Annotated in this window: 56 protein-coding genes and 2 tRNA genes (2 of these 58 running past the window's edge); 42 read left to right on the top strand and 16 right to left on the bottom strand. The window is 56.4% G+C overall.

Going from position 1 to position 56304, the window contains the following annotated elements; all coding sequences use genetic code 11:
* Positions 1 to 853, bottom strand: partial view of a tripartite tricarboxylate transporter substrate binding protein BugD gene (locus tag J2X72_RS06555; RefSeq protein WP_210001342.1) — the 5' portion only. 125 nt of this gene lie to the left of the window's left edge; 853 of the gene's 978 nt are visible here — the first part of the coding sequence; the start codon lies at positions 851 to 853; the stop codon falls past the left edge of the window.
* A 237-nt stretch (positions 854 to 1090) separates the two neighbouring features.
* Between J2X72_RS06555 and ade the strand changes: the two genes are divergently transcribed.
* Genes ade through J2X72_RS06535 form a run of 4 tightly spaced genes read left to right on the top strand, consistent with a single transcriptional unit; the run spans position 1091 to position 5246 of the window.
* Positions 1091 to 2902: an adenine deaminase gene (ade, locus tag J2X72_RS06550; RefSeq protein ID WP_210001344.1), complete on the top strand. Its 1812-nt coding sequence runs from the start codon at positions 1091 to 1093 to the stop codon at positions 2900 to 2902.
* Positions 2899 to 4158, top strand: a complete 1260-nt coding sequence (gene ilvA, locus J2X72_RS06545; protein ID WP_310069880.1) for a threonine ammonia-lyase IlvA — start codon at positions 2899 to 2901, stop codon at positions 4156 to 4158. The genes ade and ilvA overlap by 4 nt, the downstream gene beginning before the upstream one ends.
* A 9-nt stretch (positions 4159 to 4167) precedes the next feature.
* Positions 4168 to 4713: a DUF1697 domain-containing protein gene (locus J2X72_RS06540; RefSeq protein WP_310069877.1), complete on the top strand. Its 546-nt coding sequence runs from the start codon at positions 4168 to 4170 to the stop codon at positions 4711 to 4713.
* On the top strand, positions 4710 to 5246 hold the full coding sequence (locus J2X72_RS06535) for a DUF1697 domain-containing protein (protein ID WP_310069874.1): 537 nt from the start codon (positions 4710 to 4712) through the stop codon (positions 5244 to 5246). The genes J2X72_RS06540 and J2X72_RS06535 overlap by 4 nt, the downstream gene beginning before the upstream one ends.
* Here J2X72_RS06535 and J2X72_RS06530 read toward each other — a convergent pair.
* Positions 5222 to 6646, bottom strand: a complete 1425-nt coding sequence (locus tag J2X72_RS06530; protein ID WP_310069871.1) for a PLP-dependent aminotransferase family protein — start codon at positions 6644 to 6646, stop codon at positions 5222 to 5224. The genes J2X72_RS06535 and J2X72_RS06530 overlap by 25 nt on opposite strands.
* 113 nt (positions 6647 to 6759) lie before the next feature.
* On the opposite strand from J2X72_RS06530, the gene J2X72_RS06525 reads away from it, so the two are divergent.
* The 7 genes from J2X72_RS06525 to J2X72_RS06495 all read left to right on the top strand — a co-directional run bounded on the left by J2X72_RS06525 (position 6760) and on the right by J2X72_RS06495 (position 13225).
* A complete protein-coding gene (locus J2X72_RS06525; RefSeq protein WP_310069867.1) occupies positions 6760 to 7623 on the top strand; it encodes a DMT family transporter in 864 nt (287 codons plus the stop codon).
* 329 nt (positions 7624 to 7952) lie between these two features.
* Positions 7953 to 9275 (top strand): DEAD/DEAH box helicase, encoded by a 1323-nt coding sequence (locus J2X72_RS06520; protein ID WP_310070999.1) that lies wholly within the window; start codon positions 7953 to 7955, stop codon positions 9273 to 9275.
* Positions 9276 to 9442: 167 nt separating this feature from the next.
* On the top strand, positions 9443 to 10477 hold the full coding sequence (locus tag J2X72_RS06515) for a cysteine synthase A (protein WP_210001357.1): 1035 nt from the start codon (positions 9443 to 9445) through the stop codon (positions 10475 to 10477).
* Positions 10477 to 11223 carry an alanyl-tRNA editing protein gene (locus tag J2X72_RS06510; RefSeq protein ID WP_310069863.1) on the top strand — a complete coding sequence of 249 codons (747 nt, stop codon included), beginning with the start codon at positions 10477 to 10479 and terminating at the stop codon, positions 11221 to 11223. The genes J2X72_RS06515 and J2X72_RS06510 overlap by 1 nt, the downstream gene beginning before the upstream one ends.
* Before the next feature lie 2 nt (positions 11224 to 11225).
* Positions 11226 to 12077 carry a 3-mercaptopyruvate sulfurtransferase gene (gene sseA, locus J2X72_RS06505; RefSeq protein ID WP_310069860.1) on the top strand — a complete coding sequence of 284 codons (852 nt, stop codon included), beginning with the start codon at positions 11226 to 11228 and terminating at the stop codon, positions 12075 to 12077.
* Between the two features lie 3 nt (positions 12078 to 12080).
* Complete coding sequence (locus J2X72_RS06500) at positions 12081 to 12608, top strand: N-acetyltransferase (protein ID WP_210001363.1); 528 nt, start codon at positions 12081 to 12083, stop codon at positions 12606 to 12608.
* Positions 12609 to 12751: 143 nt separating this feature from the next.
* A complete protein-coding gene (locus J2X72_RS06495; protein WP_310069855.1) occupies positions 12752 to 13225 on the top strand; it encodes a DUF1203 domain-containing protein in 474 nt (157 codons plus the stop codon).
* A gap of 136 nt (positions 13226 to 13361) precedes the next feature.
* Here J2X72_RS06495 and ald read toward each other — a convergent pair whose 3' ends face one another.
* Entirely contained in the window at positions 13362 to 14477 is a 1116-nt protein-coding gene (gene ald, locus J2X72_RS06490; protein ID WP_310069854.1) for an alanine dehydrogenase, read from the bottom strand.
* 151 nt (positions 14478 to 14628) lie between these two features.
* On the opposite strand from ald, the gene J2X72_RS06485 reads away from it, so the two are divergent.
* The gene (locus tag J2X72_RS06485) at positions 14629 to 15114 is read left to right on the top strand and encodes an Lrp/AsnC family transcriptional regulator (RefSeq protein ID WP_114428935.1); all 486 of its coding nucleotides are present in this window, start codon (positions 14629 to 14631) and stop codon (positions 15112 to 15114) included.
* Between the two features lie 168 nt (positions 15115 to 15282).
* Here the strand turns inward: J2X72_RS06485 and J2X72_RS06480 are convergent, their stop codons facing one another.
* The 4 genes from J2X72_RS06480 to J2X72_RS06465 all read right to left on the bottom strand — a co-directional run bounded on the left by J2X72_RS06480 (position 15283) and on the right by J2X72_RS06465 (position 19293).
* Entirely contained in the window at positions 15283 to 15639 is a 357-nt protein-coding gene (locus tag J2X72_RS06480; RefSeq protein ID WP_310069850.1) for a hypothetical protein, read from the bottom strand.
* Positions 15636 to 16892, bottom strand: coding sequence for a cyclopropane-fatty-acyl-phospholipid synthase family protein (locus J2X72_RS06475; protein WP_310069848.1), 1257 nt, complete (start codon positions 16890 to 16892; stop codon positions 15636 to 15638). Before J2X72_RS06475 ends, J2X72_RS06480 begins: the two co-directional genes overlap by 4 nt.
* Before the next feature lie 433 nt (positions 16893 to 17325).
* Positions 17326 to 17733: a hypothetical protein gene (locus J2X72_RS06470; RefSeq protein ID WP_310069845.1), complete on the bottom strand. Its 408-nt coding sequence runs from the start codon at positions 17731 to 17733 to the stop codon at positions 17326 to 17328.
* Positions 17734 to 17787: 54 nt separating this feature from the next.
* Positions 17788 to 19293 (bottom strand): NAD(P)H-hydrate dehydratase, encoded by a 1506-nt coding sequence (locus J2X72_RS06465; RefSeq protein WP_310069842.1) that lies wholly within the window; start codon positions 19291 to 19293, stop codon positions 17788 to 17790.
* Positions 19294 to 19428: 135 nt separating this feature from the next.
* On the opposite strand from J2X72_RS06465, the gene J2X72_RS06460 reads away from it, so the two are divergent.
* Positions 19429 to 19677, top strand: coding sequence for a DUF2171 domain-containing protein (locus J2X72_RS06460; RefSeq protein ID WP_310069839.1), 249 nt, complete (start codon positions 19429 to 19431; stop codon positions 19675 to 19677).
* Positions 19678 to 19709: 32 nt separating this feature from the next.
* Here the strand turns inward: J2X72_RS06460 and J2X72_RS06455 are convergent, their stop codons facing one another.
* Positions 19710 to 20018: a DUF6665 family protein gene (locus J2X72_RS06455; RefSeq protein ID WP_310069836.1), complete on the bottom strand. Its 309-nt coding sequence runs from the start codon at positions 20016 to 20018 to the stop codon at positions 19710 to 19712.
* A gap of 126 nt (positions 20019 to 20144) precedes the next feature.
* On the opposite strand from J2X72_RS06455, the gene J2X72_RS06450 reads away from it, so the two are divergent.
* A complete protein-coding gene (locus J2X72_RS06450; protein ID WP_310069834.1) occupies positions 20145 to 20351 on the top strand; it encodes a hypothetical protein in 207 nt (68 codons plus the stop codon).
* Between the two features lie 47 nt (positions 20352 to 20398).
* On the opposite strand, the gene J2X72_RS06445 is transcribed toward J2X72_RS06450, so the two are convergent.
* Positions 20399 to 20806, bottom strand: coding sequence for a hypothetical protein (locus J2X72_RS06445; protein ID WP_310069832.1), 408 nt, complete (start codon positions 20804 to 20806; stop codon positions 20399 to 20401).
* A 279-nt stretch (positions 20807 to 21085) separates the two neighbouring features.
* Here J2X72_RS06445 and J2X72_RS06440 point away from each other — a divergent pair, with 279 nt between their 5' ends.
* A complete protein-coding gene (locus J2X72_RS06440) occupies positions 21086 to 21307 on the top strand; it encodes a hypothetical protein (RefSeq protein ID WP_210001401.1) in 222 nt (73 codons plus the stop codon).
* 322 nt (positions 21308 to 21629) lie between these two features.
* On the opposite strand, the gene J2X72_RS06435 is transcribed toward J2X72_RS06440, so the two are convergent.
* Positions 21630 to 21938: a DUF982 domain-containing protein gene (locus J2X72_RS06435; protein ID WP_310069829.1), complete on the bottom strand. Its 309-nt coding sequence runs from the start codon at positions 21936 to 21938 to the stop codon at positions 21630 to 21632.
* 383 nt (positions 21939 to 22321) lie between these two features.
* Between J2X72_RS06435 and J2X72_RS06430 the strand changes: the two genes are divergently transcribed.
* Positions 22322 to 23977: an arylsulfatase gene (locus J2X72_RS06430; protein ID WP_310069826.1), complete on the top strand. Its 1656-nt coding sequence runs from the start codon at positions 22322 to 22324 to the stop codon at positions 23975 to 23977.
* Between the two features lie 299 nt (positions 23978 to 24276).
* On the opposite strand, the gene J2X72_RS06425 is transcribed toward J2X72_RS06430, so the two are convergent.
* Positions 24277 to 24351 (bottom strand) — tRNA-Asn (locus J2X72_RS06425).
* 237 nt (positions 24352 to 24588) lie between these two features.
* Here J2X72_RS06425 and J2X72_RS06420 point away from each other — a divergent pair.
* The 3 genes from J2X72_RS06420 (at position 24589) to J2X72_RS06410 (ending at position 26136) form a co-directional block, all read left to right on the top strand.
* Positions 24589 to 24837: a hypothetical protein gene (locus tag J2X72_RS06420; protein ID WP_112530278.1), complete on the top strand. Its 249-nt coding sequence runs from the start codon at positions 24589 to 24591 to the stop codon at positions 24835 to 24837.
* A gap of 174 nt (positions 24838 to 25011) precedes the next feature.
* Positions 25012 to 25085 (top strand) — tRNA-Cys (locus tag J2X72_RS06415).
* Between the two features lie 418 nt (positions 25086 to 25503).
* A complete protein-coding gene (locus J2X72_RS06410; RefSeq protein ID WP_210001423.1) occupies positions 25504 to 26136 on the top strand; it encodes a sulfotransferase family 2 domain-containing protein in 633 nt (210 codons plus the stop codon).
* 49 nt (positions 26137 to 26185) lie between these two features.
* On the opposite strand, the gene J2X72_RS06405 is transcribed toward J2X72_RS06410, so the two are convergent.
* Positions 26186 to 26737, bottom strand: coding sequence for a GGDEF domain-containing protein (locus tag J2X72_RS06405; RefSeq protein WP_310069823.1), 552 nt, complete (start codon positions 26735 to 26737; stop codon positions 26186 to 26188).
* A gap of 345 nt (positions 26738 to 27082) precedes the next feature.
* Between J2X72_RS06405 and J2X72_RS06400 the strand changes: the two genes are divergently transcribed.
* The 3 genes from J2X72_RS06400 (at position 27083) to J2X72_RS06390 (ending at position 30257) form a co-directional block, all read left to right on the top strand.
* Positions 27083 to 27739 carry a protein-L-isoaspartate O-methyltransferase gene (locus J2X72_RS06400; RefSeq protein WP_310069820.1) on the top strand — a complete coding sequence of 219 codons (657 nt, stop codon included), beginning with the start codon at positions 27083 to 27085 and terminating at the stop codon, positions 27737 to 27739.
* 141 nt (positions 27740 to 27880) lie between these two features.
* The gene (locus J2X72_RS06395; RefSeq protein ID WP_210001427.1) at positions 27881 to 29275 is read left to right on the top strand and encodes a TolC family outer membrane protein; all 1395 of its coding nucleotides are present in this window, start codon (positions 27881 to 27883) and stop codon (positions 29273 to 29275) included.
* A gap of 202 nt (positions 29276 to 29477) precedes the next feature.
* A complete protein-coding gene (locus J2X72_RS06390; protein ID WP_310069817.1) occupies positions 29478 to 30257 on the top strand; it encodes a DUF2497 domain-containing protein in 780 nt (259 codons plus the stop codon).
* Positions 30258 to 30283: 26 nt separating this feature from the next.
* Here J2X72_RS06390 and J2X72_RS06385 read toward each other — a convergent pair whose 3' ends face one another.
* A complete protein-coding gene (locus J2X72_RS06385; protein WP_310069814.1) occupies positions 30284 to 30625 on the bottom strand; it encodes a hypothetical protein in 342 nt (113 codons plus the stop codon).
* 182 nt (positions 30626 to 30807) lie between these two features.
* Between J2X72_RS06385 and J2X72_RS06380 the strand changes: the two genes are divergently transcribed.
* The 3 genes from J2X72_RS06380 (at position 30808) to J2X72_RS06370 (ending at position 36589) form a co-directional block, all read left to right on the top strand.
* Positions 30808 to 33594, top strand: coding sequence for a valine--tRNA ligase (locus J2X72_RS06380; RefSeq protein WP_310069810.1), 2787 nt, complete (start codon positions 30808 to 30810; stop codon positions 33592 to 33594).
* Between the two features lie 384 nt (positions 33595 to 33978).
* Entirely contained in the window at positions 33979 to 35259 is a 1281-nt protein-coding gene (locus J2X72_RS06375) for an OmpP1/FadL family transporter (RefSeq protein WP_310069806.1), read from the top strand.
* A gap of 535 nt (positions 35260 to 35794) precedes the next feature.
* Positions 35795 to 36589: a tetratricopeptide repeat protein gene (locus tag J2X72_RS06370; RefSeq protein WP_405044657.1), complete on the top strand. Its 795-nt coding sequence runs from the start codon at positions 35795 to 35797 to the stop codon at positions 36587 to 36589.
* Between the two features lie 86 nt (positions 36590 to 36675).
* Here J2X72_RS06370 and xth read toward each other — a convergent pair whose 3' ends face one another.
* Both xth and erpA read right to left on the bottom strand, forming a co-directional pair.
* Positions 36676 to 37455, bottom strand: coding sequence for an exodeoxyribonuclease III (gene xth, locus J2X72_RS06365; RefSeq protein WP_310069803.1), 780 nt, complete (start codon positions 37453 to 37455; stop codon positions 36676 to 36678).
* 37 nt (positions 37456 to 37492) lie between these two features.
* Entirely contained in the window at positions 37493 to 37828 is a 336-nt protein-coding gene (gene erpA, locus J2X72_RS06360; protein ID WP_405044656.1) for an iron-sulfur cluster insertion protein ErpA, read from the bottom strand.
* A 158-nt stretch (positions 37829 to 37986) separates the two neighbouring features.
* On the opposite strand from erpA, the gene J2X72_RS06355 reads away from it, so the two are divergent.
* The 15 genes from J2X72_RS06355 to J2X72_RS06285 all read left to right on the top strand — a co-directional run bounded on the left by J2X72_RS06355 (position 37987) and on the right by J2X72_RS06285 (position 53560).
* The gene (locus tag J2X72_RS06355) at positions 37987 to 39195 is read left to right on the top strand and encodes a deoxyguanosinetriphosphate triphosphohydrolase (RefSeq protein ID WP_310069801.1); all 1209 of its coding nucleotides are present in this window, start codon (positions 37987 to 37989) and stop codon (positions 39193 to 39195) included.
* A gap of 63 nt (positions 39196 to 39258) precedes the next feature.
* On the top strand, positions 39259 to 41016 hold the full coding sequence (gene argS / locus J2X72_RS06350; RefSeq protein WP_210001450.1) for an arginine--tRNA ligase: 1758 nt from the start codon (positions 39259 to 39261) through the stop codon (positions 41014 to 41016).
* Between the two features lie 110 nt (positions 41017 to 41126).
* Positions 41127 to 43691, top strand: coding sequence for an SPOR domain-containing protein (locus J2X72_RS06345; protein ID WP_310069798.1), 2565 nt, complete (start codon positions 41127 to 41129; stop codon positions 43689 to 43691).
* 146 nt (positions 43692 to 43837) lie between these two features.
* The gene (locus tag J2X72_RS06340) at positions 43838 to 44101 is read left to right on the top strand and encodes a DUF4160 domain-containing protein (RefSeq protein ID WP_310069796.1); all 264 of its coding nucleotides are present in this window, start codon (positions 43838 to 43840) and stop codon (positions 44099 to 44101) included.
* The gene (locus J2X72_RS06335) at positions 44085 to 44504 is read left to right on the top strand and encodes a DUF2442 domain-containing protein (protein ID WP_210001475.1); all 420 of its coding nucleotides are present in this window, start codon (positions 44085 to 44087) and stop codon (positions 44502 to 44504) included. The genes J2X72_RS06340 and J2X72_RS06335 overlap by 17 nt, the downstream gene beginning before the upstream one ends.
* 71 nt (positions 44505 to 44575) lie before the next feature.
* Entirely contained in the window at positions 44576 to 45595 is a 1020-nt protein-coding gene (nagZ, locus tag J2X72_RS06330) for a beta-N-acetylhexosaminidase (RefSeq protein ID WP_310069792.1), read from the top strand.
* A gap of 58 nt (positions 45596 to 45653) precedes the next feature.
* Positions 45654 to 46460 carry a ScpA family protein gene (locus J2X72_RS06325; protein WP_310069790.1) on the top strand — a complete coding sequence of 269 codons (807 nt, stop codon included), beginning with the start codon at positions 45654 to 45656 and terminating at the stop codon, positions 46458 to 46460.
* Positions 46453 to 47175, top strand: a complete 723-nt coding sequence (scpB, locus tag J2X72_RS06320) for an SMC-Scp complex subunit ScpB (RefSeq protein WP_310069787.1) — start codon at positions 46453 to 46455, stop codon at positions 47173 to 47175. The genes J2X72_RS06325 and scpB overlap by 8 nt, the downstream gene beginning before the upstream one ends.
* Positions 47176 to 47346: 171 nt before the next feature.
* Positions 47347 to 47574: a twin-arginine translocase TatA/TatE family subunit gene (locus J2X72_RS06315; RefSeq protein ID WP_310069784.1), complete on the top strand. Its 228-nt coding sequence runs from the start codon at positions 47347 to 47349 to the stop codon at positions 47572 to 47574.
* 62 nt (positions 47575 to 47636) lie between these two features.
* The gene (gene tatB, locus J2X72_RS06310; protein ID WP_310069782.1) at positions 47637 to 48272 is read left to right on the top strand and encodes a Sec-independent protein translocase protein TatB; all 636 of its coding nucleotides are present in this window, start codon (positions 47637 to 47639) and stop codon (positions 48270 to 48272) included.
* A 41-nt stretch (positions 48273 to 48313) separates the two neighbouring features.
* Positions 48314 to 49093, top strand: a complete 780-nt coding sequence (gene tatC / locus J2X72_RS06305; protein WP_405044670.1) for a twin-arginine translocase subunit TatC — start codon at positions 48314 to 48316, stop codon at positions 49091 to 49093.
* Positions 49094 to 49159: 66 nt separating this feature from the next.
* Positions 49160 to 50443: a serine--tRNA ligase gene (gene serS / locus J2X72_RS06300; protein WP_210001487.1), complete on the top strand. Its 1284-nt coding sequence runs from the start codon at positions 49160 to 49162 to the stop codon at positions 50441 to 50443.
* Positions 50444 to 50727: 284 nt separating this feature from the next.
* The gene (surE, locus tag J2X72_RS06295; RefSeq protein ID WP_310069779.1) at positions 50728 to 51486 is read left to right on the top strand and encodes a 5'/3'-nucleotidase SurE; all 759 of its coding nucleotides are present in this window, start codon (positions 50728 to 50730) and stop codon (positions 51484 to 51486) included.
* The gene (locus J2X72_RS06290; RefSeq protein WP_310069777.1) at positions 51483 to 52136 is read left to right on the top strand and encodes a protein-L-isoaspartate(D-aspartate) O-methyltransferase; all 654 of its coding nucleotides are present in this window, start codon (positions 51483 to 51485) and stop codon (positions 52134 to 52136) included. Before surE ends, J2X72_RS06290 begins: the two co-directional genes overlap by 4 nt.
* A gap of 116 nt (positions 52137 to 52252) precedes the next feature.
* A complete protein-coding gene (locus J2X72_RS06285) occupies positions 52253 to 53560 on the top strand; it encodes a peptidoglycan DD-metalloendopeptidase family protein (protein WP_210001494.1) in 1308 nt (435 codons plus the stop codon).
* Between the two features lie 190 nt (positions 53561 to 53750).
* Here the strand turns inward: J2X72_RS06285 and J2X72_RS06280 are convergent, their stop codons facing one another.
* On the bottom strand, positions 53751 to 54614 hold the full coding sequence (locus tag J2X72_RS06280; protein WP_310070983.1) for an ATP-binding protein: 864 nt from the start codon (positions 54612 to 54614) through the stop codon (positions 53751 to 53753).
* Between the two features lie 433 nt (positions 54615 to 55047).
* On the opposite strand from J2X72_RS06280, the gene yajC reads away from it, so the two are divergent.
* Together yajC and secD are read left to right on the top strand one after the other, a co-directional pair.
* Positions 55048 to 55389 carry a preprotein translocase subunit YajC gene (gene yajC / locus J2X72_RS06275; RefSeq protein ID WP_106716339.1) on the top strand — a complete coding sequence of 114 codons (342 nt, stop codon included), beginning with the start codon at positions 55048 to 55050 and terminating at the stop codon, positions 55387 to 55389.
* A 62-nt stretch (positions 55390 to 55451) separates the two neighbouring features.
* Positions 55452 to 56304, top strand: the 5' end (the start) of a protein-coding gene (secD, locus tag J2X72_RS06270; protein WP_310069770.1) for a protein translocase subunit SecD. 1415 nt of this gene lie beyond the right edge of the window; only the first 853 of its 2268 coding nucleotides appear in the window; it begins with the start codon at positions 55452 to 55454; the stop codon falls past the right edge of the window.

The following is a 56304-nucleotide window of genomic DNA, read 5'->3' as shown; positions in this document are numbered from 1 at the left end:
CAAACCGGGCGATGACGTTGGGGTCTTTCAATGCCTTTTGCAGGGATGCCGAAAGTTTCTGCGTTACCTCTGTGGGCGTCCCCTTCGGTGCGTAAATACCGTGCCAAATACCCACCTGCATGCCCGGCAGGCCGGCTTCCGCAACGGTTGGAAGGTCGGGAAGGGCATCAAGCCTCTTGGCCGATGTGACTCCGTAGGCTTTGATTGTACCCCCTTTAATCTGTTTGGTTGTATTGGTTGTCTGGTCGCACATCAAATCCACCTGACCACCCAGGAGATCTGTCATGGCAGGACCAGTGCCCTTGTAAGGCACAGTTGTCAGCGGCGTCTTGATCTCGCTCATGAACAACATCCCGCAGAGATGGGAGGCAGCGCCAATTCCGGCATTCGCAAGGGTGATTTTGTCGGCATTTGCCTTGACGTACTCGACAAGGCCTTTGAGATCAGTCGGCTCGAAGTCCTTTTTTGCTACAATGGTCATCGGGACATCGGTGACAAGCCCCACATATTCGAAGGCGTTGAGCGTGTCATAGGGCAGCTTGCGATATAGCGTGGCGCTGGTTGCCATGCCGATGTGATGCAACAACAGCGTGTATCCATCCGGCTCTGCCTTGGCTACCTGGGAGGCTCCCAGCGTGCCGCCCGCTCCGCCGACATTTTCCACAATGATTTGCTGACCGAGGTCCTTTGACATGCTTTCGGCGACAAGTCTGGTAACGGTATCGGTTGGACCACCCGCCGCGAACGGCACGACCATGGTGATACTGCGTTCGGGATAACCCTGCGCAAATGCGCTACCGGTGATCAGAGCAATGGCAGCTGTGGCGGCCAGTGATGTAACGAGCTTGAGCATTAAATTTCCTCCCAGAATTACGCTTATGAATTGCCGCAGTCGGACATGCCAACATTTTCTCCCCGGTCATGGCAATACCGTTTTCGACGCGGCGCATGAGACTATCGGACGCAACGATCAGGGTTCTGTCAAGCAATTCATGGATTTCCCCGAATTTTTTGAGAATTCTACTGTGAACAGCCCAGTGACGTTGTTTTTTGGTATATGCATATTCGGAGAGATCAGGCGATCGGAGTGATGACGATGGGCAAACCGGCAGGCAAACCAGCGACGTGGACGGAATCAGCCCCGTTGCTCGTGGATGTTGCTATGGGCCGCAAGGATGCGGATCTGGTTGTCCGCAACGGTCGGTTGGTAAGCGTCTATTCCGGAGAAATCATAGCAGGTATCGATGTTGCCATCGTGGCCGGACGCTTTGCTTTTATCGGACAAGGAGCGGAACATTGCATCGGGCCGAAAACCAAAGTCGTTGACGCGGGCGGACGTTATCTCGTGCCTGGTCTGTGCGACGCGCATATGCATGTTGAAAGCGGTATGGTCACGGTGACTGAGTTTACGCGGGCCGTCATTCCTCACGGCACTACGTCGATGTTTATCGATCCGCACGAGATCGCCAATGTGCTGGGGCTCGATGGCGTCCGCCTGATGCATGACGAAGCGCTGGCCATGCCGATCAATGTGCACGTGCAGATGCCGAGTTGCGTTCCATCTGCGCCGGGATTGGAGAATGCAGGTGCCTCTATAAGCCCCGATGATGTTGCCGAAGCGATGACATGGCCCAATATCATCGGTCTCGGCGAGGTAATGAACTTTCCTGGCGTCGCCAACAATGACGCAACCATGCGGGGTGGCATCGACGCCACTGTCAACGCCGGAAAGACTGTTGGGGGGCATTTCGCATCGCCTGAGCTTGGACGTGCCTTTCATGGATATGTTGCCGGTGGTCCTGAAGATGATCACGAAGGTACCCGCATGGAGGACGCCATCGCCCGTGTGCGTCAGGGTATGCGGGCTATGCTCCGTCTTGGTTCCGCTTGGTACGATGTTGCCCGCCAGATCAAAGCGGTCACGGAGCAGGGTCTCGATCCGCGCAATTTTATCCTGTGCACTGATGACAGTCACTCCGGAACGCTTGTAAATGAAGGTCATATGGACCGTGTTGTGCGTCACGCCATAGCCCAGGGGCTAAAGCCTGTGACGGCGATCCAGATGGCGACGCTCAATACAGCGCAGCACTTTCGGCTGGAGCGGGAGATCGGCTCGATCACACCGGGACGACTTGCAGATTTCCTTATCGTATCGGACTTGCCAAATCTGACGATCGACCGTGTTTACGCGCGGGGCGTGCTCGTGGCGGAAAAAGGTAAGCTCGTCGCTGAGATTCCGGCCTACAACTATCCGGCATTCGCCAAGAATACGATCAAGCTCGGGAAAAATTTGAAGGCCAAGGATTTCGATATCAAGTCTCCGAAACCCACAAAGCAGATTACCGCGCGTGTGATCGGGGTCATCGAAAACCAGGCGCCGACGAAAGCATTGGAAGCGGAGTTGTCAGTCTCCGACGGCATCGTCCAGATGGATCGGCGCAATGATGTCTGCCAAATCGCTCTTGTCGAGAGGCATCGTGGTACGGGGAAGGTGGTCAACGGCTTTGTTTCAGGCTTTGGCTATACCCTGGATTGCGCTATGGCCTCAACCGTCGCTCATGACAGCCATCACATGATCGTGGTTGGCACCAACAAGGACGATATGGCGAAAGCTGCCAATCGGCTTGGTGAAGTTGGCGGTGGTGTGGTGCTGTTCTCCAAGGGCCGAGAACTTGCCATGGTGGAAATGCCGATCGCAGGCCTGATGTCTGATCAGCGCGCCGAAATCGTCGCTGCAAAGGCTGATAAACTCGTCAACGCCATGCGCGCGATGGGCTGTACTCTCAACAATGCGTACATGCAGCATTCGCTGCTGGCGCTGGTTGTCATTCCGGAATTGCGTATATCTGATGTCGGGATTATCGACGTCCGGACATTCGAGAAGGTTGACCTGTTCCTATGACTGCATTCATCAAGGCCGTGGATCGTGCGACGGAAAAAATGCGCGTGCTTTTTCCCGAAACACCGCTGCAACTCAACCATTATCTCTCCCACAAATATGGTGCACAGATCTGGCTCAAGCGCGAAGACCTGTCGCCTGTGCGGTCTTACAAGATCCGTGGGGCGTTCAACTTCATCTCTCATTATCTGAGCGAGCACAAATCGGAGGATTCGTCCTTCGTTTGTGCCTCGGCCGGAAACCATGCGCAGGGTTTTGCCTTCATCTGCCGGCATTTTGCCAAAAAGGGTGTCGTTTTCATGCCGGTGACGACGCCGCAACAAAAGATCGACAAGACGCGCAGTTTTGGCGGCGAATTCATCGAAATTCGCCTGTTCGGGGATATCTTCGACCAATGCTATGCGGCTGCTCAGGACTATGCTGCCGAGAGCGGGGCAATTATGGTTCCGCCTTTCGACCACATGGATATCATCACTGGACAAGCAACCGTGGCACATGAGATCGCCACGCAGCTGCCGGACAAACGCAAGCCAGACCTGATGATCCTGCCTGTCGGAGGTGGCGGGCTTTCCGGTGGCGTTACACGCTATCTCGCCGATCTTGGCTGGGAGACCCGCTTCCGCTTCGTTGAACCAGCCGGTGCGCCAAGTCTGAAACGCAGCCTCGAAGCAGGCAAGCGTATCAAACTCGACACCGTGGACAATTTCGTTGACGGCGCCGCAGTTGCAGAAATTGGCCGCGAAAACTTCAAGTTACTCAAAGGCTTCACGGCAGACTCTGTCACTTTGATTCCAGAAAATCGTCTGAGCTCGACTATCCTGGAGATGCTCAACATCGAGGGGATCGTCGTGGAGCCTGCCGGCGCTCTCGCCATCGATGCACTCAAGGATTTTAAGAAAAGCGATATCAGGAACAAGCGGATCGTTCTGGTCATATCCGGCAGCAATTTCGATTTTGAGCGCCTGCCGGAGCTCAAGGAGCGGTCACTGCGATATGAGGGATTGAAGAAGTATTTTATCTTCCGTTTTCCACAGCGGCCCGGCGCTTTGCGCTCGTTTCTTGACCTTTTGGGGCCGGACGATGACGTTGCGCGCTTCGAATACCTCAAAAAGTCCGCGCGCAATTTCGGGTCCGTCCTCATCGGTATCGAAACCAAGAACAAGCTCAATTTCGACATGCTGTTCAAACGTTTCGATGAGGCCGGTTGGGCCTATCAGGACATCACCGATAACGAGACTATCGCCGGATTGATCATCTGAGGAGGCAAAGTGACCTGCTGGATCATCCTGTTCCGTGGTGTCGGCGGTGATACATTGCTCCCTGTGCAGCCATTGAAAGCGGCACTGATCGAGGAAGGCTTTGAGTCCGTCGTAACCTATATCAATACCGGCAATGTCATTCTTACCTCAAACGACAGCCCAAGGCGTATTGTCGAGCGCGTGGCTAAGATCGCGCTGGACCATTTTGGCTTCTCCAAGCACATCATGATCGTTAGTAGGGCGGAATGGTCCAAGGTCATTACCCAAAATCCATTCCCGCTGGCTGTGAGTGAACCGGCCAAGCTTCATGCCTATATTCTGGAGCGGACACCTGACGCAGAGGCGGTGCAAGCGTTGGAGCAAAAAGCGCTAGGCCCGGAGCAGTTCGAGATAAGGGGAGGGGTGCTGTACTATTACACGCCGCAAGGCGTTTCGAATGCAAGACTGCATCCTAAAATTGAAAAAACATTGAAAGTTGCAGCTACAGCGAGAAATTGGAATACAGTCCTCAAGTTAGCCCATTTGGCTGCGCAAATGGCGGGGGATGCAAAGTGACTATCTATATTGTGCTGTTTCGCGGCATCAATGTTGGCGGCAACAAAAAAGTTAAGATGGAAACGCTGCGTAACGTGCTTGTCGAGGCGGGCTTCGAAGGTGTGCAGACCTACGTACAAAGCGGCAACGTCGTTCTCAGGTCCAACAAGACGGCTCGCCAGATCGCCGAGGCAATTTCGGGCATTTTTTTGAAAACGTTCAGTTTTGAATCGCGTGTCACTATCCGTAGTGCTGATGAATGGAACTGTCTGATTGCGAAGAATCCCTATCCCCAAGCGCAGGAAAATCCAAAATCGCTTCACGCCGTCATTCTTGACGACGATCCTACTGACCCCGCGCTCGAAAATTTTGCCAGCAAGGCGAGTGAGACCGAAAGTTTTACTGTCAGGAATCGTGTTCTTTATCTCTACACGCCCGACGGTTTTGGCATTTCGAAACTTGCCCTCGCGCTCGACAAGGTGCTGAAAGTGCCGCTCACCGCACGAAACTGGCGAACTATCCTGGCTCTTCAAAAACTCGCAGAAGCAGTCTGATCGGCGATCAGCCTTTCCAGCACCGTGAAAATATGCGGGTCGTTGCACTGCGCCACATTGAAACGCATGTAGGAAGATGCGGCCTGCGACTGGCTGAACACATTGCCCGGCGCAAAAATGAGGCCTTCTGCCAGGCCGCGTTGCGCGATCTTCGCGGCGTCGACGCCTTCCGGTAGTCGGCACCACAGAAACATGCCGCCGCGCGATTCGATCCAGGGAGCCAGACCGAGCGGCCTTAGCTTGGCTATTGTGTCGCCCATGCTCCGTGCGAGACGGGTGCGGAGGCCATCCATGTGCTTCCGATAGCTTCCATCCTTCAGCATGGACAGTACGAGTTCTGCACTGAGGCGTCCGCCGCCAAAGGATGTAGCTATACGCAAATCCACCAGCCCCACGATCCAGTCGTGCCGGGCAGCAACGAAGCCGCAGCGAACAGATGCCGATAGCGACTTGGAAAAGCTGCCGATATGCACGACCCGGTCGAGCCCATCGAACGCAGCAAGCCGCGGTGCTGGCTCGTGTTCAAAATCGGCAAAAATATCATCTTCGATGATTGTCAGATCGTGCTGTTCTGCAAGCTTGAGTAGCCGGTGGGCGACGAGGGGCGAAAGCACTGCGCCGGTGGGGTTATGCAGGGCGGAATTGGTGATGTAGAGGCGAGGCCGGTGTTTCGAAAGCGCTTCCGCAAATTGATCGAGGTCGGGACCGTTTGGGGTGTAAGGCACCCCGATTACCTTGGCCCGATGCGCCTTGAGCAAGGCGTGAAAGTTGAAATAACACGGGTCATCCACGATTACAGCATCTCCCGGCTCAATCAGGAAACGGCAAAGAAGATCGATTGCCTGCGTGCCTGACTCCGTCAACATGATCTGGTCGGGAACCACCTCAATGCCATGTCCATCCATGCGGCGTGCGAGTAATTGGCGCAATGGTTTCAACCCTAACGGCGAGGCGTAGTCGGTTAGGGAGGACACATCCGCCCTTGCCGCGGCGCGCAGGGCGCGACGAATTCCTGCTTCAGGCATCCATGAGGAAGGCAACCAACCACAGCCGGGCTTTGCCGTGCTGTTATTTGCATCCAGTGACGTGCGCGACACCCAAAGAGGATCAATTGCATGGTCAAGCCGCGGTCCGATTTTAGCCAGTGACAGAGGCGGCAGATGACCGGCGACAAAAAAGCCCGAGCCGCGTCGCGACAAGATGATGCCTTCGGCCGCGAGCCGGTCATACGCCTCGACAATTGTCGATTTCGATACGGACAATGTGTCGGCGAAACTGCGTATTGATGGAAGCTTTGCTCCCGGCGTGAGAGCGCGCCCGGCAATGCGTTGACGAACCTCGTGCATCACGCGATTGACGAGCGTACCGCCTTCCAACTTGAGTTCAACGGTTTTGTCCATCTGTACTGCTCACCATCCCATCACAGTTTGCGTGTATTGTACTGTACCGTATCTGGAAAATCTATGGCGCCCGGTGGATACAGCTCACGATGTGATCGTAGGGCAGAGAAAATATGGACAAGATAACAAGCGGCTGGATCAACGGATTTATCGGCGTACTCATTTTCAGTGGATCGCTGCCGGCGACACGTGCGGCCGTTGCTGGATTTGATCCCATCTTCGTGACCGGTGCGCGTGCTACGATTGCAGCTGCGCTGGCGCTTGCCCTGCTACTAGCCTTCCGCGAAAAGCGCCCGGCGAGGACGGACTTCGTCCCGTTGTTTATCACCGCCATGGGTGTCGTCGTTGGCTTTCCTCTTCTGACCGCACTGGGACTGCGTCACATCACGTCAGCTCATTCCATTGTGTTTATCGGGCTTCTACCACTTGCGACTGCCATTTTTGGTGTATTGCGCGGTGGTGAGCGCATGCGTCCTTTGTTCTGGCTGTTTTCCTGTGCGGGCAGCCTGCTCGTTGCTGGATTTGCACTGACGCAGAATTTCGCGGCATCGCTAACTGGCGATCTTTTGATGTTCGCGGCTATTGTCGTTTGCGGACTTGGCTATGCAGAAGGTGCGCAATTGTCTCGTAAACTAGGGGGCTGGCAGGTGATCTGCTGGGCGTTGGTCCTCTCGTTGCCAGTCATGCTGCCCCTGACCCTCTATGTTTTCCCGTCGGATTTGACGATCATCAAGCAGCCCGCCTGGATTGGCCTCTTCTATGTCTCGCTCTTTTCAATGCTGATAGGCTTCATTTTCTGGTATCGCGGGCTGGCTCAAGGCGGAATTGCGGCCGTCGGTCAACTGCAGTTGCTGCAACCTTTCTTTGGGCTGGTTCTTGCTGCGACACTGCTGCACGAATCCGTCAGCTGGCCAATGATCGCCGTCACCGTTGCAGTGATACTATGCGTGGCGGGTGCCAGGCGCTTCGCTAAATAGTTCAGTCCTTTTGCGCCGCACAATAAAATCGTTTGCTTTTTGTCATAAGAAGGCCCATATGCCGATCAGGCGCTTGGACCGGGCAACCCGGTCTTCCAGTTAAGGACTTCGTGGCGTCTGAGATCCATCCGCATGATGCGATGGGCACGGCTGCGCAAGTCGCGTGAATCCAGGGCCATTGGCACAGGGTTCCTCGCGTCTCGTCGTTTATCCCAAAATTATTGCACGCAGGTTGCGCCCTGTGATGCGTTGTGTGGCCCGCGATCATTCGCGCCGGCCAATGAAAGAAGATTGAATTGGAAACTATTGAAAAAACTGGCTTTGCCGCCATGGGTCTGAATGCCATCCTGCTCAAAGCAGTCGAGGCGGCCGGAATGGCTGCTCCCAAGCCCATCCAGACACAGGCCATCCCGGCACAGCTCGCCGGTCAGGACATTCTTGGTATCGCCCAAACCGGCTCCGGCAAGACAGCGGCATTCGCCTTGCCGATCCTGCAGAAAATTCTCACCATCGGTGACAAGCGTAAGGGCAAAACTGCACGCGCGCTGATCCTTGCTCCAACCCGCGAACTTGCCGTGCAGATCGAAGAGACGTTTCGCACTTTGGCAAAAGGCGCGCACATTTCGACCGCGCTCGTGCTTGGTGGTGTCTCACGCATTGCCCAGATCAACAAGATGCAGGGCGGTGTCGACGTCTTGATCGCAACCCCAGGGCGATTGACCGACCTTGTGCGTGACAATCGTGTCGATCTCTCGGAAACGCGCTGGCTTGTGCTTGATGAAGCTGACCGCATGCTCGACATGGGCTTCATCAACGATGTGAAGCGCATTGCCAAGGGCACGCATCGGGATCGCCAGACGGCCCTGTTCTCCGCGACAATGCCGCAGGAAGTCGCCACATTGGCTGCAAGCCTCTTGCGTAATCCCGTTCGTATGGAAGTCGCGCCGCAGGGTACGACGGCTGCCGAGATCAAGCAGGTCGTGCACATGATTCCGACGAAGCAGAAGAAGCAGGTTCTATCTGCCATGCTCAAGGATGAGGGCTTGTCGTCAGTTATCGTCTTTACCCGGACCAAGCATGGCGCTGACGCGGTTACACGCGTTCTGGAGAAAGACGGCTATAATGTTGCGGCCATTCACGGCAACAAGTCGCAAAATGCGCGCCAGCGCGCGTTGAACGGCTTCAAGGATGGTTCCGTCCGCATTCTGGTCGCAACCGATATCGCCGCACGAGGCATTGACGTTGTTGGTATCAGCCACGTGATCAATTTCGATTTGCCGGACGAGCCAGAAAGCTATGTCCATCGGATCGGCCGTACTGGCCGTAACGGCGCATCTGGCAAGGCGATCACGCTCTATGATCCGGCGGAAGAGGCTTCCAAGTTCAAGGCTGTCGAACGCGTTACGCGCATGCGTCTCCCGATGGCGGATTCGCCTGTTGACCTTTCGAGCCTTCCTGCTCGTGCTGCCAATAGCGACCAGCGTCCGCCGCGTCGCGAAGGCGGTAACGCTGCGCCCGGTAAGAAGCCGCATCGCGGCCAGTCGGCTGGCAAGCCACGTGGTGAAAAGGTATGGAGCAATGATGCAGGTGCACCCGCACAGAAGCGCCCATTTCGCCGGAACAAAAAAGGCTTCGGCGTAAGGGCTGCTTAACAGTTTCTGCTGACGTATTATAAGGCCGCCGGCACATGGTGTCGGCGGCTTTTTCATATGCATCCCTAAAACAAATATCCGCATATCGTCTGGTTTGAAAATTCTATGCTTGAACGGTTTGATCGGGACAAATAGGTTCAAGCCAAGCAGAATGAAGGACTTGGCCTATGTATGATTCAGTGATTGACACCATCGGAAACACGCCGCTCATTCGTCTCAAGAAGGCTTCCGACCTCACTGGCTGCGAAATTTACGGCAAGGCCGAATTCCTGAATCCGGGCCAATCCGTCAAGGATCGCGCAGCGCTCTACATAATTCGCGACGCCGAGGAACGAGGACTTTTAAGACGAGGTGGCGTGATCGTCGAGGGCACGGCGGGTAACACGGGTATCGGGCTTACAATGGTTGCCAAGACACTTGGCTACCGAACTGTCATCGTCATACCAGAAACGCAGAGCCAGGAAAAGAAGGATGCCCTCCGTCTTCTCGGTGCCGAGTTGGTCGAAGTGCCCGCTGTTCCCTACAGGAATCCGAATAATTATGTAAAGGTCTCCGGCCGTCTTGCGGAGCAGATGGCAAAAACCGAGCCGAATGGGGCCGTCTGGGCCAACCAGTTTGACAATGTCGCCAATCGTCAGGCGCATGTGGAAACAACGGCACCGGAGATATGGCGCGATACGAATGGCAAAGTGGATGGGTTTATCTGCGCGGTGGGCTCGGGTGGTACACTCGCGGGGGTAGCGCAAGGACTGAAAGCCAGGGACGCGAATATCAAGATCGGACTTGCCGATCCATTGGGTGCGGCGCTGTTTTCCTATTACACGACCGGCGAGTTCAAATCCGAAGGAAATTCCATTACCGAGGGCATCGGGCAGGGCCGCGTTACGGCCAATCTTGAAGGGTTTACGCCAGATTTTTCCTATCAGATCCCCGATGCTGAAGCGCTGGAGATTGTCTTCGATCTTGTGGAGGAAGAAGGGCTGTGTTTGGGGGGATCGTCGGGGATCAATATTGCCGGCGCGATCCGCATGGCGCGGGATATGGGTCCGGACAAGATTATCGTGACGGTGCTTTGCGACTACGGTAACCGGTATCAATCCAAAATGTTCAATCCCGAGTTCTTACGTTCCAAGGACTTGCCAGTTCCGGCATGGATGGAAGCAAAGGTCAATATATCCGTTCCCTTCGAGAATGCATCCTGATGGCATACGATACGGCTATTCTTTTTCGCGACGATTCTTATCTTAAAACCATCGACGCGACAGTATTGGCGATAAACGAGCGCGGCGGCATTCTGACTGACCAGACCGTGTTTTACGCCACTTCGGGCGGCCAACCCGGCGATACCGGTGTTTTCGTTCGCTCCGATGGCTCGACCATCACCATCGCCGCAACTGTGACCGGTGAGACCAAGGAAGAGATCATCCACGTACCGGCGCCCGACCAACCCGTTCCGGCGATCGGCGAAAAGCTCAGCCTGCGCCTCGATTGGGACAGGCGCTACAAGTTGATGCGGATGCATACGGCGTGCCATCTGCTCAGCGTTGTTTGCCCGTTTCCGATTACGGGCGCATCAGTCAGCGAAGACGACAGCCGTGTCGACTTTGATCTGCCGGACGCGGGTGTGACCAAGGAAAGCGTTACCCAGAAGATGATGGAACTGGTGAACGCCAATCATCCAATCTTCACCCGGTGGATTACGGATGACGAACTCGCTGCAAATCCCGGCCTGATCAAATCCAAGAACGTAAGGCCGCCAACAGGGACGGGGCGTATCAGGCTGGTCTGTATTGGCGAAAACGCTTCAGTCGATTCGCAGCCGTGCGGCGGCACGCATGTCGCGACGACCGGTGAAGTTGGCGCGATCCACATCGGAAAAATCGAAAAGAAAGGCAAGGAAAACAGGCGGTTCCGTATCCGCTTCGGTCCGTTGCCAGAGGGAGTATGAACGTGGCAGACAAAAGCCCTTTTGTGGTTTCAGCTGATTGGCTGCAGGAAAGACTTGGCCAGCCCGGTCTCAGTATTCTTGATGCATCCTGGTATCTTCCCGCTCAAAATCGGGATGCCAAAGCCGAATATGAAGCTGGGCATATTCCCGGCGCGATTTTCTTCGACCACGAAGAGATGTCGGATCCGGATTCATCGCTGCCGCACACTCTCCTCAAAGCGGACGCCTTCGCAGCAGCCGTCAGCAGCATGGGAATCACCAACGAGGATACGATCGTCGTCTATGATGGACCTGGAATGACCACTTCGCCGCGCGTCTGGTGGATGTTTCGCACGTTTGGCGCAAAGAACGTATCAATCCTGGATGGTGGATTCGACAATTGGAAAAACGCCGGCAGGCCTGTCACCGACGAGGTGACCAAGATTGCCCCCTCGGCCTTTGTCCCGAACTTTGACGCAGGCAAAGTGGCAAGTTTCACGGATATGCGCGAGATCGTTGAAAGCAAGTCACGGCAGATCGCCGATGCGCGCTCGGCCGGCCGCTTCAAGGGTGTCGATCCGGAACCACGCGCCGGACTACGATCCGGCCACATGCCCGGCGCACGCAGCGTTCCGTCGTCAAGCCTTTCCGAAAATGGATATTTAAAAGATATCAATAGTTTGCGCCAGGTTTTCGATGATGCCGGCGTGGACTTGTCGCAGCCGGTCGTGACAAGTTGCGGGTCCGGAATAACAGCCGCTGTGATTACGCTTGCACTCGAATCGGTGGGTCATAAGGATAATGTTCTCTATGATGGTTCGTGGAGTGAATGGGGCGGAACGAAAGACACTCCCGTCGCTACCGGCGAAGCATAAGCCATGACGAAGCCGCGAATATTAAAGACGCGCGTGACACATCTGGAGATGACGGAGCGGCCGACGCAGTCCGTACCGACGCCTGTCAGTTTTAAACTGGCACTCATGCGTGCGACGAAGATTTCATTGCCCTTCTATCGCTTTCTCTATGAACAGGTCGGCAAGCCGCATCATTGGTCTGTGCATCGTCGTCTCAGTGATGAAGAGTTGGCAGCAATCATCCATCGGAACAACGTCGATATACATGTCCTTTACGCCGACGGTTCCCCGGCGGGCTTTTTTGAACTTGTCATCGATGAGGAGCAGGCCGTCACTGAAATCCTTTATTTCGGGCTGGTACCGGAATTCCAGGGCAGGGGGCTCGCAAAGTTCTTCCTGAATGAAGCCATTTTGACAGCATGGATGAGCAGTCCGCAAAAGGTGATCATCGAAACAAACACGCTGGATAGTCCACGCGCACTGCAAATGTATCAAAGAATGGGTTTCAAACCGGTCAGCTTTGCTGAAGCAGAAATCGAAGCCTGGGACTAGAGCAAAATCAACCGGCCTTATCGGCAGAGATGTTTACAGCTACGTCACTGTTCACATCAACGTCACGAAATAGCGTTCTGCAGGAATCGGGTGGTTTGCAGTCAAAATCAGGTGTTTCCTTGCTTTAACAAAGGAGGCACTCGATGAAACCGATCCGATTTATTGCCATGACGACAACACTCGCCCGTTACTATCAAGCGGGCGGTGCTGACGCGAATGGTCAGACCCCCGAAGTCTTTACTTCCGACGGGGATGGCGTTCCTTGCCGGCATTGTCTGCAGAACGTGAGGGCGGGTGAAAAATACCTGGTGTTGTCGCATAGGCCATTTCCCGCGCCGCAACCTTATGCTGAAACAGGACCAATATTCCTGCACGCAGACGCGTGTGAACGTCATGCGGAAACTGCAGAACTACCGGAAATGTTCAACGAGAACAGCGATTATATCCTGCGCGGCTATTCCCGTCAGGACCGTATCGTTTACGGCACCGGCGGTGTGATCAAGACGGATGGCATTGCAGACCGAGCCGAGGAATTGCTGGCACGTGACGATATTGCCTACGTCCATATGCGATCAGCAAGAAACAATTGCTTCCAGTGCCGCATTGAACTTGCCTGAAGCAAGCCCGGACTGCGATCAGGTGCTCACTACCGCAAGTCACTCCGCTCCGGCTATTGAAAACGACCTTCCGTTTCGTCCCTAGAGCAAACTTCCCTTTCTGCTCTAGGGTCGCTTTAGATTTTACGCAGCAATATCAGGCAGCTATTGCCGATCTTGCCTCGACCATCTCGAGGCCGAGTGCCTCGGCAACAGCCTGGTTGGTGATGCGTCCCTTGTGAACGTTAAGGCCATTGCGCAGATGTGGATTGTCGACGAGAGCCTTGACGCCGCGATCAGCCAACTGCAGGCCGTACTGCAAAGTCGCATTGTTCAGTGCGTGAGCGGAGGTGACAGGCACGGCGCCCGGCATGTTGGCGACGCAGTAGTGGATAATACCGTCTACTTCATAAGTCGGTTCGGAATGCGTGGTCGCATGGGATGTCTCGAAGCAGCCGCCCTGGTCGATCGCAACGTCAACGATAACCGCACCTTTTTTCATGCCCGAGAGCATCTCGCGCGTCACAAGCTTTGGCGCGGCAGCACCCGGAATCAATACGGCGCCGACAACGATATCAGCAGAAAACACTTCATCATCAAGGGCTTCGATGGTCGAGTAGCGCGTGTGGATACGCCCGCGGAAAATGTCGTCCAGCTGGCGCAGGCGCGGAATCGAGCGATCGAGAATAGTAACGTCGGCGCCAAGGCCGGTTGCCATCATGGCAGCGTTGATGCCGACGACCCCGCCACCAATAATGGTGACCTTACCGGGCAGGACGCCGGGAACGCCGCCAAGCAGTACGCCTCGGCCCCCATTGGCCTTTTGAAGAGCAGTCGCACCGGCCTGTATGGCAAGGCGCCCGGCAACTTCGGACATTGGCGCAAGCAACGGCAGGCCGCCGCGGTCATCAGTGACGGTTTCATACGCGATAGCGGTGACACCGGAGGCTAGCAAACCTTTGGTCTGTTCCGGATCCGGAGCAAGATGGAGATATGTATAAAGGAGCTGACCTTCACGAAGCTGCGCCCATTCGGAAGGCTGCGGCTCTTTCACTTTGACGATCATGTCTGCCTGCTGGAAGACTTCTTCGGCGGTCTTGACGACTTTTGCGCCTGCCGCCTGATAGGCGCCATCGTCGGCGCCAATACCTAAGCCAGCTCCGGACTGGACAATGACTTCATGGCCGTGGGCAATGTATTCGCGTACGGCGCCCGGAGTGAGGCCGACGCGATATTCATGGTTTTTGATTTCCTTTGGGCAGCCTATGCGCATGACGTCTCCTGTTCGCTTTTAGATGTTCCCTTTTGAGGCAAATATAACAGCACAAATCATGTGGCATGTCCTTGCCAAGACGGCTCGACGCTGCGTGATTTTTCGAATATCCTTGCGCGGAATGTCCGGATATAAGGGAAAAGTTCGAAAAATGTCATTGGACAGGATTGATATCGCTATTCTCGACAGCCTGCAGAAAGATGGTCGCATGTCGAATGCGACTCTTGCGGAAAAGGTCGGCCTGTCGCAGTCCGCGTGCTCGCGACGGCTGGATATATTGGAGAAATCGGGCGTCATCCGTGGCTATCATGCACGTCTCTCCAACAAGATGCTCGGTCACCCGGTTATCGTCATCGTCAATATCTCGCTGTCGGGCCAGGCGGACAAACAGCTGCGGGAATTCGAGACCGCAGTAAAACTGTGCCCCAATGTATTGGTGTGCTATCTGATGTCGGGTGAATATGATTATCTCTTGCGCATTGCTGCAAAAGATCTTGAGGATTACGAGCGGATACACAAATTCTGGTTATCGGCCATGCCGCACGTTACGAAGATAAACTCATCCTTTGCTTTGCGTGAAGTGGCGGATCGCACCGGTCTGGGCGTTGAAACGGCGCTGATCGAGACTGCGAGCTAGCGCTATTTCGCGTCGCCACAACCAAATTTCATCCCAGCGTTGAAAATTTGCGCAATAATCGCACTTTCTTGTTGAGAATCGGAGATTCTTGCGTGAATTCCGGACTTTGCTGCTTAAAGATCTTCGGGATTTGGCTTTGGTCATTCTAGAGTTGGATCCCGCAATTCGTCATCCCGCTGCGAGCGCTTTTTTGACTTTCGCCGGCGCCCTGGCATGCCAGGCAAGTTTGATCCGATGGCCAAGTTCCGCGTCGGAAACAGCTTCCAGGTGCATTAGAATGTAGGGCCAGCCTTTGTAGTGGTCGGTCTCGAAATAGATATTCGGAACGCTCTCCATCAGCAGCGGTTTCTCCTCCAGCGGGCAATGGATTGCAAATGTCTCCCAATCTTTCATGCGCCCTATGAACGAGGTCTTCACCTTCAACGAGGGTGTGCCATGGGTGGTGCCGCGCACAAGCTCGGGCAGGTGCAGCGATTCGGCGATTGTCCAGATCCGCTCAAAGGATTCATCGAGCGAGCTGGTCATGATTTGTAGAACACCTGCCGCACGTCGATATATTCGGAACGAAACCCGGCCTCGCAATAAAACAGGTAGAACTCCCAGAGCTTTTTGAAGCGGCCATCGAAGCCGAGACTGCGCAGCTGGTCCCATGAACCCCAGAAGCGCTCGCGCCATTCGGCCAGCGTGCGGGCATAATCCTGCGGAAAGATATTTTCGCGGTAGAGGTCGAGGCCGAACTGCTTGCCCAGGCTTTTCAGCCTCTCCGGCGTCGGCAGCATTCCGCCCGGGAAGACATAGCGCTGGATAAAATCCGGCCGTTTACGATAGCGATCGAAGCTCTTGTCATTGATGGTGATGATCTGCATCCCGGCGCTGCCTCCGGGATTGAGGCAATCCTTGACCTTGCCGAAGAACACCGGCCAGTATTTCTCGCCAACCGCTTCGAACATCTCGATCGAGGCGATATGGTCATATTTGCCGGTCTCGTCGCGATAATCCTGAAATTTTATTTCTGCCATGCCGGAAAGGCCGGCCTTTTCGATGCGCTGGGTCGCATAGTCGAATTGTTCGCGGCTGATGGTCAGCCCGGTGACATGTGCGCCGATCTCACGTGCTGCATATTCGGCAAAACCGCCCCAGCCGCAGCCGATCTCCAAAACCCGCGACCCGGCGGTGATGCCGATATTGTTGGCGAGCGCCCGGTATTTGGCGGTCTGGGCTGCTTCGAGATCATTGACACCTTCATCGAAGAGCGCCGAGGAATAGGTCATCGTCGGGTCGAGCCATTCTCTGTAGAAGGCATTACCGAGATCGTAGTGTGCCGATATATTCTTGCGTGACCTGCCTCTCGTGTTGTCGTTCAGCCAATGGCGCAGGCGCTGCACGGCGTTGATAAACCAGTTGGAACCACCGGCAAGGTCTTCACCCACCTCTTCATTGACGACAAAGAGCTCGAGAAAAGTGGTGACATCGGGGCTGTCCCAATCGCCGTCCATATAGGATTCGGCAACGCCGATGGTGCCGCCTGCAAAGGCTCTGCGCGGCAAGTTCCAGTTATGGAGGACAACCGAGGCATCCGGGCCTTGCTGGCGCCCGCCCACTTTGAAGACGTTTCGGTCGGGCGTGGTGATGGTCAAGGTGCCTCGTGGCAGGTGGGCTGCAGCGCGCAACGCTGCCTGTGCCTTGAGCGGCAGGCCCTTCAGCACCGCGCTGACATTGTCCGGTGTCAGAAATCTCGTCTGGGTCACCGCATCCCCGGCTATCGTCTCATTCAACATCTGTTTAACTGTCCCGAACCCCTAGAGCAAATTTTGTCTATCCAGACAAAATTTGCTCTAGGGCCATTATTCACGGGAATGTCACAAATGTTCAAGTTGATTTTTATCGGGCGTAACGCAGGCGACCGGAGTTTTAGGCATCGAACTGCGGCGATCAAAAAGCAAAAGGCCGGGAGCTACCCGACCTTCCTAAGCTTACCTCGACATCAGTGCCAGTACATCCGTGGTCAAAAATGGAAATAAGCTATTCGCTATGTGTAATCATTAGCCTGCCATTGCGACGAATTGATGACGCGTGGCAAGAAACCTTGGAAGCGCGTACGCCGTACAAATCGCGCTTGAGAACAAGGTGAATGATCAAGGTAAAGACAGGGTTAATGAATCAGGACAAATCTGATCCAATCGATCCTGGAGCCTTCAAGCATGGAAGGCTCTAGCCGGGCCGGACCGGGCCGAGCAGCACATCGGAAGGTCCGCGTGTCCGGTCGCAGCGATAGCGCACCTCGTAGCGCGGATCGAGGATAAGAGTCACATCCTGCGCGGTGCAGTTGCGCTCGGTAGAACGCAAATATTGTTCGGCAGCATCGCGGTAGACGACGGGAGGCGTGGAACTCAGACCCAGACCCTTGACGAACCCTTCGGTAGCAGAAGCGCTGCCTGCCGGCCCGATCATTAGCCGGCTTTGCGCGATATTGTCATAGATGGTGTATCTGTCGCCATTGGCTGCTTTGTACTGCTGGGGTGAAATCCCCGCATAATTATCCTTGGCGTAGGAAATTGCGGCGCATCCTGCCAATGTAGCCAGCAGCATCGGGGCAGTCATTCGAAATAAAATTCTCATAGTCCATCTCCCATATATCGGTGCATCCAGCTGCACTTGCCGGTACGCGTGAAATCACTCCTGAACCAAATTCCCCAACAAATCCGAAAGAACGAATGCTGCCGCTGCAGGAAGATCCTCTGCAATCAGGCCAAAATGCAGGTGGCGTGCCGCCGCGCCGTGAATGAAGACCGCCGCACAGGCCGCCTCGAATGCAGGCATGCTCTGCGCCATCAGACCTGCGGCAAGACCTGCAAGAACGTCGCCCGAGCCTGCTGTGGCCAAGAGCGGGGTTCCGTTGGTATTGATTGCGGCGCGACCATCGGGCGATGCGACAACGGTGTCGGCGCCCTTGTAGATGACGATCGCATGAGCACGGGCGGCAGCGGCGCGCGCCCGTTCGACCTTTGAAGGCATATCCTTCTCGTCAATATCGGGAAATAGACGCCCGAACTCGCCTTCGTGCGGCGTCAATACCAGACGGATTTCCGATGCGCTGCGCGAGCCGTTGAAAAGGATTTCCGGATGATCCCGAAACGACGTGATCGCGTCGGCGTCCAGAACCAGTTTCGCAGACTCGTTTCGAAGCAAGGCGAGGGCGAAGTCGCGGGCTTTTTCACCAATGCCGAAACCCGGTCCGAGCACGAAGCTTGAAGCTTTGCGTGTTTCGATAAAGGTTCGCAAATCTTCCGGATGGTCGCAGCGGCTGAGCATGATCGAGGTGAGGTGAGCGGCATTGACGCCTAGCGCTTCCGCGGGCGAGAGAAGTGTCACGGCGCCTGCACCACTTCTTGCTGCTGCCAATGCCGATAGCCGTGCGGCGCCTGTTGCGGTCGCACCGCCGGAAAACACTGCGACGTGACCGCGCTTGTACTTGTGGGTATTGGCTTGCGGCGCCGGAAGCAGGGCTTGCCAAAAATCAGGCGTGTTCTCGAAGCAGCGCGGCTGGATATCTTGCAGAACATCGTCGCGGATGCCGATATCCGCAACGGTCAACGCGCCGCACAGATGCCGTCCCGGATAAAGCAGATGGCCGGGCTTTTTACGAAAAAACGTGATTGTGCTTGTCGCCTCAAAGACCGTACCGAGAGGCTGGCCGGTCAAGCCGTCGAGCCCCGAAGGCACATCGACAGCAACGCGTTTGACCGGGGCTTCGTTGGCGCGCACGATCGCGGCCGCCGCTTCGCCCGTCACCGCTTTGTTCAATCCTGCACCGAACAGCGCATCGACCACTAGACTGCCGGGAACTGGCCGAAATTCCCCGATAGGCCGCGCCTGGACCGGACAGTCCTGAAGTGCCCGGGCAGCGTCGGTGCGCGGCTTGGGAGCGGCGGAGGACCAGACATCTACCGTCGCACTGCTCTCTGCAAGCAAGCGCGCAATGACATAGCCATCGCCGCCATTGTTTCCCGGTCCGCACAGGACATGAAATATGGATGCATCGCCGTGTTCAGCGAGAAGATGGCGGGCAATGGCGGCGCCGGCGTTCAACATCAGGCCGTAGCCATCGCAAGGACCGGCCGCGATCGTCCGGCTGTCGGCTTCACCCATCTCTCCGGGCGTCAAAATTTCGTGGGTCATTTAGAAGTGATGCCTTCTTCGAGAAATTCTGCGGCACAGTAGGGTTTTCAACTCGTCCCGGTAAGCCTTCAACGCAGCAATGCATCCAAAGTTCATTTCGTGCGTTCCTGTCGCGTCACTTTTGGAGGTAAGGTCATGGCTGCAGCAGGCATCAAGGAACACATGGAAGTCATCGGAGCCGATGGCGTGCATGTTGGCACAGTTGATAATGTCGACGGGACACGCATCAAACTGACGAAAAAGGATAGCGGGGAGGGCTCGCACAAGGGCCATCATCACTATATTTCGATAGCTCTGGTCGCTGAGGTCGAAGGCAACAAGGTCCGGCTGTCCGCCAATTCGGATGTCGCGGTGATGTTCGAAGAAGAGAAATCCGAAAAGTAATCTGAATCGCCCGAATCGATCTCTTCAGGCCGTCAGACAGCACCCAACCGTACCAGCACCGTGCGTGGAATGCCGTAGTGGCGGATCGCATCGTCGTGATTGCGCAGACCGCATAGTTCGCGCTGAATGAAGTAGGCATGGACTGCACGTGCGGCCGCTTTGAGTTCGGGGAGCTGCCCGGATTCCGGCGCTAAATTAAGCGCCTCCAGTGTCCTTTCGACCTTTTCTCCAGCGCGGCCAAGAGCGGCGGCCATTTCCGCCATGATTTCCATATCAAGGGCGTTTGGCGGGCTGTCCCGGTCGAACCTGGCGGCGATGCTTTGCGGAGGTCTGAACGACATGGCGGACTATCAATCTCTTCTGCTAGGGAGGACAGCGATTCGAGCACAAAGCCCGTGCCCGCGCAAGAAGCAGCGGAACATTAGCGAAGGCGCGGGATTACCCCTTGGATACGAAGGAGGTATGATATGGGTGATCCAGCACCAATCCCAAAGCCGGGACCAGATACGAACCGGCCAACCGATCCTGGCCCTGCGCCAAGGCCAGACGAACTACCGCCAGAACCTGGTCCGCCAAGCGAAATTCCGGTGGAAGAACCGCCACCCGACCGCTTGCCCGACGAAATGCCGATACCGAACCCCGACGAGGTGAGAGAACCGCCCAAGCATGTTTGAAGAAACAATTTGGGCGCCGTTGATTTTTACGGCGCCCACTTGTCGTTTCAACGCTGCTGATTGCCCATGTATCCGCCAGGTCGGCTGACTGGAGGAATGTACATATCGGGCTGGCTTGGCGGTCGGCTGTCATTTCTTGACGGCCTTGCTGGACGCGGCGTATCGGGACGGTCTGCGCGGGCTTCCTGCCTGCGCCGCCAATCGTCACGGCTGCCTGAATTGTCATTGCGGCGGCGCCAGTCATCGTGGCGTCTATCATAACGGCGGTTATCGTAGTAACGGGACCTGTTGTTGTAGTAGCGAGGTCCGTTGTAAAATCCGTCGTCATAAATGGTGGTTCCGTAATAGCCGCCATACCCGCTGTACCCGCCATAGTAGGGGCCCGTGGTTTCGACACATCCTGAGGCCGACAGACCCGACAGGCCAACTACGGCAGCGATTACAAGTGATTTCATTGACATCATGAATCCTCCCGGACTGCTGTTAATCAGCCGCTGTGATTGTTCAACAAGTGCACGACAAAAAGGTTCCAGCGGGGTCATTGGTGAAATACGATCGGGGTGGAGCGGCGAGGCCGCATCTAGTGGCGTTTACCCGCAAATCCATTGCCTGCCAAGCTGCATGCAAGGCCGCTCGATAGAGCTATACCAGTGACCTCATGAACTCGCAGCTTGACAGGCTTTGCGTTTTCAGAAGTGATTCGCTACGATGCATTTTCCGTAGGAGTGAGTGCCATGCGTATTGCATCCCCGCGATCTGCCGAAGACGACGAACAGCGCGAAGCGGAATGGCGCGAGGCCCTGCGCGATCAGTTCCTGGACAAGGTTTCCTCAAACGAGATGTACGCCATCGCACAGGAGGCGCTTGCTGCCGGATGGGGATTGCAGGAGGTTCAGCGCGCGATCGACGCTTTGGTTGAGGACAAGGCTCGCGAGGCCGGTGCGGGCTCCTGTTGAGGGGCCCGTCGGTTCACCCGTCATCGACGTTGAGGGGTATCGATCAGACTATAAGTCCGGCGTTTTTACGACCCTTACCTTGGTGAAGGCGGTGTGCCTCTTGATAGAGTAAGCACCCTTCGAACGTTTCAGCACGTCGGATAACCTTTCCGGTTCATGCCTGGTCTTGGGCGTGTGGTGCTTGTTCGCATCCATAAGGTGGCCCGGCGCAGTTGGCATTCTCCGTATAAAGTGTTGCGATGATCCTCCCATGGCAGTCACTCCTTTCCAAACCTGCAATATCATACAACGCTGATCGCCGATGGAAAGTTGCCCGTTATATTCATGGAAACCGCCGCCTTGCCCGATGGGACTTCTTCACTTTTCCCGCTGGCGCTAACCGCCTCGGTTCATCGACATAGTTGCCGGCTTCTTTTGCCGCTTCGATGAAAGCGATGCGTGCGGCCCCGGGGGAAAGCCTGCGTTCCAGGCAGGACAGGAGAGCTTCCCTCGCGTCTGAAAGCTTCTCGCCCTGGCCGATTGGCCAGTCATTCAGGATGCACTCGGCAGCACGCAGTGCGGAGGTAATCACGCGCATCCTGCCAGGCTGGCTTGTCATGATCCTCACAGGGTTGAACAGTCGATCATCCATCGGGACCCGAACGGAGAACCGAGGGACTCGGTTCCGTAGGCTTCGATAGTCACTTGGTACTAATCAGGATGATCCGCCCGCGCCTTCGCTGCTTCATTTTCAATAGCTCTGAAGATTCTTGCCAGTCGCCATATCGCGCCCAACGCCGAGCGCAAATCCGCAACCATAGCCGCATTGGTGCAGTCGCCGTTACCGTTACGTACTTGCGAATGCATGGACCGAACGATCATGATTGCCGAGTAAGGTACGCCGCCATTCATCAGCATCAAGGCGTGCGCTTATTCACAGCTACGTCTACGGAGCATGGGATGCTGCGGGCCTAAAGACGTCGGAGCCGTAGAAAATATCTTGCTGCGTTGGACTGACCACCGGGAGGAAACACAATGGCAGACATACACAATCCCAGCAGGCGCGATATACTGCTGACAGGCGGATCGCTATTCGCAATGTCGGCAATTGGCGCCGTTGCGAACACAATAGTCAGCAAGACGGCGCAAGCTCAGACTTCAGCCAAGAAACCCAACATCGTCGTCATCATGGCTGACGATGTCGGCATCTGGAATATTGGTGCCTATAATCGCGGCATGATGGCCGGACGTACCCCCAATCTCGACAAGCTCGCCGCGGAAGGGATGCTCTTCACCGACTACTATGCCGAAGCGAGTTGTACGGCCGGGCGAGCGAATTTCATCACCGGTGAGTTGCCGGTCCGCACCGGCATGACCACAGTCGGCCAGGCCGGCTCGCCCATCGGTCTGCCCGCGGAGGCACCGACGATTGCTACGGTTCTGAAGTCCATGGGCTACGCTACAGGGCAATTCGGCAAGAACCATCTCGGCGATCTCAACAAGTTCTTGCCGACCGTGCACGGCTTCGACGAGTTCTTCGGCTACCTCTATCATCTCGACGCAATGGAGGATCCGGCCCACCCTGGATATCCGCAGGAACTGCTGAACGTCGTCGGTCCACGCAACATGGTCCACTCCTGGGCTACGGATGTGGACGACCCGACGGAAATGCCGCGCTGGGGCAGAGTCGGGAAACAGAAGATCGAGGATGCGGGGACACTGTTTCCAGAGCGGATGAAGACTGTTGACGACGAAATTCGGGACCTTTCGTTCAAATTCATCGACAAGGCCAAGTCTGACGGCACCCCGTTCTTCCTCTGGCTCAACCCGACGCGCATGCATATCGTCACCCATCTTTCGGAAAAATACGAGAGCATGCGCAATTCCGAAAATGGCTGGACCATCCACGAGGCCGGGATGGCTCAACTCGACGACATTGTCGGTGCCACCATGCAGAAGATCAAGGACATCGGCGACGATGACAATACCATCGTCATATTCACCACCGACAATGGCACCGAAAACTTCACCTGGCCGGACGGCGGACAGACCCCATTTTACGGCGGCAAGGGTACGACGTTTGAAGGCGGCTTTCGCGCGCCGGCGATGATTCGCTGGCCTGGACATGTTCCAGCCGGATCGGTCGCAAACGGCCTGTTCTCCGGCCTCGACTGGTTTCCGACGCTCGTCGCGGCTGCCGGTGATCCCAACATCATTGTCGAATTGAAGGCTGGCAAGGAACTCAACGGCCAGAACTACAAGGTTCACCTCGACGGCTATGACCAGACCAGCATGATCACCGGATCGGGTAAATCCAGCCGTCATGAGATCTGGTATTTCGCCGAAAGCACACTCGGTGCCGCCCGTATCGATGATTACAAGTACACTTTCAAGGAACAGCCGGGAGGCTGGCTGGGTGACACGGTGACGTTGGGTGCACCGACCGTTGTCAACCTGCGCCTCGATCCGTTCGAGCGCACGGCATTCTTCAAAGGCGGGAATAACGGCTCGCTCGAATACTTCGAATGGTACAAATTCGAATTCTGGCGTTTCGTTCTTGTTCAGCAGAAGGTGGAGGAGCTGGCGAAGACCGCCATCGACTTCCCGCCGATGCAGGCTGGTGCCAGCTTCGGGCTCAGTGCTGTCAAGGCGCAGATTGCAGAGGCGATGAGGAAACAGGCCGGGCAGTGATTGAGCTTGCCCCTGATGATTGATGGCAGCGGCAAATTGAGGCAAATCTCATTGCCCGCTGTCATCAATATTGGGGTAGGTGGCGCCAGCCCTGCACTTTTCTCGATTCGTACTTGCCTATGAATGGCGGGGGCGTTGCCGGTATTTTGTCCACGCTATGCGTAAGCGCCGGTTTTCGTTTGGTTGTGCACTTTAATGCCAATGCCGCCAGGCTCTGGTCCTCGGACTGTAGGTGAGACAGTACCCGAGGGAGCAATAGCTCAAGGACATCGATGTGGTAAGAATATTTGCCAGTCTAGTGGCTCCCCGGGCCGGATTCGAACCAGCGACCGATCGGTTAACAGCCGATTGCTCTACCACTGAGCTACCGGGGAATAGCTGCTTATTTCGTCAGCGAAGTGGCCTATAGCAAAAGGGTTTCGCTTTTGCAAAGGACCATTTCGCTTTTTTTCGACTTATGTGCATAACAGAATGATGACATGGGGCGAAAGCGTTCCTACATCCGGCTCTGGAGATGGTTTAATCGAAAGAGAAGATTTTTGTCTGAAGACCCAGAAAACAAGGAAAGCCAAACAAATTCCACGCATCACGGCCACAAGAAGCGCCGGCACATGCGCATTTTTGGCCGCCACATACCGGTTCCGCAATCGGTGGCGATGCGTCGCACTCTTGGCGGAGCTCTGGTTGCCGGAGGTGCGCTCGGTTTCCTGCCTGTTCTCGGTTTCTGGATGGTCCCGCTCGGCCTGGTCGTCCTTTCACAGGATTCGGCGCTGGTACGGCGCAAACGCCGTCAGATCGAAGTGAAGCTCGGCCGCCGCTGGAAAAGCGGCTGGTTTGCATCGGACAAGGACAAAGGCTGAACGCTTCGGTTCGAACAAGCAACTCGTGACTGGCACGATTGTTTGCGGCTTCTCATTTTACGTATTGCGGCACAAAACAAAAACGGCTATTCGGAAGGCCGCGAGTGACGCTGTTCGGAAATGAATCTTGTCGCTTCCACAAGTAGTTAATTTCATTAGCTATTTTGACTTTGAGGCCTCGTGGCGGAGTGGTTACGCAGAGGACTGCAAATCCTTGCACCCCGGTTCGATTCCGGGCGAGGCCTCCAGTCACACATCTTACCCTACAAGTAGCTGATTTTATTGCTGAACGCCGGTTGAAGTCTCGTCAACGATGGTGCCGTGCCGCCTTTGGAAGGCAAAGGTGCGGTCTGCGGCGTACCCCCGTCCATAGCTTTCTTGACGTAAGTTCAGAAGATGTCATACTTCCGGCAATAGGCATCTTTCCTGGGGGTAGTGCCGTGCAATATGTAGGGGACAAGCTTACGAGCGCTGCTGCGCAGATTACACAACGGGAGAGGGGGCTTTCCTCATATCTCGCTCGCCGATGGTCTGTGTTCAAGACTGCTATTGTATCTGTCTATTGCAGGCTGGTTGACGCTTTATACTGAGTCCGGCCTTCCTGGCGGACGACTGCACCTACAAGTTGCATCATCGTGTGGACCGCGATCCTTGAAAAGGTGGTGGATGTTCGTTTCTGTCGAGAAAAATTTTATCTTTGTTCATGTTGCAAAGACCGGTGGTCAGGCGTTGAAGCGGGCGCTACGCCCCTATGCCGTAAAGAAAGCCTCCGGCCAATGGCGACGTCTTCTGTCGCACCTGCCTGTCGCGGAAGATGTCGACATTCAATTCGGCCCGCATGCCTCGGTGCGCTGGGCAAAGCTGAAACTGCCACGTCCTTTCTTCGAGGGGGCTTTCAAATTCGGGCTCGTGCGTAACCCCTATGATCTCGCCGTCTCGCGCTATGCTTTCGTACGCGGCCAGGACAATCACCATCGCCATAAAGATGCCCAGAAGCAGAGTTTTGCGGATTTCCTGCGCCAGGAGCGCCGCCGCGCATTGTGGCGCCCCCGCGATCAAAGCTCGATGCTGTGTGATTTCGACGGCAAGCTGCTGGTGGACCAGGTCTACCGCTTCGAGCGGATGGAAGAGGCATTCGCCGATATCATCACGCGGCTGGACCTGGACGCGTCCCCGGAACTCACCCGCAAGAATGCCAGCAAGCGCGGTGCCTATCAGGACTACTACACTCCCGTCGAGCGCAAGCTGGTCGAGCAGATCTGGAAGAGAGATCTCGAAAAATTCGAATATGAATTTTAGGGCCTGTTGAGATTCGGGCCAGGGCGATGGCCCCGATCAACGAGGCGGGCTAGCTGGACCGCCGTTCGGAATACCGGCGATAGACCCCTTTGCCGGCCTTCTTGGCGATATAGAGCGCAGCATCGCCGCACCAGAGCAGGCTCTCCGGCGTATCGCCGTCGCGTGGCGCCAGGGCAGCACCAATCGTGACGCTGATGGCCACCGGCTCGGGACCGCCGAGATCGTAGGGTTTCGACACCGATCCGATAATACGGTCGGCAACGCTGGCCACCTCGTTGGACGTCGCCTGCAACAGGACAATGGCAAATTCATCGCCGCCCATGCGATAGACAACATCATTCTTGCGCAGGCATGATTGCAGGCGATCCGCCACAAGCTTTAAAAGACTATCGCCCTCGGCGCGTCCGTATTGATCGTTGAATTTCTTGAAGCCATCGAGATCAATACAAAGAATAGCGAATTGCAAGCGATCATCGAAGTCACTCTGGGCATAGGAACCACAAAGACTATCGAGATGGTCTTCAAGTGCAGCTCTGTCCGCCAGCCCTGTCAACTCATCCTGGCTTATAGGGAAGTCATTGAATCCCTTGATCTCAATCATCTGCTTTGCATTCCTACCGTTCGCAGAACGACTCCCATCTGCAAGTATAGAATGACAGGTGCGGCCAATCTATTCAATCCCGGATTAACCCTAGGGTTAAAGGAACTTGTCGCTGCGGGTGGTGCGCAGATGCCGCATCGGAAAATTATCCGAAGGGGCATCAGCGTGCGGCGTTAGTCATTCATTGACGCTGATGGAAATTTTTGCCACATCCTTTGATAATTATCGCTTCTGGTCACGGATGGGTAACCATAAAGGCCGTAAGGTCCGGACCGGACGTCAGGAGCATGTCACGCGCTTGCAAGCGCTTTGCGTTGCGAGTGCCTTGAAGAGAGCTTGTAGACCATGACGCTGAATTTTGAGGACCTGCGGATCAAGATGGTCGACAATCAGTTGCGCACGACTGATGTGACCGACAAACCCTTGCTCCAGGCTTTTCTTGACGTGCCGCGCGAGAAGTTCGTGCCGAGCGTTCGCATGCCTCTCGCCTATATCGATGATGACGTCCTGGTTTCGGACGGCCGTTATCTGATGCAGCCTTCGCCCTTCGCCAAGATGGCACAGCTTGCCAATATTCAGCCCGAAGACGCTGTGCTCGATATCGGATGTGCCACCGGTTATTCCTCGGCGGTCCTGTCGCGCGTCGCGCGTTCGGTCGTAGCGGTCGAATGTGATGCCGATCTCGCGGAGCAGGCGGCTTCGAATCTGGCAAGCCTCGGGTTCGAGAATGTCGTCGTGGTTAATGCGCCGCTCCAGGGCGGCCACGCGTCCGGGGGCCTCTATGATGTAGTTCTAATTGAGGGTAGCGTTGATCACGTTCCTGCGTCATTATTTGATCAGTTGAAGAACGGCGGAAGACTCGTGGTTGTTGAGGGGGCGGGAAACTCTGGAAAATCAATGATTTACGTAAAAAACGACGGAATCGTTTCGGGACGCCGTGCATTCAATTCTGCGGTCAAAGCGCTTCCTGGCTTCGAAAAAATAGCCGAGTTCGAGTTCTGAGAACCGCTGCATATGAGACAAAAGTGCAACGGTCGGCCACTTTGTTTGCATTTTAGGGAATGCCGCTGTGGTCAACCCGGAAATTGATAGCTATCTAAGGCGTACTGTCGAACCGAATGGTTCGGTCGGAATATTGAGAGAATGAAGGGGTTTATAGTGTTCATAGCGGGCAAGCGATTATTAACCGCAGCGCTGTTGTCAGCCACGGTACTAACCTCTACGCCTTCGATGGCTGAGACAATATTCGGGGCAATGGAAAAGGCCTACGAGAGAAACTCCACCGTCAATGCCGACAGGGCGGGCGTCCGTGTCACCGACGAAGGTGTTGCGGTTGCAAAGTCGGCGTATCGTCCGACCATATCGGGAACCGCCGATTTGTCGTCGACCTGGCGCCGGCTGGATGGCGGTGTTCATGGACGCACGGACTCAGGGACGTTCGGCATCACCGTGAACCAGCTGCTGTTCGACGGGTTCACCACGAAGAACAATGTGGCTTCTGCAAAAACACAGGTGTTGGCCGCGCGTGAAAACCTGCGCAACAGTGAGCAGAACACGCTGTTTCAAGCCGCACAGGCATTCATGGACGTCTACCTCACCCGTCAGATCGTCATCCTGCGGCAGAAAAACCTTGAGTTCCTCGACGAACAGTTGCGCGCTGCGCGCGCACGTTTCGATGTTGGCGAGGGAACGCGTACCGACGTTGCGCAAGCCGAGGCCTCCAAAGCCTCTGCCATCGCAACGCTAGCTGCGGCGAAATCCGACGAGAAGAATGCCGAAGCGGTCTATATTCAGATCGTCGGGGCGGAGCCGGGCCGCCTCAAAGCCGCGGCGATGGCCTCGAAATCACTGCCGCGATCAATGGATCAGGCATTCAGCATCGCCGCCAACAATCATCCGGCGATCCTGGCTACACAATATGCCGTCGACGCAGCTGGATACAATGTGAAGGCGCAGGAAGGTCAGCTTCTGCCCCAGGTTGGCCTCCAGGGATCGATTACGCGCGACGAAATCTTCCAGGGCGGTTTGAGCACTAACACCAACGACTCAACATCGGCCTCCGCCGGGATCCAGATGACGATCCCGATCTATAGCGGCGGCAGGACATCCGCGCTGGTTCGCCAGTCCAAGGAAACGTTGGGACAGCGGCGCATCGAAGTTGATGTACAGCGCGATGCTGTCCGTCAGGCGATCGCCAACGGCTATTCGACCATGGAATCGGCGAAAGCGCAGATCGTTGCCCAGAGATCGGTGGTTGCGGCCGCGGAACTTGCCTTGAACGGCGTCATCGAAGAACGCAAAGTAGGCCAGCGCACGACACTCGACGTATTGAATGCCCAGGCCGATGTGCTGACCGGACAGGTCAGCCTGGCGCAGGCCGAACGTGACAGTGTCGTGGCGAGCTATGCCGTTCTCCTGGCAGTGGGGCGCCTGAACCCTGGCCAAATCGGCTTGCAGGTCGCGGAATACCATCCCGAAGAGCATTACGATGCTGTGAAGGACAAGTGGATCGGCCTGCGCACGCCCGACGGCCGCTGATCTTCATTGTCATTCGACCAGAACACACTTTGCCGTCAGGTTAGCCCCTGGCGGCAAATTGCTTTTCAGGGCTGTTTTCAGAAAAGTCTGTGGGTTAGCCTCAAACGAACTGCGCGGGGATTCTCAAACGCAGTGCAAGCCTCTACACTGGATACAGATTCGTTGCAGCGCAATGAAACAAGATGTAGTGGGCAAAAGTATCATGGCACAATCATCCAGCGTCGCCCGGGAACCCTCCATGGAGGAGATTCTCGCATCGATCCGCCGTATCATCGAGGAGAGCGATACGGGACGGCCAGATGAAGTCGTGCCGCAGCCGGTCAACTCCGATCAGCCGCCGCATGCTGCTGCTGCCGAACCCCAGCCGGCGGTTCAGTTGAGCGAAGAAGCCGAGCTGCCACCGCGCGAAGGTATCGCCGTTCCGCCAGCAGCGGCGCGGTCCTATGAGACGGCATTGGGACGCCCGCAATCGAAGGTTGCCGAGCGGGAATCTGCACGGTCAGCACCTGTGGCTCCCGCTGAACCGCAGACAAAGCCAGTCGAAGATACCATCATGCCTGCCGAAGACATTCCGGAGGGTTTTCTGGCGCCAGAACCCACCCCGGAACCGACGCCGCAACAGGACTTCGTTGCCGAGCCTGTCGAGGTTGCGCACGAAATGGATTTCGAGGAACCAGCCGAAGCCTCGCTGGCGGCGCCTGCAATCGAATCATCGGCCGATAGCGGAGATGACGGCGTGCATCTGGATCTGCAGCGCACGCTTGAACCGATCCTGTCCGAGACAGCCGAGCGCCAGGTCAGCGCTGCATTTGATGATCTCTCATTCGCGGTCAGGAGCGAACAACGGCGCTCATTCGACGAGATCGCGCAGGAAATCATGCGGCCTCTGCTGCAGGACTGGCTCGACAACAATTTACCGACCCTGGTCGAACGCCTCGTGCGCGAAGAGATCGAGCGTGTGGCGCGGGGCGGCAGGCGGTAGCGCAACAGCGGAAACCTATATTGTCGTTATCGGCCCAGGATCACTTTAAGGACTTTCGGTGATACATGCTGGCTATTTGTGGTCTCAACGTCGGAGGTCGTGATCCGGCCGCTGGCGATGCCATCAATGAGACGTTTGCAAAACACGGATGGGGCATCTTTTTCCGATACGCGCATCAAAATTGCCATGTTTGCACGCTTGTTCTGCGATTGGCGGTTGAAGTCGCTGATACATTGCGTCAGCAGCGTCCTTCTAGCGACAGGATCAGAGAGGTTCTTCTTGTAATCCATGCTCCGCATACCAGACGAGGTACAGGCGGTAATGGCCAGCGATGCCGCGAACAGTAGAATTGGATTGAGCACTTTCATCAAAAACCTCTCGGGTGAATTTCGCCCAAGTAATCGTTGCGGTTGTAGTAAGGCAATTGTCCGAAAATTGAATCTCCCGCTTTTCCTGTGATTGGGTTAACGACACGTCAGCATTGACTTATCTCCGGCCATTGGGTTTACACCGTAGCCAACCCCTTTCCGCAAATGACGGACACTTTCGCATGCTTGAGAAGACGTATGATGCCGCGGCCGTAGAGCCTGAAATCGCAAAACGCTGGGATGAGGCCGGCGCCTTCAAGGCCGGAGCCGGTTCCAAACCGGGCGCCGAGGCATTTTCTATCGTCATACCGCCGCCGAATGTGACGGGTTCGCTGCATATGGGCCATGCGCTCAACAACACGATCCAGGATATTATGGTGCGTTTCGAGCGCATGCGCGGCAAGAACGTGCTTTGGCAGCCGGGCATGGATCACGCCGGAATTGCCACGCAGATGGTTGTCGAGCGGCAGTTGATGGAGCGGCAACAGCCGGGCCGCCGGGAAATGGGCCGGGAAAAGTTCGTCGAACGGGTTTGGGAATGGAAGTCGGAGTCCGGTGGCATCATTGCCGGTCAGCTCAAGCGCCTTGGCGCATCATGCGATTGGTCGCGTGAGCGCTTCACGATGGATGAAGGCTTGTCGAAAGCCGTGCTCGAAGTTTTCGTCACGCTCTACAAGCAGGGCCTGATCTACAAGGACAAGCGACTGGTCAATTGGGATCCGAAGCTTCTGACTGCAATTTCCGACATTGAAGTCGAGTCGCGCGAAATCAGAGGCCATCTGTGGCATTTCCGTTATCCGCTCGAGAACGTGGCCTTCGACCCGGAAAACCCGCATACCTTTATCGTGGTCGCGACGACGCGTCCCGAAACCATGCTGGGCGACACGGGTGTCGCGGTTAATCCCGATGACGAGCGCTATCATGCTCTGGTTGGCAATAATGTGGTCCTGCCGCTGGTCGGGCGTCACATTCCGATCGTTGCCGATGATTATGCCGATCCGGCGGCGGGTTCCGGCGCGGTCAAGATAACGCCGGCGCATGATTTCAATGACTTCGAGGTCGGCAAGCGCAACGATTTGCGCCAAATCAATATCCTGCACACGGATGCCTCCATTTTCCTTAAGGAAAACAACGACTTTTTTGAAGACCTTGAGAAATCGAGTCTTCTCGACCAGCTGGTTCATGCGCTTGATGGCAAAGACCGGTTTGCAGCGCGCAAGCTGATCGTCAGCATGATGGACGAGCGCGGCTATCTCGAAAAAGTCGAGGATCATACGCATTCGGTTCCCCACGGGGATCGCGGCGATGTTCCGATCGAGCCCTATCTTACCGACCAGTGGTATGTGAATGCGGGCGAACTTGCCAAGCCGGCGATTGCCAGCGTGCGCGAGGGTCGTACCAACTTCGTGCCGAAGAACTGGGAAAAAACCTATTTCGAATGGATGGAAAACATCCAGCCCTGGGCCATTTCGCGCCAGCTCTGGTGGGGTCATCAGATACCTGCCTGGTACGGACCCGATGGACAGGTGTTCGTGGAGCGCACGGAAGAAGAAGCGCTGAGCGCAGCGGTCCAGCATTATCTGGCGCATGAAGGGCCTATGAAGGCCCATGTCCAGAACCTTCTGGAAAACCTCAAGCCCGGCGAGATCCTGACCCGCGACGAGGACGTGCTTGATACCTGGTTTTCTTCGGCACTCTGGCCTTTCTCCACTCTGGGCTGGCCGGACAAAACGCCTGAGCTTGCCACCTACTATCCCACAAGTGTTCTCGTCAGCGGTTTTGACATCATCTTCTTCTGGGTAGCCCGGATGATGATGATGGGCCTGCATTTCATGGGGGAGGAGCCATTCCACACCGTCTATATGCATGCGCTGGTGCGCGACAAGAACGGCGCCAAGATGTCGAAGTCGAAAGGCAACGTCATCGACCCGCTGGAACTGATCGACGAGTATGGTGCGGATGCGCTGCGTTTCACGCTTGCCATCATGGCGGCACAGGGGCGTGATGTTAAGCTCGACCCGAGCCGCATTGCCGGCTACCGCAACTTCGGCACCAAGCTGTGGAATTCCACACGCTTTGCCGAAATGAACGGCGTTGCCCGCGATCCTTCGTTCCGTCCGGAAAATGCCAAGCTCAACGTCAACCGCTGGATCCTGACCGAACTCACCAATGCTGTGCGCGATGTCACGGACGGTATTGCCGGCTACCGTTTCAACGAGGCGGCAAGCGCGGCGTATCGCTTTGTCTGGAACCAGTTCTGCGACTGGTACATCGAGCTTTTGAAGCCGGTGTTCAACGGAGAGGATGCGGAAGCCAAGGCGGAGGCGCAGGCCTGCGCTGCGCACGTACTCGACGAGATTTACAAGCTGCTGCATCCGTTCATGCCGTTCATGACCGAGGAGCTCTGGGCGCTTACAGCGGGCGAGGGCAAGAGCCGTGAGACGTTGCTGTGCCATGCGGACTGGCCGGATCCGGATTTCGTCGACGCGGAGGCGGCAGCGGACATCAACTGGCTGATCGATCTGGTCACCGGGATACGTTCGGTGCGCGCGGAGATGAACGTCCCGGCATCGGCGGTTGCGCCGCTCGTCATCATCGGCGCCAATGACGTTACGAAGGAACGGTTGCAGCGCCACGACGCCTCGATCAAATGGCGCGCACGTGTCGAAACGATTACCCTTGCGGACGATGCGCCGAAGGGCTCTGCGCAATTCGTGATCGGCGAGGCAACGGCCTCGTTGCCGCTTGGCAGCTTGATCGACGTCGATGCGGAAATCGCGCGTCTGACCAAGGAATCCGGCAAGATCGCCGATGAGAGCGAAAAGATCAGCAAAAAGCTCGGCAACGAGAAGTTCGTCGCCAACGCCAAACCGGAAATCGTGGAAGCGGAACGCGAGCGGTTGTTAGAACTTCAAGCTGCCGCCGAGAAAATCGAGACGGCCATCCGAAGGGTTCGCGAAGCAGGCTAGAGCCTGGCGCGCCGGAGCGAATCCGGCGCGCGTCCAAAGGGCTTTTACTGCGCCAAGGAAGGGTAACTTCCTCATTTCGGTCGGGTAAAAGCCCCAATTCCGTCATTTTTGGCGGCCGTTGCATTTGAGCAACAAGGGCGTTTTGGGCCCAAAATCCATCGATTTTGCCTCTAATCATTTCGGATTAGCGTGAAATTCGAGAAATTTTCGTCTCGTCCTCGCAATTTTGCGCCAATTTCCAGTTTGGGACCGTTCGTTACGCGAAACCGGTGATTTTCTGGTGATTGCGTGCACGCCGCGATTTGTTAGGTATTACGTATTGGTAACAATTTTCCTGAACTGTGTGTGATCAGGAAGTTTTTTGAGGCTTCGGGGAGGAAATTAATGTCGAGGGCTATTTCAACGATTTTGGGTGGAGCGTTGCTTCTGACAAGCGTGGCTTCCGCAGCACAGGCCGGGGGGCTGGAGCGCGCTGGCTACAATTGGGATCTGCTTTTCGACCAGGAGCGCTTTGCCACTGAAGCCGGTGTTATCTATGTGATGCCGGATCGCAAGATCAAAAACGCCGTTGACACAAACCCGGCCGACGGATTGGGGTCGAACGGTATCGGTGGCGGCGCCACGTCGACACACGAGACCCCGAACTATACGGTTCCGCGCTTCGGCACAAAGGTTGGCCTCACGCCCGACGCGGATTGCCTTGCCTCCTACAGCCAGCCTTGGGGCGTCCATACCAATCCCGGTGCGGACTGGGTGGGTGCAAACCAGAACATCGAGACCGACATCAGGAGCGATGATTACGGACTGACGTGTTCGTACAAATTTGATGTTGGCAAGGGTCAGCTCCGTGCAATCGGCGGCGTGTCCTACCAGGAGATTTCAGGTTACAAAAACCGTCTGGTCGTGGGCCCGGCCGCGTTCGGAGCGGCGGCTGCGTTGTTCGATGGTCAAGGCAAGCTCGACCTCGACGCTGACGGTTGGGGCTGGCGCATTGGCGCCGCCTACGAAATTCCGGAAATCGCCTTCCGTGCCAGCTTGATCTACAATGCCGAGATAGATCTTGGCCAGATCAACGGTACTGTCGACCTGACGGGCCTTCCGCCGATGAGGACAAATCCGTTTGCCAACAAGATCACGGACGTTTACGGCACGGCCACGCTACCGCAATCGCTCGAATTCAAACTCCAGACGGGTATCGCACCCGACTGGCTGGCATTCGGCTCGGTCAAATGGGTGGACTGGAGCGTTCTTAACGTGGTCTCGTTCTGCCCCACTTCGACCAAGGGCATTGTGAGTTGCGGACCGACATCGCCGGTGCTGCTGACGACCCTTGATCTCATGTTCCAGGATGGCTGGACGGTCGCTGCCGGTATCGGCCACAAATTCAACGACAAGTGGAGTGGATCGGCGCAGCTTAGCTGGGATCGCGGCACGTCGACCGGTCTGACCACCCAGACCGATACATATCTGCTTTCTGGCGGCGTGTCTTACGCACCCAACAAAAATGTCGAGCTTCGTTTAGGCGGCGCTGTCGGCATGCTGGCAGCTGGTTCCTATGGCCCGACGGCTTGCCCGAAGACCGGCGGCTGCGGCAACGATGTGACCTATGATTTCGGTGATGATTTCGTCGGCGCATTGTCTCTCGCAGGCAAAATCAAGTTCTAAGCCAAAGTGCGAAAATCGGAAAAGCCCGGTCAAGCGCCGGGCTTTTTCATACCCGCCGCTTCGGGTGATCAAATTTTGTGACGATTCAGCAACACTGTGGCGCGATGATCGTCCAGCCTCTGGAGAGGACAGAATTTGCCCATTTTGCGCCACAAACCCGGAGCAACTCGAAAGGGCGGCAACCTTTGATGGTTGATTACATCGAGTAACGGTACAGATGTTCCGCTTGGGGAAATGATGGACACGATACTTGTTTCATGGGCAAAAACTTCGAGCCGTAAGTTGACAAACGGCCCTTCCACGATGGTTGCGTCATCGCGCCAATCCTATGCTTTCGACACAAGTGTTTTCTTTCGTTCTGGCCCTACTATTGCCGGAAAGCGGTCAAATGTTCGCTGGAATGGCATGCGAGATTTGGCTCTCCCGTCGCTGGCTGACGCGATGACGCGCGCTGGCGGGATTTGGGCTCGAACCGTTCATATGATGCGCGGTAACGCAGCGACACTCACGGTGAGGGCAAAGGAAGACTATAGTCATGCTCATCGCTGATCGTTTTTTTGGTCCAATTGTCGGGTTTGGCCTTTTGATGAGCGCTTTGACCATGCCCTGTTTTGCCTTCGACACGCAAAACGAGGTGAAGGAAGACTCCAGCCCGTTCGCACTCTTCAAGTTTGGTTTTTCCGCCTATAAGAACGGCCACAAGGACGAAGCGGTCAAAGCACTACGTTTTGCCGCTGAAAAGGGACATCAGGGCGCCAACTGGAAACTTGCGCGCATGTATGCGGAAGGCGACGGCGTCAAGGAAGACGATTACGAAGCTTACAAGATGTTTGAGCAGGTCGTCCACGAAGGCGCCGACCAGGGCACGGAGAACGAGAGCTATGTCGCCGATGCGCTGGTTGCGTTGGCTGGTTATGTCAAGCGTGGCATCCCGAACTCGCCGATCAATTCCAACCCAAGTGCGGCGCGCGATCTTTATCTGCAGGCAGCATCGAATTTCGGCGATTCCGACGCGCAATTCGAACTCGGCAAGATGCTGATGAAAGGCGAGGGCGGACAAGCCAGCCCCAACCAGGCCGCACGCTGGTTCCGTCTATCGGCGCAAAAAGGCAATGCCGGCGCGCAGGCCATGCTCGGCAATTTGCTGTTTCAGGCGGGCAAGACCGTGCGCGGCCTCGCGATGATGACTGCGGCTCTGGAACACGCCAACAAGCAGGACAAAGCCTGGATACGGGACGTGCAGGAGCAGGCGTTTTCCATATCAGACGAGGCCGCCCGCCGCACCGCGATGGTGCTCGCAGAGGACATCGTCAAGACCGGCGATTTCTAACGCAATCCTGGATCGGGTCACGGCGAATATGCCGGCCAGACCTGTCAATTCACCGAAGGTCCAAATCGTCATAAAATCCTGGCTTATCAGGCGATGAAAATCGCAACCGGCACATGATCCGACGGCTTTTCCCAGGCGCGGACATGTTTTTCGATGCTGGCGGATTCCAGCATGTTCGCGGCTTCCGGTGATAGCATCAGGTGATCGATGCGGATGCCGTTGTTCTTCTGCCAGGCACCCGCCTGATAATCCCAGAATGTATAGACGTCACCTTTGTCGGTAACGCTGCGAACTGCATCGGTGAAGCCCAGGTTTTCGAGCCGTCGGAAAGATTGGCGTGTCGCCGGCTGGAACAGGGCATCATTGACCCAGGCCTCCGGCACCTTTGCGTCGATAGGCTCGGGGATGACATTATAGTCGCCGGCCAGAATAAGAGGCTCTTCAAGGGCCAGCCGTTCCTCCGCCCAGCTTTCCAGCCGTGCCATCCAGCCTATCTTGTAGGGGAATTTCTCGGTATTGATGGGATTGCCGTTGGGCAGATAGAGCGAAACGACGCGAAGCGGGCCCTTTTCGGTGGAGAACACCGCCTCTATGAAGCGCGCATGATCATCGGCATCGTCGCCAGGGAGACCGCGATTGAGCTCGTCGGGGGACTGTTTCGATAAAATGGCAACGCCGTTGAAGCCCTTCTGGCCATTCGTCTCGACATGATAGCCCAACGCTTCCAGTTCGAAGCGCGGAAAACCTTCATCGACGGACTTGATCTCCTGCAGGCAGACAATGTCTGGATTGGACTCCTGCAGCCACGTCGTCAGCACCTCGATACGGGCTTTGACGCCGTTTATGTTCCAGGTAACGATTTTCATGGGTTTGCGCTCTGGTTGCAACGGCGGCAAGGTGATGTCAGACGGAGAAGCTTGTCCCGCACCCACAGGAAGAGGTCGCGTTTGGATTGCGAATCTGGAACGACTGACCCATCAGATCGTCCACGAAGTCAATCTCCGAACCGCCGATATAGGGCAGGGATATCTGATCGATCAACACCTTGGCACCCAGTTTTTCGATGACGATATCATCGGCATCCTGCGCGTCGACCAGATCGTACTTATAGGAAAAGCCCGAGCAGCCGCCGCCCTCGACGGAAATGCGCAAGGCGGTCTTTTCCGGATCGGACTGCAGAATCGCCGAGATGCGCTTTGCAGCGGCGTCGGAGACAGAAACACTTAGCACTTCGGTCATTCTTTATGGTTCCTTCGCGGATTGCTCCGCCACGCTCAACAAAGCATTGACATTGTAATGTCACGCCTTGCCGTTCATCATACACCATAGCTAAGAATTGGCGACTGTGAAGTCAACGTTGTCAGCAGTCGGAAGATGGGAAGGCACATATTTCAATCATGTCCATGCAGGGTATCGGTTTCGGTTACAGGGAGAGGGCGCCATACGCCTGTGATCCCGAGAAAAGCCGTGGACGGCTGGTGCCTGAAAGCGAAAGCCCGACACGCACCGTGTTCCAACGTGATCGCGATCGCATCATTCATTCAACGGCCTTCCGGCGGCTGAAGCACAAGACGCAGGTCTTCATCGCCCACGAGGGCGATCATTATCGCACGCGGCTGACGCATACAATTGAAGTGGCGCAGATCGCGCGGGCGCTCGCGCGGTCTATGCGGCTCGACGAGGATCTCGCCGAAGCAATCGCCCTGGTCCATGATTTTGGACATACGCCGTTTGGCCATACAGGCGAGGATGCGCTCAACGAGAAAATGCATGACTTCGGCGGCTTCGACCATAACGCGCAATCATTGCGCATCGTGACAAATCTCGAAAAGCGTTATGCCGAGTTTGACGGGCTGAACCTGACCTGGGAAACGCTGGAAGGGCTGGTCAAACACAATGGTCCGCTGACGGATGCTCACGGCGCGGGGCTAAAGCACCCGGTGCCGACTGCAATCATTGCATACAACGCGCAGCATGACCTCGAACTTGCTCGCTTTGCTTCGCTAGAGGCCCAATGTGCGGCAATTGCGGATGATATCGCTTATAACGCCCATGACATAGATGATGGGTTGCGCTCGGGCCTGCTTACGCTCGACGCGCTCGAAGCCGTACCGATAATTGGCGATATTCTGCGCGCCGTGCGGCAGAAATATCCAACCCTTGATGACGTGCGCACGTCGCACGAGATCGTTCGAAGGCAAATCACGATCATGGTCGAAGACGTGATAAGCGCGGCGCAGGCCAATCTCGAAACGGTTAGGCCGCAAACGGTCGACGACATTCACGCTGCCGGGCGAATGATCGTTGGATTTTCGGCGCCCCTGCGCGAGCAGGAAAAGACGCTCAAGGCGTTTCTCTACAAGAACCTCTATTTCCACGACAGCGTGGTGCGCGTGCGCAAATCCGCTGACAGAATTGTGAGAGAGTTGTTTGATGCCTATCTTGCAGACGCCCAATGTATGCCGGAGGGCTGGCGCGAGAGCGAGAAACAGGGCGATCTGGCCGCGCGCGCAAGGCTGGTAGCGGATTTTTTGGCAGGGATGACCGATACATATGCTGTGCGGGAACACCGACGGTTGTTTGACCATACGCCCGAATTGGCTTAAGGGCAGGGCCAATTGCGGTAGAACGACCGCTCAATTTTATAAACCCCGAATGAGTATGACGTCATGAACATCTTCGCCGATTTCGACGCGCGGATTAAGAACGCCCTGCAAGCGCTTGATTTAAAAACTACAGATGGTGCTGCCGTGGATCTGTCGCGGGTCGGTGTCGAGCCGCCGCGCGATCCCAGCCATGGCGATATTGCAACAAATGCGGCGATGGTGCTCTCCAAGGCTGTCGGCCAAAACCCGCGGGAACTTGCTGTCAGAATCGGAGATGCGCTGAAGAATGATCCCGATGTCGGCTCCGTCGATGTGGCGGGTCCGGGTTTCATCAACCTGCGGCTCAAGGACAGCTATTGGCACCGGCAACTTGCCGTAATGTTGGGCGCCGGGCTCGATTATGGCCGGTCAAAGCTCGGTTACGGCCACCGGGTCAATGTCGAATATGTGTCGGCCAATCCGACCGGTCCCATGCATGTCGGTCATTGCCGGGGTGCGGTGGTCGGCGATGCGCTTGCCAACCTGCTCAAGTTTGCCGGTTACAACGTTGCCAAGGAATATTACATCAATGATGCAGGCGCGCAGATCGATGTGCTGGCAAGTTCTGTGATGTTGCGGTACCGCGAGGCGCTCGGGGAGCCGATCGGCGATATTCCTGCGGGGCTCTATCCTGGCGACTATCTCGTGCCCGTGGGGCAGGCGCTGGCCGCCGACTACGGTACCAAGCTTCTGGAGATGCCGGAAGATGAGGCGATGGCCATCGTCAAGGACCGGACGATCGATGCGATGATGGCGATGATCCGCGATGACCTCGCCTCCCTCAACGTCCATCACGACGTGTTCTTCTCCGAGCGCACGCTGCATGCGAACAATGCCAAGCTGATCCGGTCTGCCATCAACGACCTGACGCTGAAGGGGCATGTTTACAAGGGCAAACTGCCGCCGCCCAAGGGCCAATTGCCGGAAGATTGGGAAGATCGGGAGCAAACGCTGTTCCGGTCGACCGATGTTGGCGATGACATTGACCGGCCGCTGGTCAAATCGGACGGCCAGTTCACCTATTTCGCGGCTGACGTTGCCTATTTCAAGGACAAGTACGACCGGCACTTCGATGAGATGATCTATGTGCTCGGCGCCGATCACGGCGGCTATATCAAGCGGCTGGAATCCCTGGCGCGCGCCGTTTCCGGCGGAACGGCAAAGCTGACGGTATTGATCTGCCAGCTCGTCAAGCTCTATCGCAACGGCGAACCGATTCGGATGTCGAAACGGTCAGGCGAGTTCGTCACCTTGCGTGATGTGGTCGAAGAAGTGGGCCGGGATCCTGTGCGGTTCATGATGCTGTACCGGAAGAACGACGCCCCGCTGGATTTCGACTTCGCCAAAGTCACCGAACATTCCAAGGACAATCCCGTCTTCTACGTTCAGTATGCTTCGGCCAGATGCCATTCGGTTTTCCGGCAGGCGATCGAACAGCTGGGGATCGGCGAAATCCAGTTGGCGGCGAGTGCACAACACTTCGGTTTGCTGACGGATGAGAGCGAAATCGCGCTCATCCGCAAGCTTGCGGAATACCCGCGGCTGATCGAAACAGCGGCTTTGCATCAGGAGCCGCACAGGCTCGCTTTCTACCTCTACGACCTTGCAAGTTCGCTTCATACGCAGTGGAATAAGGGAACCGAAAACCCGGACTTACGTTTTATTAAGGTTAACGATCCAGACTTGTCCCAAGCCAGGCTAGGGCTGGTGCAGGTTGTTTCGAAGGTCTTGACGTCCGGATTGTCAATAATAGGTGCGGACGCCCCGACTGAAATGCGTTAATATACGCTGAAAAGCGTAGCAATCCTGTCAACTTTTGCCCACATTGCGCTGGTAAGGCCAATGCGTGACGTTTTCGGACGTCCCACAGTTGAGAGTACAGGATTAACGCCATGGCGGACAACAATATTCAGCGTTCTCACCGGCAGGATGATTCGCGATCAGGTCATAACGACCCTCTTATGGAACTTTCCCGTATCATGGGAACGGTCGAAGAGGAAGGGTCGTATAACAGATCCAACGATGATTTTGCTATGGACCTCGAACGCGAACTGATGGGAGGCTTTGATGAACCAGCCGCGCCTCAGTCCGCTGACAATGATGCCGAAGACGATCATCTTGCCGCTCAGGATTTTCAGGAATCCATCGAGCGCGAGTTGGCTGCGGAACCACCTCACATTGATGAAGCCGCCCCCGAATCCATAGCCGCCTATGAAGAGCCGGATTACGCCGATTACGAGCCGGACCCGGTTTACGTGGACAGCGAAGCGGGCGAGGGTGTCGGTGTTGCCGGTTCCCATTACGAAGAGCGCCCTGTGCTCGCAGCGCCATCACTCAGTCTCGAGGATGAGCTCGAAACCTTGCTTGCAGGATCGGCGCAGCCAGCCGTGCAGCGTTCGGCAAATGCTTCGTGGGGCTATGGATCGCAGACACAGGTTCCGGGACGAACAGAAATTGCCCCATCGATCAGCCGCACAACATCATACCAGCAGCCGTCCCAAGTGGCGGAAACAGTCGTCCATGAGGTTCCCCAGCCGGAGCCTGTAGCTTACGAAGCTGCCGAAGAAGAGCAGGTTCAGGATGCTGAGATCGAGGATTTCGATACCGACGAATTGATGGCGGCACTCGATGATTTCGACGTAACGACGGATCAAGACGAGGATAGCGAGCCGGTTGCGGAAACAGCACCGGTATTCCCGCTTTATCAAAACCTGGAACAACCCTCGACGCCAATTCGTGAACAGATCGAAGTGCCCGTTGCCATGCCTGTTGCCAGCGCACCGCGATTGCCCGAGGTTCATGAACTCACCGATTATGCCGACGAGCTCGATCGGGCTGCGTCGGCAATTACTGCAGCACCGGATGTCGACACGGTGGCGGTTACTGAAAATCGCGTTGATTATACCGAGTCGCTCGATCTTCCTGCCGTGAACTATGAGGACGACGTTCCGCAGCACAATGGACTGAACGAACTTGATAATGAATTTTCCGAGGTATTCGGTTCGATCGAAGCGGACGATTCACGGAGCGCGCATGTCGCGGCGGAGATTCCTGCCCCGCAGGAGCCCGAGAAGGACGAATACGCAGATATTTTTGCAGACGTATTCGGGAACGAGGCAGATCAGAACAAATACACTTCGGCAGGCTATGCAGCGGCGGCCGGCGCTGCCGCCATGGGCGCTGCAAGCTCACAACAACGCCGGGCAACCCCGGCCTATGGTCCAGAGGAGGATCTGGACTTTGGCTATGATCCTCGCCAGGACAATGTCGATATAGCCGCCACTCCCTACGGGCAAAAGGAATCACCCGCGCGTCGCCGCAGCAACCTGTTTGTTCCCGGCGTGGCAGCGGCTGTTGTCTTGCTCGCGGTCGCCGGGGCCGTTGCCTATAAATGGACTGGCGGTTCGAGTGGCGAACCTGTCGTCATCATGGCAGACAAGACGCCGATCAAGGTCCAGCCAGAAACCGCCAGCACCGCCGTAGTGCCAAATCAGGACAAAGCGGTTTACGACAAGAGCGCGACGGCCGCCCCGGAAGCGCCGAAGCAGGATCAGCTTGTAACCACACGGGAGGATCCTATCGATCTTCCAGCTGACGAGGACGGAGGCGCATCCGTCACGGATATGCTCGCCACCGATGCGCCACCAGCCGATGGTCCGGCCGCGGGTGACAAGGTGGAGGCGCGTGTTGATCCTGCCACCGCAGACGATACTGCCGACGCTGCTCCGGCGGAACGCAACAGTGCGATTGCACCGCGCAAAGTGCAGACTATGGTCGTCAAACCGGATGGCACGATGGTCGCCTCCATTCCAGAACCGGCTGATCCGGTGAGTGCTGGCCCTGCCGCTGCCCCGGCTGACCGTCCCGCAGCTCCACTCGATGCAAATGCATCCGCGGCGCCGGCAACGACTGGCGACGACGAAATTGGCGCATTGATGCAGGACGCTCCGGCGGCCGCGCCTGTGCAGACTGCTGCACCGGCACCGGAAGCACCAGCTGCAACGGCAGCGGCGAAACCGGCTCCGGCGGCCGGCAAGCTGCCTCCGAAGCCCGTCGCGACCAAGAAGATCACTCCTGAAACGGTTGCTTCCGTTACGCCGAGGAATATTCCGGTGGTTGAATCGCGTCCGGCAGATCAACCGATCGATATTGTCGATCGCGTTCCGCCAAAGAATGCAGCGGGCCAGCAGGTCGCTTCCGCAGCTCCCGCCGCGGGGAGCTATCTGATCCAGATTGCCTCGCAACCGAATGTCGAGGGTGCGCAGAAGACCTATGCTTCGCTCTCCCAGAAGTATGCGGGTGTGATCGGCGGTCGCGGTGTCGATATCAAGCAGGCGGAGATTGCCGGCAAGGGCACATTCTTCCGTGTTCGTATTCCGGCTGGCTCCAAGAGCGATGCGAACGCCCTGTGCGCCAAATATAAGACTGCAGGCGGCAGCTGCTTCGTCACGCAGTAAAAACCCGCGCATCTCTTTGAAAAGGCTCTGTCATCGGCGGAGCCTTTTTTGATTGCGCAAGTGTGCAATCGACTGATAGCTTGATGGCATATTGTTTGCCTTTCAGGCTCGTAGAATTTTATTTAGCTGATTGTAAAACCCAACAGATGGGATTATATTTTATAGTCGTTATCCATCGTGCGTACGGTTTTCGTTTTGTCATCTACACCGTCGACCACGAGCCAGCACATATCCATATTACCGGGGCGGGGCAGGCTAAGATCAATCTGGACGGTTTCGGCGGTGCACCCGAATTGGTTTACAGTATCGATATCAAGCGCTCCGACATGAAACGGCTGATGGCGGAGGTTTGCGAGCGCCGTGATGAATTCATACGGGAATGGGAGCGTATCCATGGCAGGCTTGACTGACGCGCAGTTCGATCTGGCAAATGCCAGGGGACAAGAAGCACTTATGATGGAACCTCGGGCGGCGCTGGCTCAGTATGACAGTGCAACCCGACGCGTGGTGTTAGATCTTATGAATGGATGCAGCTATGCATTTCCATTCCATTTCGTGCAGGATCTGCAGAATGCGAGTGATGAGGACCTCGCTGACATCCGGGTCGATGGGGCTGGCCTGAACTTGCACTGGCCAAAGCTGGACGTTGATCTATATGTGCCTGCTCTTGTGTCAGGCATCTTCGGTACACGGGCTTGGATGACCCGGGAGCTTGCTCGCGTGGCGGGCAAGGCCGTTTCACCCGCGAAGTCGGCTGCAGCCAGGGCGAATGGTGCAAAGGGTGGGCGTCCGCGAAAAACGGCTGGCGGCTGATCTTGCTAAAGCTTTCGCAAATGTTCAGCGAGGCCTGTGCGATAGCCGGTGATTTGAAGTAGACTCCCACTATGAGCGAATCAAAAGCATGGATTGCCGGGACGACCGGTTTGAAACTGACCTCAGACGAAATCGCATTCTTTCGCGATGAGCGGCCGTGGGGTTTTATTCTTTTTGCCCGCAACGTCAGCGAGCCGGCACAGATCGAAGACCTGTGCGCGCATTTGCGTGATCTGGTGGACCGCGACGATGCGCTGGTGCTGATCGACCAGGAAGGCGGGCGCGTGCAGCGCCTGCGACCGCCGCTCGTTCCGGATTATCCCTCAGGGTCGCAGCTCGGTGCGCTTTACCGGGAAAATGAGGAACTCGGATTGCGCTCCGCATGGCTCCTGTCGCGCCTGCATGCATTTGATCTCCTCAAACTCGGCATCAATGTCGATTGCCTGCCGGTGCTCGATGTTCCCGTGGAAGGGGCCAATGACGTTATCGGAACGCGGGCCTATGGCAGGCATCCTGAGATCGTGACGGCCATGGGCCGAGCCGCCGCAGACGGCCTGCTTGCAGGCGGCATGCTGCCAGTCATGAAGCACATACCGGGGCACGGCCGCGCCTTTGCCGACACGCATCACGAATTGCCAACGGTCGCGACGCCGCTTGAGGAGCTTGCCGAACATGATTTCGCGCCGTTCCGGGCGTTGGCTGACCTGCCGATGGCGATGAGTGCGCATGTGATCTTTTCGGCCGTCGACCCGAAGAACCCGGCGACGACGTCTGGCAAGGTGGTCGAAGAGATCATTCGGGACTATATAGGTTTCGACGGGCTGCTGATGAGCGACGATGTCTCCATGAACGCACTTTCTGGGGATTATTTCGACCGGACCAAAGCAATCTTTGCGGCCGGGCTTGATATCGTGCTTCATTGCCACGGCATCATGGATCAGATGAAGGCGGTCGCGGCTTGCACCCCGGAGCTCGAAGGCAAGGCGTTCGAGCGGGCGCAGCGCGCAATCGAGTATCGAAAAGTACCGGATACCTCCAACGAGGAAGAGCTCCGGGAAGAATTCCAGCGTACTTTCGAGGCGGTGGCATAGAAACGAGAACGTTTTGGTAGCGAGCGAGCAAAAGACAAATAGCACTGGCACGGCACCCATGGATTCATTGTGGGAAAGCCAAGTCGATCGCGCTGCCAGCGAACCATCGCTTGTTATTGATATCAAGGGGTTCGAAGGCCCACTTGATCTGTTGCTACATTTGGCGCGCAATCAACGCGTCGATCTTGCCCGCATTTCCGTGCTTGCGCTGGTCGAGCAGTATTTGATCTTCATCCGGCAGGCGCAGGCGTTGCGGCTCGAGCTTGCCGCCGACTATCTCGTCATGGCGGCGTGGCTTACCTACCTCAAATCCAAGCTTCTGATCCCCAAGGCGCCTGGCGACGAAGGCGAAAGCGGCGAGGAATTGGCGGCGACGCTGCAATTCCGGCTGAAGCGGCTGGAAGCGATGCGCGATGCGGCAACGAAGCTCATCAACCGTAACCGGCTTGGCCGCGATGTCTTTGCCCGCGGCATGCCCGAGGCTGTGATCGTCGATCAAACCAACGCCTATGCGGCGACGCTCTACGAGCTTTTGACCGCCTACGCCTCGCAGCGGCAAAAGCGGGCCACTTCGCATGTGCAGATCGCGCGGCGTACGGTTTGGTCGCTGAAGGATGCGCGCGAAATCCTGATGCGGCTTGTAGGTGAGATGAAGGACTGGACGGCGCTTGACCATTACCTGATGGAGTTTATCTTTTCGCCTGCGGAACGGGCGACCGCCATGGCCAGTTCTTTTGCCGCCAGCCTCGAAATGGTCAGGGAAGGGCATCTGGAAATCCGCCAGACCGGCGCGTTCAACCCGATCTATCTGCGCAACAGGCTTGATAGGCAGACCGAGCCGCTGAAGGATGTGGCAAATGGCTGATAGCATTCAAAACATCGATGATGACGAGGTCGACTTGCCTGCTGGCAATTGGAACTCTGCGGTTTCGCTTTCCGATGCGCTGCGTATGGCCGAGGCCATATTGTTTGCATCGGCAGAGCCCGTAACGGAAAAGGCGCTGCGTGAGCGTTTGCCATCCGGCGTCGACGTGGCTGCGCTGCTTGGCGAACTGCAGGAGATCTATTCAAAGCGCGGCATCAATCTGCGGCAGACCGGCGGCGCATGGGCATTCCGCACGGCTGCCGATCTCGCTTTCCTGATGAACCGTGAGGCGGTTCAGCAAAAAAAGCTGTCGCGTGCAGCCCTCGAGGTCCTTGCAATCATCGCCTATCATCAGCCGGTGACACGCGCCGAGCTTGAAGATATTCGCGGTGTCGAGACTTCGAAAGGCACGCTCGATGTGCTGATGGAAGCCGGCTGGATCAAGTTTCGTGGGCGCCGGCGCACCCCCGGCCGGCCCATTACCTACGGGACTACTGCTTCATTCCTCGACCATTTCGGCCTCCAGGAAGTGCGCGATCTGCCGGGGATTGACGAATTGCGCGGTGCAGGTCTGCTTTCGACGCGTATGCCGACGAATTTTGCTATTCCTATCCCGGTCAATGATCCGGATGAACTGACCGAGGATGAAGATCCGTTGACGGATATCGACCTCGAGGAACTCGGTCTTTTGACACCCCGCATCGACCATGATTGAGACAAGCTTTCGGTTATAATCGCTTGCCAACAGCAAAATTCGTGACGCAGAGTTCACTTCGGACTTGCGCTGCGTTTACATGAATGTGAAAGAGCAGAAGAGACTTGTGTTTGAAAAGCACGGGGAAAAGACATAGATCAGCTCAAACTGTTGGGCGAATGTGAGGATCAAATGGGTAGTTTTTCAATCTGGCACTGGCTTATCGTGCTTGCGGTCGTGCTTCTTCTTTTCGGTCGCGGCAAGATCCCGGAACTCATGGGCGATGTTGCCAAGGGTATCAAGAATTTCAAGAGCGGCATGAGCGACGAGACGGCTGACACTGCCGACAATTCGAAAACGATTGATAATCAGACGAGCCAGCCGGTGAATTCAGTCAAGGAAAAGACCACAAAGTCTTGAATCCAAGGATAATCTTGTCCTGCGTGCGGCTGTATTGCCGCGTCGTGGCTGGAGCATGATGAATGTTTGAAGTTGGTTGGTCGGAAATCCTGGTGATCGTGATCGTCATGATCGTGGTGGTCGGACCGAAGGATTTGCCGAAGATGCTGCGTGCCTTCGGCAAGGCGACCGCAAGGTTTCGGGCAACTGCCGGCGAATTCCGCAAGCAATTTGACGAGGCGTTGAAAGAGGCCGAGCTCGATGACGTCCGTGAAATCATCAATGATGCCAAGAGTCTCGATCCTCGTAACGACATTCGCAAGGTATTCGATCCTGTGCGTACGATCGGCGAAGAAATCCGTTCCACGCTGAAGGATGCGACAGTGACGGCCAAGGATAATGTCGCTGTCCCTGATCCAGCCGCGCCAGGGGCAACACAGTTGCAACCGCAGGTGATGGAACCCTTGGCCGCTCCTGCCACGCCTGCCGCTGAAACAGCAATAAAGAAGCCCGCAAGGTCAAGACAGAAGCCGGTTGCGGCTGCTGAAACCAAAGCCGGGTCAGCGGCGCCAGCCAGGAAAGTTGCAGAGGCTTCGAAGACTGTGTCCAAGAAGAGCGCGACGCCTGTTGCGGTCGCGACAGCCGCGCCGACCAAAACACCTGCCAAAAGAACAGCGAAGCCGAAGGCCAAGCCTGTCGACACGGGGACAGAGAGTTGAGCAGCGCCGACGACGACATCGATAAAAGCTCGGCCCCATTGATGGAGCACTTGATCGAGCTGCGCCGGCGCCTGATCTGGGCACTTCTGGCGTTCTTCCTGGCGTTCCTTGTATGCTTTCATTTCGGCAAGCAGTTGTTCAACCTTTTAGTCATCCCGTATCAATGGGCGATCTTGTGGGCGGGGCTCGATCCTGCCAAGGCGCAACTCATCTATACGGCCCCACAGGAATTCTTTTTCACGCAGGTGAAGGTCGCCATGTTCGGCGGTATCGTCATCGCTTTCCCGGTCATTGCATCGCAAATCTACAAGTTCGTAGCGCCCGGCCTCTACCGCAATGAGAGAATGGCGTTTCTGCCTTTCCTGATTGCTTCGCCAATCCTTTTTCTCATGGGCGGCGCACTGGTCTATTTCTTCTTCACGCCGATGGTCATGTGGTTCTTCCTGGCCATGCAGCAGACTGGTGGCGCCGGTGAAGTCCAGATCTCGCTTTTGCCGAAGGTTTCCGAATATCTCAGCCTTATCATGACGCTGATTTTCGCGTTCGGGCTGGTGTTCCAGCTTCCGGTTGTAACGACCCTTCTGGCGCGCGTCGGCCTCGTCGGCTACGAGGGGCTGAGGTCAAAGCGCAAATACGCCATCATCATTGCCTTTATCGTGGCCGCCGTTATCACGCCGCCCGATCCTATTAGCCAGATCGGTCTTGCACTCCCGACAATCCTTCTCTACGAGGTTTCGATCTGGATGGCGCGTCTGGTCGAGAAGAAGCGTGCGGCAGATGAGGCTAAAGCAAAATCAGAGTCCAGCGAAGTCTCGTCCTGACGGTCATCGTTTCGCCGGGCCTTTACGCCTAAATTTCTTTGCTCATTCCAATACGGCTTTATTCCCATGCTCGATATCAAATGGATCCGAGAGAATCCGCAAGCGCTTGACGCAGCTCTGGCCAAACGGGGCAACGAGCCAGCTTCGTCCCGTTTGATCGAGCTCGACGAAAAGCGCCGTCAGCACATCGCCAAATTGCAGGAGGCACAGGAACGTCGCAACGCCGCTTCGAAAGAGATCGGCAAGGCGTTGGGTGCCAAGGATCAGGCAACCGCTGATCGTCTGAAAGCGGAAGTCGCGGAGATCAAGCTGTTCCTGACGTCAGCCGAAGAAGAAGAACGTCAGCTCGATCGTGCGCTGAGCGATGCTTTATCGGTGCTTCCCAACATACCGCTTGCCGATGTGCCGGTTGGCAAGGACGAGGGCGGCAATGTCGAAACGCGCCGTGTCGGAGACCTCAAGAATTTTTCGTTCGAGCCAAAAGAGCATTTCGAAATCGGCGAAAGCCTCGGCTACATGGATTTCGAGCGGGCGGCGAAGCTTTCCGGCAGCCGCTTCACGGTTCTGAAAAGTCAGCTGGCGCGGCTCGAGCGCGCGCTTGGACAGTTCATGCTCGATCTGCACACGACCGAACATGGCTATATGGAAGTAAGCCCGCCATTGCTGGTCAATGACGAGGTGCTCTACGGCACGGGCCAGCTGCCGAAATTCGCTGAAGATCTGTTCCGCACGACGGACGGCCGCTATCTCATCCCGACCGCGGAAGTGCCGCTGACCAACCTGGTGCGCGAGGAAATTCTCGACATTCGCGATCTGCCGATCCGCATGACGGCGTTGACGGCGTGCTTCCGTTCGGAGGCGGGTTCGGCCGGAAGGGACACGCGCGGCATGCTGCGCCAGCACCAGTTCATGAAGGTTGAGCTCGTATCGATCACCGATGCTGAGCATTCCATCGAGGAACATGAGCGCATGACGTCGTGTGCCGAGGAAGTTTTGAAGCGGCTCGACCTGTCGTTCCGTACCATGACGCTGTGCACCGGCGACATGGGCTTTGGCGCGCAGAAGACCTATGACCTCGAAGTCTGGTTACCGGGGCAGAAGGCGTATCGCGAGATATCCAGCTGCTCGGTATGCGGTGATTTCCAGGCACGCCGCATGAATGCCCGCTACCGGCCGGAAGGCGAGAAGTCGACGCGTTTCGTGCACACGCTGAATGGTTCGGGTACTGCCGTCGGGCGCGCGCTGATTGCCGTGGTCGAAAATTATCAGAATGAGGACGGCAGCGTAACAATTCCTGAAGCCCTTGTGCCCTATATGGGTGGCCTGAAACGGATCGAAAAAGCAGCATAATCTAGGTCGTAAACTCATGAATCTGGTAGAAATGGCGCCTGAAACGGCAAGAAGATGCGAGGAGAAGCGTGAAGGGCGGGGTCTTTCCCCCGGCCGAACGGTTCGACACTGCAGCTTGCAGCCGTTTCAGCGTCCGGAGGATATGGTCCATCTTCCCGGCAACAGCGTCGCAAAGGCTCGAAAATGAACCATTTCCATCGCCCTTGCTCCTTGTATCCGAAAAGATGGCCTCATACCATTTCCATCAGATTCATGAGTTCACGACCTAGGAGGGACTGGGGCAAATGCGCATTCTTCTGACCAACGATGATGGTATTCATGCGGAAGGTCTGAGTGTGCTTGAACGCATTGCCCGCCAGCTCTCGGACGATATCTGGGTGGTTGCACCGGAAACGGACCAGAGTGGTCTGGCGCATTCGCTGACGCTGTCCAACCCGTTGCGCCTGCGCAAAATCGACGACCGGCATTTTGCCGTGCGCGGCACACCAACCGATTGCGTCATCATGGGCGTCAAGCACCTGATGCCCGATGCGCCTGATCTGATCCTTTCGGGTGTCAATTCCGGTTCCAACATGGCGGATGACGTTACCTATTCGGGAACTGTCGCAGGCGCCATCGAGGGCACGCTGCTCGGCATCAAGTCCATTGCCTTGTCGCAGGAATACAATCTCGATGGCGGTGCGCGTGTGCTGCCATGGGAGGTCGTGGAGGAGATGGCACCCGCAATTTTGAAAAAGGTCCTTGATGTCGAACTGCCAAAGAGCGTTCTCATCAATATCAATTTCCCGAGCTGCAATGCTGCGGAGATTGCCGGAACGCGGGTTACGGCGCAAGGCAAGCTCTCGCATGGCCTCACCATAGAAGAGCGCCATGATGGACGCGGCTTGCCCTATTACTGGCTGCGATATGGCCGCGGCAAGGACGTACCGGCTGAAACCAGCGATGTAGCCGCCCTCGCAAAGAACTTCATTTCGGTTACGCCGCTGCAGCTCGACCTGACAGCGCATGACACGCTCGCAACCCTTGCGAGTGCCATTGCATGAAGGTTGCGATGTCTGAACGCGAAGGATTTGCGGCTTTCGTACTGCGTATGCGCGCCTTGGGCCTGTCGGATCAGCGTCTGATCAGCGCCTTTGAAGCGACGCCGCGTACTGCCTTTGTCAACGGCAATCTCGGTAACCTTGCCTACGGTGCGGGAACGCTGCCGATCGAATGCGGTGAATTCATCGAAGCGCTCGATCTGCAGGCGCAGTTGATCAATTCCCTCGATCTTGAGCCTACGCACCGTGTGCTGGAAATCGGTACCGGTTCTGGCTTTACGGCGGCCGTGATGGCGCGGCTGGCGGGCCGGGTCTTGTCGCTGGAGCGCTATCGCACGCTGGTTGAACTGGCGCATCAGCGGCTCCAGGCCCTGAAAATCGAGAATACCTTCGTCAAGCATGCGGATGGCAGGCATGGCTTGGTGCATGACGGTCCGTTCGACCGCATCATCGTCTGGGGCGCCTTCGAAAGCATGCCGCGCCAGTTCGTCGATCTCCTGTCGTCAAACGGCGTGATGATCGCACCGATCGGGGCGCTCGACGGCAGACAGGTGATGGCGCGGCTGTCGAAAATCGGCAGCCGTTTTGAGCGCCATGATTTGATGCCGATACGCCTGTTGCCCCTTATGGAAGGTGTCGCCTCGGCGCTGTGACCCTTTACGAGTTTGGTGAATTTTTTACAAATTTTATTCGCTCTTTAACGGTCGAGTAACATTAACGCGATCTAATGAGTCCAATATTCTTGTATTGAGTACGGGCGGGATATGCGATGCGTTTGAGTACACTAGACAAAGCGTCACGGCGGCTGGCTCTGAATGCCGCCATTCTCTCGATAGCCGGTATCGCGGCAGGCTGCAGCTCAGGCGTGCAGCGTTTCACCAGCGCGGATTTCAGTTCCGGCTACAGCGACAATCAACGATCAGTCATGCAAGCGTCCAACAACACGCCACAACCTTATACGCCACCCGTCGATTCAACGCAGACCGCTTCTGTAGGCCGCAGCGGCGGCGTCCAGCGCAGCAGCCTGCCGCCTGTCGGCGCCGCAAGTACTTCGGCGCTGCCGCCGGTCTCCTCGCAGCCAACGCGCCCGGCACTTGCACCTGTCGCCAGCGCCGCTCCACTGCGCCAGCAGCAGGTCGCTGCAGCGCAGCCAATGCAGGCTGCACCGTTGGCGTCGGCTTCGGGTACGCTGAAAACTCCGGATGGCCGTGAAGCAAAGATGCCTGCGAAGGCGGCTCCCGTGCATTCCAACAATGCCGCCGTCATACAGACGCCGCAGGCGACCAAGCAGGTTGCCGCCGCGACCACAGCTGCAAAGCCAACCAGCCAAGGCTCATACACAGTACAGAGCGGGGACACGCTGCATGCGATCTCGCGCAAGACGGGCAGCAATGTCGAGGCGATCAAGCAAGCGAACAACATGAAGGATGGCACCGTCCGTGTTGGCCAGGCTCTGATCATTCCGCCGTCCAATTCGGCGCTCGCGCAGAATGTTGCCAATACCATGAAGCCGAAGGGCGCAACGGTCGATCAGGTCAAGACAGCTTCGACACCGCCTGCAGAACAGCCGAAGGTGGTCGCAAGTGCAGCGACGCAGGCTGCTGCGGCTCCGCAAGCCGATGCTTCGGCCAAGCCTTACACACCGCCACAGGCCAGCGAGAAGGTGATCGAGAACGCGGACAAGGATGTAGCGGCAGCGCCGTCGGCTACCGGTGTCTCGGGTATGCGCTGGCCGGTTCGCGGCCGGGTCGTCGCGAACTATGGCAAGGGTAGCGACGGGATCAATATCTCGGTGCCTGAGGGTACGCCCATCAAGGCTGCTGAAAACGGCGTCGTCATCTACTCCGGCGATGGCCTGAAGGAATTCGGCAACACGGTGCTGGTGCGCCATGACAACGGTCTTGTGACCGTATACGGCAATGCCAGCAAGCTGGATGTCCAGCGCGGCCAGAAGGTCAAGCGCGGCGACCAGCTCGGCGTGTCGGGCATGACCGGCAACGCAACGACGCCGATGCTTCACTTCGAGGTTCGCAAGAACTCGACGCCGGTCGATCCGACGAAATATCTCGAATCCTAATTGTTCCGCAAATTGATTGAAGCCCGCGCCGAAAGGTGCGGGCTTTTCATTTTTAACTCACGATTGTGCTAGCACTTTGTGCTTGCAAATGTTTTGAAAAGGCCAGTTCCATGAATAGCAAGCATCGGCGGACCTTGGTGGGCTGAAGAAGCGTTGGACAAGGCGGCGGGCTGAATAGTTGGCGGGAGCCTTACAGTTTCTTCCCCAGGCGCCCGGCAAGATCCTGGATAAATTGCCAGGCGACACGACCGGACCGTGCCCCGCGTGTCGTGGACCACTCCAGCGCTTGCGCATGCAATTCTGATTGCTTCATCGGCAGGTGGAAATGCGCCGCATAGCCATCTATCATCGACAGATAGTCGTCCTGGCTGCATTTATGGAACCCGAGCCAAAGTCCGAAGCGGTCCGAAAGCGAAACTTTTTCCTCGACCGCCTCAGAGGGATTGATGGCAGTGGAACGTTCGTTCTCGATCATGTCTCGCGGCAGAAGATGACGCCGGTTCGATGTGGCGTAGAAGATGACGTTGTCCGGCCGGCCCTCGACGCCGCCTTCCAGTGCTGCCTTCAATGATTTGTACGATGTGTCGTCGTGATCGAAGGACAGGTCGTCGCAAAACAGGATGAACCGGTAATCCGTGTCCTTGATGGCCGCCATCAGTGCAGGGAGGCTGTCGATGTCCTCGCGATGGATTTCCACAAGTTTGAGCGGGTGGCCGCCGGCCGGCGCGGCAGCGTTGACAGAGGCATGCACCGCCTTGACCAGCGATGACTTGCCCATGCCTCGCGCACCCCACAAAAGAACATTGTTTGCCTGCAAACCATCGGCAAAGCGTTTCGTATTGTCGAACAGGATGTCGCGGACGTTGTCGACACCGCGGATCAATGAAATGTCAACGCGGTTGACCTTGCCGACGGGGTCAAAGGTGAGCTTGTCCGGATTCCATACGAAGCAATCCGTCGCATCGAAGTCGACCGGTTGAGCTTTTGGCGGCGCCATGCGCTCCAGCACCGCAATCAGCCGGTCAAGTTTATCTGTCAACAGTTCATCGGACATACTCATCGAGCCTTCATTTTCATGCATACAAGCGACTAGAGCAAGTTATGTCTATTCAAAGCCAGTTCTGTTTCGCGGATGGCGAGACAATCCACGCGGAAGGTAGCGAGGCCGATGTTTATCCATCGGACGACGCCCGGCTGACAAAGTGGTTGGCCGCCAGCCGGAAACCGATAAGGCCGGGTGAATTTGCTCCGAATCCTCTGGGCTTCGGCTTCGTTCGATGAAAAGGCGTCGGCCTCTCCAAATCCCTTGACCTTGAACCAAATTCCCTCCGGCAGAACGGTTCTGAATAGACAAAATTTGCTCTATCATGTTGAAGATAATTCGAAAAGCAGGACACACAGTTTTGTACGGTTGCTTTTGACGCCCCAAACATTGTATTGCGCTGGCTCAAGTTCTTTCAAATCTGGTTTCTCTGGAGGTTGTCTCAATGTTCGTAACTCCCGCATATGCACAGGCAACGGGTGTCGGCGGCGCGCCGGAAATGCTGATGAGCATCCTGCCGTTCATTCTGATCTTCGTGATCATGTACTTCCTGATCATTCGCCCACAGCGTACCGCTGCCAAGAAGCGCGAGGAGCAGCTGAAGAATATCCGCCGTGGTGACACGATCATTACCGGTGGTGGTTTCATCGCCAAGGTTACCAAGGTCTATGAAGATACCGGCGAGCTGGATGTCGAAATCGGCGACGGCGTCAAGGCCCGCGTCCTGCGGGGAATGGTAGCCGACGTCCGGGTCAAGGGCGAGCCGGTTGCCGACAACAAGAAATAAGGCATAGTGAGGGGGCGGCCACCGAGCCGCCCTTCTGATTCTCGTTCCAAGGTTGCGACTTTATGCTCTATTTTAGCCGCTGGAAGACTGTACTCATCTGGGCTGTTGTTCTAGCAGGCGTTGTTCTGGCGCTGCCAAATCTCTTTACACAGGATCAATTGGTGACGTTGCCGGACTGGCTGCCGAAGAAGCAGCTGGCATTGGGTCTCGACCTTGAAGGTGGATCGCGGCTACGCCTGCAGGTTGACAAGGACCATCTGCCCGACACCGACGCAACGATTGCGATCCTTACGCGCCGTCTGAGTGAACTCGGCTACACCAATCCCAATGTCGAAGGCCAGCGCAATGGCCGTGTGCTCGTGGAAGTCCCCGGGCTGTACGACTCGCAACTGCTCAAGGACATCCTGAGCCTCACCGGCGAACTGCATTTCCAAATGGTCGACGATTCCGTACCCGTTCAGCAGGCGATCGACGGCACGCCCCCGGAAGGCGATGAGGTGGTGTATTCGTTCGACGATCCGCCTATTGCTTACCTGGTCAAGAAAGAGCCGCTTGTCTCGAACCAGAACTTCGTCGATGCGCAGGCCGGAATCGATACGACCACCCAGGAGCCTGTGATAACCTTCAGGTTGGATAGCATTGGCGCTGACCGGTTCTCGAAGGCGACCAAGGCGAATGTCGGCAAATCCTTCGCTATCGTTCTCGACAACCAGGTGCTTTCAGCTCCGCTCATCAGTGAGGAAATACCAGGGAATACAGGTCAGATTTCCGGCAATTTCGACCTTTCGGGCGCAAGTAACCTCGCGCTTGTGATGCGGGCAGGCGCGCTGCCGGCGAGTGTCACCGTGCTCGAAGAGAGAACGATCGGCACTGATCTCGGTGCAGCGGCTGTTGCCTCCGGCAAGATCGCTGCTC

This window comes from Phyllobacterium sp. 1468 (genome assembly GCF_031455525.1).
GTDB lineage: Bacteria > Pseudomonadota > Alphaproteobacteria > Rhizobiales > Rhizobiaceae > Phyllobacterium.
This window is presented reverse-complemented; position numbering and strand designations above follow the sequence as displayed.

Bases quoted from the DNA above. Each gene is read 5' to 3' on its own strand.
- xth (WP_310069803.1), bottom strand. From the start codon at position 37,455: ATGAAAATCGTTACCTGGAACATAAACGGCGTCAAAGCCCGTATCGAG.
- J2X72_RS06400 (WP_310069820.1), top strand. From the start codon at position 27,083: ATGACGCTGAATTTTGAGGACCTGCGGATCAAGATGGTCGACAATCAG.
- argS (WP_210001450.1), top strand. From the start codon at position 39,259: ATGAACATCTTCGCCGATTTCGACGCGCGGATTAAGAACGCCCTGCAA.
- ade (WP_210001344.1), top strand. From the start codon at position 1,091: ATGACGATGGGCAAACCGGCAGGCAAACCAGCGACGTGGACGGAATCA.
- J2X72_RS06465 (WP_310069842.1), bottom strand. From the start codon at position 19,293: ATGACCCACGAAATTTTGACGCCCGGAGAGATGGGTGAAGCCGACAGC.
- J2X72_RS06420 (WP_112530278.1), top strand. From the start codon at position 24,589: ATGCGCATTTTTGGCCGCCACATACCGGTTCCGCAATCGGTGGCGATG.
- J2X72_RS06525 (WP_310069867.1), top strand. From the start codon at position 6,760: ATGGACAAGATAACAAGCGGCTGGATCAACGGATTTATCGGCGTACTC.
- J2X72_RS06515 (WP_210001357.1), top strand. From the start codon at position 9,443: ATGTATGATTCAGTGATTGACACCATCGGAAACACGCCGCTCATTCGT.
- J2X72_RS06445 (WP_310069832.1), bottom strand. From the start codon at position 20,806: ATGAAATCACTTGTAATCGCTGCCGTAGTTGGCCTGTCGGGTCTGTCG.
- J2X72_RS06495 (WP_310069855.1), top strand. From the start codon at position 12,752: ATGAAACCGATCCGATTTATTGCCATGACGACAACACTCGCCCGTTAC.
- J2X72_RS06475 (WP_310069848.1), bottom strand. From the start codon at position 16,892: ATGTTGAATGAGACGATAGCCGGGGATGCGGTGACCCAGACGAGATTT.
- J2X72_RS06460 (WP_310069839.1), top strand. From the start codon at position 19,429: ATGGCTGCAGCAGGCATCAAGGAACACATGGAAGTCATCGGAGCCGAT.
- J2X72_RS06390 (WP_310069817.1), top strand. From the start codon at position 29,478: ATGGCACAATCATCCAGCGTCGCCCGGGAACCCTCCATGGAGGAGATT.
- nagZ (WP_310069792.1), top strand. From the start codon at position 44,576: ATGAGCGAATCAAAAGCATGGATTGCCGGGACGACCGGTTTGAAACTG.
- J2X72_RS06375 (WP_310069806.1), top strand. From the start codon at position 33,979: ATGTCGAGGGCTATTTCAACGATTTTGGGTGGAGCGTTGCTTCTGACA.
- J2X72_RS06435 (WP_310069829.1), bottom strand. From the start codon at position 21,938: ATGGATGATCGACTGTTCAACCCTGTGAGGATCATGACAAGCCAGCCT.
- erpA (WP_405044656.1), bottom strand. From the start codon at position 37,828: ATGACCGAAGTGCTAAGTGTTTCTGTCTCCGACGCCGCTGCAAAGCGC.
- J2X72_RS06345 (WP_310069798.1), top strand. From the start codon at position 41,127: ATGGCGGACAACAATATTCAGCGTTCTCACCGGCAGGATGATTCGCGA.
- J2X72_RS06455 (WP_310069836.1), bottom strand. From the start codon at position 20,018: ATGTCGTTCAGACCTCCGCAAAGCATCGCCGCCAGGTTCGACCGGGAC.
- J2X72_RS06450 (WP_310069834.1), top strand. From the start codon at position 20,145: ATGGGTGATCCAGCACCAATCCCAAAGCCGGGACCAGATACGAACCGG.
- J2X72_RS06410 (WP_210001423.1), top strand. From the start codon at position 25,504: ATGTTCGTTTCTGTCGAGAAAAATTTTATCTTTGTTCATGTTGCAAAG.
- J2X72_RS06440 (WP_210001401.1), top strand. From the start codon at position 21,086: ATGCGTATTGCATCCCCGCGATCTGCCGAAGACGACGAACAGCGCGAA.
- ald (WP_310069854.1), bottom strand. From the start codon at position 14,477: ATGCGCATAGGCTGCCCAAAGGAAATCAAAAACCATGAATATCGCGTC.
- J2X72_RS06335 (WP_210001475.1), top strand. From the start codon at position 44,085: ATGGCAGGCTTGACTGACGCGCAGTTCGATCTGGCAAATGCCAGGGGA.
- J2X72_RS06380 (WP_310069810.1), top strand. From the start codon at position 30,808: ATGCTTGAGAAGACGTATGATGCCGCGGCCGTAGAGCCTGAAATCGCA.
- J2X72_RS06430 (WP_310069826.1), top strand. From the start codon at position 22,322: ATGGCAGACATACACAATCCCAGCAGGCGCGATATACTGCTGACAGGC.
- J2X72_RS06510 (WP_310069863.1), top strand. From the start codon at position 10,477: ATGGCATACGATACGGCTATTCTTTTTCGCGACGATTCTTATCTTAAA.
- tatC (WP_405044670.1), top strand. From the start codon at position 48,314: ATGGAGCACTTGATCGAGCTGCGCCGGCGCCTGATCTGGGCACTTCTG.
- J2X72_RS06280 (WP_310070983.1), bottom strand. From the start codon at position 54,614: ATGTCCGATGAACTGTTGACAGATAAACTTGACCGGCTGATTGCGGTG.
- J2X72_RS06315 (WP_310069784.1), top strand. From the start codon at position 47,347: ATGGGTAGTTTTTCAATCTGGCACTGGCTTATCGTGCTTGCGGTCGTG.
- J2X72_RS06480 (WP_310069850.1), bottom strand. From the start codon at position 15,639: ATGACCAGCTCGCTCGATGAATCCTTTGAGCGGATCTGGACAATCGCC.
- J2X72_RS06395 (WP_210001427.1), top strand. From the start codon at position 27,881: ATGAAGGGGTTTATAGTGTTCATAGCGGGCAAGCGATTATTAACCGCA.
- J2X72_RS06500 (WP_210001363.1), top strand. From the start codon at position 12,081: ATGACGAAGCCGCGAATATTAAAGACGCGCGTGACACATCTGGAGATG.
- J2X72_RS06325 (WP_310069790.1), top strand. From the start codon at position 45,654: ATGGATTCATTGTGGGAAAGCCAAGTCGATCGCGCTGCCAGCGAACCA.
- J2X72_RS06485 (WP_114428935.1), top strand. From the start codon at position 14,629: ATGTCATTGGACAGGATTGATATCGCTATTCTCGACAGCCTGCAGAAA.
- J2X72_RS06285 (WP_210001494.1), top strand. From the start codon at position 52,253: ATGCGTTTGAGTACACTAGACAAAGCGTCACGGCGGCTGGCTCTGAAT.
- yajC (WP_106716339.1), top strand. From the start codon at position 55,048: ATGTTCGTAACTCCCGCATATGCACAGGCAACGGGTGTCGGCGGCGCG.
- ilvA (WP_310069880.1), top strand. From the start codon at position 2,899: ATGACTGCATTCATCAAGGCCGTGGATCGTGCGACGGAAAAAATGCGC.
- J2X72_RS06370 (WP_405044657.1), top strand. From the start codon at position 35,795: ATGCTCATCGCTGATCGTTTTTTTGGTCCAATTGTCGGGTTTGGCCTT.
- J2X72_RS06385 (WP_310069814.1), bottom strand. From the start codon at position 30,625: ATGAAAGTGCTCAATCCAATTCTACTGTTCGCGGCATCGCTGGCCATT.
- J2X72_RS06470 (WP_310069845.1), bottom strand. From the start codon at position 17,733: ATGAGAATTTTATTTCGAATGACTGCCCCGATGCTGCTGGCTACATTG.
- J2X72_RS06290 (WP_310069777.1), top strand. From the start codon at position 51,483: ATGAAGGTTGCGATGTCTGAACGCGAAGGATTTGCGGCTTTCGTACTG.
- serS (WP_210001487.1), top strand. From the start codon at position 49,160: ATGCTCGATATCAAATGGATCCGAGAGAATCCGCAAGCGCTTGACGCA.
- J2X72_RS06355 (WP_310069801.1), top strand. From the start codon at position 37,987: ATGTCCATGCAGGGTATCGGTTTCGGTTACAGGGAGAGGGCGCCATAC.
- surE (WP_310069779.1), top strand. From the start codon at position 50,728: ATGCGCATTCTTCTGACCAACGATGATGGTATTCATGCGGAAGGTCTG.
- J2X72_RS06405 (WP_310069823.1), bottom strand. From the start codon at position 26,737: ATGATTGAGATCAAGGGATTCAATGACTTCCCTATAAGCCAGGATGAG.
- J2X72_RS06530 (WP_310069871.1), bottom strand. From the start codon at position 6,646: ATGGACAAAACCGTTGAACTCAAGTTGGAAGGCGGTACGCTCGTCAAT.
- scpB (WP_310069787.1), top strand. From the start codon at position 46,453: ATGGCTGATAGCATTCAAAACATCGATGATGACGAGGTCGACTTGCCT.
- J2X72_RS06520 (WP_310070999.1), top strand. From the start codon at position 7,953: ATGGGTCTGAATGCCATCCTGCTCAAAGCAGTCGAGGCGGCCGGAATG.
- tatB (WP_310069782.1), top strand. From the start codon at position 47,637: ATGTTTGAAGTTGGTTGGTCGGAAATCCTGGTGATCGTGATCGTCATG.
- J2X72_RS06340 (WP_310069796.1), top strand. From the start codon at position 43,838: ATGGGATTATATTTTATAGTCGTTATCCATCGTGCGTACGGTTTTCGT.